At 36.9% G+C, this 57,357-nt stretch carries 59 protein-coding genes, 1 pseudogene and 1 riboswitch (1 of these 61 only partly in view); of the genes and pseudogenes, 33 read left to right on the top strand and 27 right to left on the bottom strand.

Translation table 11 applies throughout. The features are described from left to right. Window positions 1-969, top strand: partial view of a nucleotide sugar dehydrogenase gene (locus ILA26_RS09970; RefSeq protein WP_292896858.1) — the 3' portion only. The gene continues 270 nt to the left of window position 1, outside the view; 969 of the gene's 1,239 nt are visible here — the last part of the coding sequence; its start codon lies off the left edge, out of view; the stop codon is at window positions 967-969. Here ILA26_RS09970 and ILA26_RS09965 read toward each other — a convergent pair. Beyond that, window positions 966-2,177 (bottom strand): DUF2264 domain-containing protein, encoded by a 1,212-nt coding sequence (locus ILA26_RS09965; RefSeq protein WP_292896856.1) that lies wholly within the window; start codon window positions 2,175-2,177, stop codon window positions 966-968. The genes ILA26_RS09970 and ILA26_RS09965 overlap by 4 nt on opposite strands. 110 nt (window positions 2,178-2,287) lie before the next feature. On the opposite strand from ILA26_RS09965, the gene hacA reads away from it, so the two are divergent. From hacA to mmp11, 5 genes are all read left to right on the top strand, one after another. Further along, on the top strand, window positions 2,288-3,532 hold the full coding sequence (gene hacA, locus ILA26_RS09960; protein WP_292896854.1) for a homoaconitase large subunit: 1,245 nt from the start codon (window positions 2,288-2,290) through the stop codon (window positions 3,530-3,532). A gap of 5 nt (window positions 3,533-3,537) precedes the next feature. Further along, window positions 3,538-4,017, top strand: coding sequence for a 3-isopropylmalate dehydratase small subunit (locus ILA26_RS09955; RefSeq protein WP_292896852.1), 480 nt, complete (start codon window positions 3,538-3,540; stop codon window positions 4,015-4,017). Beyond that, window positions 3,992-4,999: an isocitrate/isopropylmalate family dehydrogenase gene (locus ILA26_RS09950; protein WP_292896850.1), complete on the top strand. Its 1,008-nt coding sequence runs from the start codon at window positions 3,992-3,994 to the stop codon at window positions 4,997-4,999. The genes ILA26_RS09955 and ILA26_RS09950 overlap by 26 nt, the downstream gene beginning before the upstream one ends. Before the next feature lie 155 nt (window positions 5,000-5,154). Further along, entirely contained in the window at window positions 5,155-5,571 is a 417-nt protein-coding gene (ribH, locus tag ILA26_RS09945; RefSeq protein WP_292802051.1) for a 6,7-dimethyl-8-ribityllumazine synthase, read from the top strand. Between the two features lie 8 nt (window positions 5,572-5,579). Next, window positions 5,580-6,515, top strand: coding sequence for a methanogenesis marker protein 11 (gene mmp11 / locus ILA26_RS09940; RefSeq protein WP_292896848.1), 936 nt, complete (start codon window positions 5,580-5,582; stop codon window positions 6,513-6,515). Between the two features lie 29 nt (window positions 6,516-6,544). On the opposite strand, the gene ILA26_RS09935 is transcribed toward mmp11, so the two are convergent. Continuing rightward, window positions 6,545-8,242: a glycosyltransferase gene (locus ILA26_RS09935; protein WP_292896846.1), complete on the bottom strand. Its 1,698-nt coding sequence runs from the start codon at window positions 8,240-8,242 to the stop codon at window positions 6,545-6,547. 158 nt (window positions 8,243-8,400) lie between these two features. Here ILA26_RS09935 and ILA26_RS09930 point away from each other — a divergent pair, with 158 nt between their 5' ends. The 3 genes from ILA26_RS09930 to ILA26_RS09920 are packed head-to-tail and all read left to right on the top strand — an operon-like array spanning window position 8,401 to window position 12,894. Next, window positions 8,401-10,548: a Tex family protein gene (locus tag ILA26_RS09930; RefSeq protein WP_292896844.1), complete on the top strand. Its 2,148-nt coding sequence runs from the start codon at window positions 8,401-8,403 to the stop codon at window positions 10,546-10,548. Window positions 10,549-10,607: 59 nt separating this feature from the next. Next, the gene (gene purE / locus ILA26_RS09925; protein ID WP_292896842.1) at window positions 10,608-11,630 is read left to right on the top strand and encodes a 5-(carboxyamino)imidazole ribonucleotide mutase; all 1,023 of its coding nucleotides are present in this window, start codon (window positions 10,608-10,610) and stop codon (window positions 11,628-11,630) included. Window positions 11,631-11,637: 7 nt separating this feature from the next. Next, window positions 11,638-12,894 (top strand): UbiD family decarboxylase, encoded by a 1,257-nt coding sequence (locus tag ILA26_RS09920; RefSeq protein ID WP_292896840.1) that lies wholly within the window; start codon window positions 11,638-11,640, stop codon window positions 12,892-12,894. 189 nt (window positions 12,895-13,083) lie between these two features. Here ILA26_RS09920 and ILA26_RS09915 read toward each other — a convergent pair whose 3' ends face one another. The 6 genes from ILA26_RS09915 to ILA26_RS09890 all read right to left on the bottom strand — a co-directional run bounded on the left by ILA26_RS09915 (window position 13,084) and on the right by ILA26_RS09890 (window position 18,521). Continuing rightward, a complete protein-coding gene (locus ILA26_RS09915; RefSeq protein ID WP_292896838.1) occupies window positions 13,084-14,538 on the bottom strand; it encodes an ATP-binding protein in 1,455 nt (484 codons plus the stop codon). Between the two features lie 253 nt (window positions 14,539-14,791). After that, window positions 14,792-15,664 (bottom strand): AmmeMemoRadiSam system radical SAM enzyme, encoded by an 873-nt coding sequence (amrS, locus tag ILA26_RS09910; RefSeq protein WP_292896836.1) that lies wholly within the window; start codon window positions 15,662-15,664, stop codon window positions 14,792-14,794. Continuing rightward, window positions 15,651-16,574: a thiamine-phosphate kinase gene (gene thiL, locus ILA26_RS09905; RefSeq protein WP_292896834.1), complete on the bottom strand. Its 924-nt coding sequence runs from the start codon at window positions 16,572-16,574 to the stop codon at window positions 15,651-15,653. Before thiL ends, amrS begins: the two co-directional genes overlap by 14 nt. A 62-nt stretch (window positions 16,575-16,636) precedes the next feature. Beyond that, window positions 16,637-17,146, bottom strand: coding sequence for a sirohydrochlorin nickelochelatase (gene cfbA / locus ILA26_RS09900; protein ID WP_292896868.1), 510 nt, complete (start codon window positions 17,144-17,146; stop codon window positions 16,637-16,639). Window positions 17,147-17,239: 93 nt separating this feature from the next. Beyond that, a complete protein-coding gene (gene cfbA / locus ILA26_RS09895; RefSeq protein ID WP_292896832.1) occupies window positions 17,240-18,151 on the bottom strand; it encodes a sirohydrochlorin nickelochelatase in 912 nt (303 codons plus the stop codon). Continuing rightward, window positions 18,123-18,521, bottom strand: a complete 399-nt coding sequence (locus ILA26_RS09890; RefSeq protein WP_292896830.1) for a Zn-ribbon domain-containing OB-fold protein — start codon at window positions 18,519-18,521, stop codon at window positions 18,123-18,125. The genes cfbA (ILA26_RS09895) and ILA26_RS09890 overlap by 29 nt, the downstream gene beginning before the upstream one ends. Before the next feature lie 170 nt (window positions 18,522-18,691). Here ILA26_RS09890 and ILA26_RS09885 point away from each other — a divergent pair, with 170 nt between their 5' ends. Both ILA26_RS09885 and ILA26_RS09880 read left to right on the top strand, forming a co-directional pair. Next, complete coding sequence (locus tag ILA26_RS09885) at window positions 18,692-19,642, top strand: hypothetical protein (protein WP_292896828.1); 951 nt, start codon at window positions 18,692-18,694, stop codon at window positions 19,640-19,642. Then, complete coding sequence (locus tag ILA26_RS09880; RefSeq protein WP_292896826.1) at window positions 19,629-20,480, top strand: hypothetical protein; 852 nt, start codon at window positions 19,629-19,631, stop codon at window positions 20,478-20,480. Before ILA26_RS09885 ends, ILA26_RS09880 begins: the two co-directional genes overlap by 14 nt. Before the next feature lies 1 nt (window position 20,481). On the opposite strand, the gene ILA26_RS09875 is transcribed toward ILA26_RS09880, so the two are convergent. The 4 genes from ILA26_RS09875 to ILA26_RS09860 are packed head-to-tail and all read right to left on the bottom strand — an operon-like array spanning window position 20,482 to window position 23,971. After that, window positions 20,482-21,747, bottom strand: coding sequence for a magnesium transporter (locus ILA26_RS09875; RefSeq protein ID WP_292896824.1), 1,266 nt, complete (start codon window positions 21,745-21,747; stop codon window positions 20,482-20,484). 35 nt (window positions 21,748-21,782) lie between these two features. Then, the gene (locus ILA26_RS09870) at window positions 21,783-22,379 is read right to left on the bottom strand and encodes a potassium channel family protein (RefSeq protein WP_292896822.1); all 597 of its coding nucleotides are present in this window, start codon (window positions 22,377-22,379) and stop codon (window positions 21,783-21,785) included. 11 nt (window positions 22,380-22,390) lie between these two features. Continuing rightward, window positions 22,391-23,464, bottom strand: a complete 1,074-nt coding sequence (gene cobJ, locus ILA26_RS09865; protein ID WP_292896820.1) for a precorrin-3B C(17)-methyltransferase — start codon at window positions 23,462-23,464, stop codon at window positions 22,391-22,393. Window positions 23,465-23,473: 9 nt separating this feature from the next. Beyond that, a complete protein-coding gene (locus ILA26_RS09860) occupies window positions 23,474-23,971 on the bottom strand; it encodes a hypothetical protein (protein WP_292896818.1) in 498 nt (165 codons plus the stop codon). Between the two features lie 163 nt (window positions 23,972-24,134). Between ILA26_RS09860 and ILA26_RS09855 the strand changes: the two genes are divergently transcribed. Both ILA26_RS09855 and ILA26_RS09850 read left to right on the top strand, forming a co-directional pair. After that, a complete protein-coding gene (locus ILA26_RS09855) occupies window positions 24,135-25,877 on the top strand; it encodes a DNA-directed DNA polymerase II small subunit (RefSeq protein ID WP_292896816.1) in 1,743 nt (580 codons plus the stop codon). 9 nt (window positions 25,878-25,886) lie between these two features. Further along, window positions 25,887-26,462 carry a class II aldolase/adducin family protein gene (locus ILA26_RS09850; RefSeq protein ID WP_292896814.1) on the top strand — a complete coding sequence of 192 codons (576 nt, stop codon included), beginning with the start codon at window positions 25,887-25,889 and terminating at the stop codon, window positions 26,460-26,462. Here ILA26_RS09850 and ILA26_RS09845 read toward each other — a convergent pair. After that, window positions 26,459-26,623: a Met repressor gene (locus ILA26_RS09845; protein WP_292896812.1), complete on the bottom strand. Its 165-nt coding sequence runs from the start codon at window positions 26,621-26,623 to the stop codon at window positions 26,459-26,461. The genes ILA26_RS09850 and ILA26_RS09845 overlap by 4 nt on opposite strands. A 146-nt stretch (window positions 26,624-26,769) precedes the next feature. Between ILA26_RS09845 and ILA26_RS09840 the strand changes: the two genes are divergently transcribed. Next, a complete protein-coding gene (locus tag ILA26_RS09840) occupies window positions 26,770-27,018 on the top strand; it encodes a UPF0147 family protein (protein ID WP_292896810.1) in 249 nt (82 codons plus the stop codon). 20 nt (window positions 27,019-27,038) lie between these two features. Here the strand turns inward: ILA26_RS09840 and ILA26_RS09835 are convergent, their stop codons facing one another. Next, the gene (locus ILA26_RS09835; RefSeq protein ID WP_292896808.1) at window positions 27,039-28,052 is read right to left on the bottom strand and encodes a cobalt-precorrin 5A hydrolase; all 1,014 of its coding nucleotides are present in this window, start codon (window positions 28,050-28,052) and stop codon (window positions 27,039-27,041) included. Then, window positions 28,049-29,041, bottom strand: a complete 993-nt coding sequence (locus ILA26_RS09830; protein WP_292896866.1) for a cobalamin biosynthesis protein — start codon at window positions 29,039-29,041, stop codon at window positions 28,049-28,051. Before ILA26_RS09830 ends, ILA26_RS09835 begins: the two co-directional genes overlap by 4 nt. 110 nt (window positions 29,042-29,151) lie before the next feature. On the opposite strand from ILA26_RS09830, the gene ILA26_RS09825 reads away from it, so the two are divergent. Both ILA26_RS09825 and ILA26_RS09820 read left to right on the top strand, forming a co-directional pair. Beyond that, the gene (locus tag ILA26_RS09825; RefSeq protein ID WP_292896806.1) at window positions 29,152-29,634 is read left to right on the top strand and encodes a DUF2299 family protein; all 483 of its coding nucleotides are present in this window, start codon (window positions 29,152-29,154) and stop codon (window positions 29,632-29,634) included. Window positions 29,635-30,283: 649 nt separating this feature from the next. Beyond that, the gene (locus ILA26_RS09820) at window positions 30,284-31,450 is read left to right on the top strand and encodes an orc1/cdc6 family replication initiation protein (RefSeq protein ID WP_292896804.1); all 1,167 of its coding nucleotides are present in this window, start codon (window positions 30,284-30,286) and stop codon (window positions 31,448-31,450) included. Here the strand turns inward: ILA26_RS09820 and pyrB are convergent. The 3 genes from pyrB to hisG are packed head-to-tail and all read right to left on the bottom strand — an operon-like array spanning window position 31,443 to window position 33,725. Then, entirely contained in the window at window positions 31,443-32,378 is a 936-nt protein-coding gene (gene pyrB / locus ILA26_RS09815; protein ID WP_292896802.1) for an aspartate carbamoyltransferase, read from the bottom strand. The genes ILA26_RS09820 and pyrB overlap by 8 nt on opposite strands. Next, on the bottom strand, window positions 32,371-32,868 hold the full coding sequence (locus ILA26_RS09810; protein WP_292896800.1) for a flavodoxin domain-containing protein: 498 nt from the start codon (window positions 32,866-32,868) through the stop codon (window positions 32,371-32,373). The genes pyrB and ILA26_RS09810 overlap by 8 nt, the downstream gene beginning before the upstream one ends. Beyond that, window positions 32,865-33,725, bottom strand: coding sequence for an ATP phosphoribosyltransferase (hisG, locus tag ILA26_RS09805; protein ID WP_292896798.1), 861 nt, complete (start codon window positions 33,723-33,725; stop codon window positions 32,865-32,867). Before hisG ends, ILA26_RS09810 begins: the two co-directional genes overlap by 4 nt. 245 nt (window positions 33,726-33,970) lie before the next feature. On the opposite strand from hisG, the gene ILA26_RS09800 reads away from it, so the two are divergent. Both ILA26_RS09800 and ILA26_RS09795 read left to right on the top strand, forming a co-directional pair. Further along, entirely contained in the window at window positions 33,971-34,177 is a 207-nt protein-coding gene (locus ILA26_RS09800; RefSeq protein WP_292801434.1) for a histone family protein, read from the top strand. A 44-nt stretch (window positions 34,178-34,221) separates the two neighbouring features. Further along, entirely contained in the window at window positions 34,222-35,526 is a 1,305-nt protein-coding gene (locus tag ILA26_RS09795; RefSeq protein ID WP_292896796.1) for an amidohydrolase family protein, read from the top strand. Here the strand turns inward: ILA26_RS09795 and tfrA are convergent. Then, window positions 35,519-37,162 carry a fumarate reductase (CoM/CoB) subunit TfrA gene (tfrA, locus tag ILA26_RS09790; protein ID WP_292896794.1) on the bottom strand — a complete coding sequence of 548 codons (1,644 nt, stop codon included), beginning with the start codon at window positions 37,160-37,162 and terminating at the stop codon, window positions 35,519-35,521. The two genes, ILA26_RS09795 and tfrA, sit on opposite strands and share 8 nt — an antisense overlap. 225 nt (window positions 37,163-37,387) lie before the next feature. On the opposite strand from tfrA, the gene ILA26_RS09785 reads away from it, so the two are divergent. The 3 genes from ILA26_RS09785 (at window position 37,388) to ribB (ending at window position 39,051) form a co-directional block, all read left to right on the top strand. Beyond that, window positions 37,388-37,762, top strand: a complete 375-nt coding sequence (locus ILA26_RS09785) for a DUF120 domain-containing protein (protein ID WP_292896792.1) — start codon at window positions 37,388-37,390, stop codon at window positions 37,760-37,762. Between the two features lie 15 nt (window positions 37,763-37,777). Continuing rightward, complete coding sequence (locus tag ILA26_RS09780; protein WP_292896790.1) at window positions 37,778-38,122, top strand: hypothetical protein; 345 nt, start codon at window positions 37,778-37,780, stop codon at window positions 38,120-38,122. 57 nt (window positions 38,123-38,179) lie between these two features. Then, window positions 38,180-38,315, top strand: a riboswitch (FMN riboswitch). A 52-nt stretch (window positions 38,316-38,367) separates the two neighbouring features. After that, a complete protein-coding gene (gene ribB / locus ILA26_RS09775) occupies window positions 38,368-39,051 on the top strand; it encodes a 3,4-dihydroxy-2-butanone-4-phosphate synthase (RefSeq protein ID WP_292896788.1) in 684 nt (227 codons plus the stop codon). Here ribB and ILA26_RS09770 read toward each other — a convergent pair whose 3' ends face one another. The 3 genes from ILA26_RS09770 to gatA all read right to left on the bottom strand — a co-directional run bounded on the left by ILA26_RS09770 (window position 39,052) and on the right by gatA (window position 42,409). Then, a complete protein-coding gene (locus ILA26_RS09770; RefSeq protein WP_292896786.1) occupies window positions 39,052-39,456 on the bottom strand; it encodes a hypothetical protein in 405 nt (134 codons plus the stop codon). Next, window positions 39,456-40,949 (bottom strand): DJ-1/PfpI family protein, encoded by a 1,494-nt coding sequence (locus ILA26_RS09765; RefSeq protein ID WP_292896784.1) that lies wholly within the window; start codon window positions 40,947-40,949, stop codon window positions 39,456-39,458. Before ILA26_RS09765 ends, ILA26_RS09770 begins: the two co-directional genes overlap by 1 nt. 89 nt (window positions 40,950-41,038) lie before the next feature. Further along, on the bottom strand, window positions 41,039-42,409 hold the full coding sequence (gatA, locus tag ILA26_RS09760; protein WP_292896782.1) for an Asp-tRNA(Asn)/Glu-tRNA(Gln) amidotransferase subunit GatA: 1,371 nt from the start codon (window positions 42,407-42,409) through the stop codon (window positions 41,039-41,041). 209 nt (window positions 42,410-42,618) lie between these two features. Here gatA and ILA26_RS09755 point away from each other — a divergent pair, with 209 nt between their 5' ends. Genes ILA26_RS09755 through ILA26_RS09745 form a run of 3 tightly spaced genes read left to right on the top strand, consistent with a single transcriptional unit; the run spans window position 42,619 to window position 43,985 of the window. Then, window positions 42,619-42,882: a hypothetical protein gene (locus tag ILA26_RS09755; RefSeq protein ID WP_292896780.1), complete on the top strand. Its 264-nt coding sequence runs from the start codon at window positions 42,619-42,621 to the stop codon at window positions 42,880-42,882. A gap of 13 nt (window positions 42,883-42,895) precedes the next feature. Continuing rightward, on the top strand, window positions 42,896-43,186 hold the full coding sequence (locus tag ILA26_RS09750) for a hypothetical protein (protein WP_292896778.1): 291 nt from the start codon (window positions 42,896-42,898) through the stop codon (window positions 43,184-43,186). Between the two features lie 4 nt (window positions 43,187-43,190). Continuing rightward, entirely contained in the window at window positions 43,191-43,985 is a 795-nt protein-coding gene (locus ILA26_RS09745; RefSeq protein ID WP_292896776.1) for an HAD family hydrolase, read from the top strand. A 100-nt stretch (window positions 43,986-44,085) separates the two neighbouring features. On the opposite strand, the gene ILA26_RS09740 is transcribed toward ILA26_RS09745, so the two are convergent. After that, a complete protein-coding gene (locus ILA26_RS09740) occupies window positions 44,086-44,799 on the bottom strand; it encodes a sugar phosphate isomerase/epimerase family protein (RefSeq protein ID WP_292896774.1) in 714 nt (237 codons plus the stop codon). Window positions 44,800-44,866: 67 nt separating this feature from the next. On the opposite strand from ILA26_RS09740, the gene ILA26_RS09735 reads away from it, so the two are divergent. From ILA26_RS09735 to albA, 6 genes are all read left to right on the top strand, one after another. Then, window positions 44,867-45,268: a PadR family transcriptional regulator gene (locus ILA26_RS09735; protein ID WP_292896772.1), complete on the top strand. Its 402-nt coding sequence runs from the start codon at window positions 44,867-44,869 to the stop codon at window positions 45,266-45,268. After that, complete coding sequence (locus ILA26_RS09730; RefSeq protein ID WP_292896770.1) at window positions 45,265-46,311, top strand: ATP-binding cassette domain-containing protein; 1,047 nt, start codon at window positions 45,265-45,267, stop codon at window positions 46,309-46,311. Before ILA26_RS09735 ends, ILA26_RS09730 begins: the two co-directional genes overlap by 4 nt. Continuing rightward, window positions 46,298-47,452: an ABC transporter permease gene (locus tag ILA26_RS09725; protein ID WP_292896768.1), complete on the top strand. Its 1,155-nt coding sequence runs from the start codon at window positions 46,298-46,300 to the stop codon at window positions 47,450-47,452. Before ILA26_RS09730 ends, ILA26_RS09725 begins: the two co-directional genes overlap by 14 nt. Before the next feature lie 11 nt (window positions 47,453-47,463). Then, the gene (locus ILA26_RS09720; RefSeq protein WP_292896766.1) at window positions 47,464-48,666 is read left to right on the top strand and encodes a PQQ-binding-like beta-propeller repeat protein; all 1,203 of its coding nucleotides are present in this window, start codon (window positions 47,464-47,466) and stop codon (window positions 48,664-48,666) included. A gap of 71 nt (window positions 48,667-48,737) precedes the next feature. Next, a complete protein-coding gene (locus tag ILA26_RS09715; protein ID WP_292896764.1) occupies window positions 48,738-50,282 on the top strand; it encodes a 2-isopropylmalate synthase in 1,545 nt (514 codons plus the stop codon). A 184-nt stretch (window positions 50,283-50,466) separates the two neighbouring features. Next, window positions 50,467-50,742, top strand: coding sequence for a DNA-binding protein Alba (gene albA, locus ILA26_RS09710; RefSeq protein WP_292896762.1), 276 nt, complete (start codon window positions 50,467-50,469; stop codon window positions 50,740-50,742). Between the two features lie 6 nt (window positions 50,743-50,748). Here the strand turns inward: albA and ILA26_RS09705 are convergent, their stop codons facing one another. Both ILA26_RS09705 and ILA26_RS09700 read right to left on the bottom strand, forming a co-directional pair. Then, complete coding sequence (locus ILA26_RS09705; protein ID WP_292896761.1) at window positions 50,749-51,408, bottom strand: PHP domain-containing protein; 660 nt, start codon at window positions 51,406-51,408, stop codon at window positions 50,749-50,751. A gap of 6 nt (window positions 51,409-51,414) precedes the next feature. Continuing rightward, window positions 51,415-52,446 (bottom strand): DUF1786 domain-containing protein, encoded by a 1,032-nt coding sequence (locus ILA26_RS09700; RefSeq protein WP_292896759.1) that lies wholly within the window; start codon window positions 52,444-52,446, stop codon window positions 51,415-51,417. Window positions 52,447-52,537: 91 nt separating this feature from the next. On the opposite strand from ILA26_RS09700, the gene ILA26_RS09695 reads away from it, so the two are divergent. The 3 genes from ILA26_RS09695 to ILA26_RS09685 all read left to right on the top strand — a co-directional run bounded on the left by ILA26_RS09695 (window position 52,538) and on the right by ILA26_RS09685 (window position 55,760). Continuing rightward, a complete protein-coding gene (locus ILA26_RS09695) occupies window positions 52,538-53,839 on the top strand; it encodes a TrpB-like pyridoxal phosphate-dependent enzyme (RefSeq protein ID WP_292896757.1) in 1,302 nt (433 codons plus the stop codon). 605 nt (window positions 53,840-54,444) lie between these two features. Continuing rightward, window positions 54,445-55,224, top strand: coding sequence for a ParA family protein (locus ILA26_RS09690; protein WP_292896755.1), 780 nt, complete (start codon window positions 54,445-54,447; stop codon window positions 55,222-55,224). Then, the gene (locus tag ILA26_RS09685; RefSeq protein WP_292896754.1) at window positions 55,224-55,760 is read left to right on the top strand and encodes an AAA family ATPase; all 537 of its coding nucleotides are present in this window, start codon (window positions 55,224-55,226) and stop codon (window positions 55,758-55,760) included. Before ILA26_RS09690 ends, ILA26_RS09685 begins: the two co-directional genes overlap by 1 nt. Before the next feature lie 145 nt (window positions 55,761-55,905). Here ILA26_RS09685 and ILA26_RS09680 read toward each other — a convergent pair whose 3' ends face one another. Then, the gene (locus tag ILA26_RS09680) at window positions 55,906-57,018 is read right to left on the bottom strand and encodes a radical SAM protein (RefSeq protein WP_292896752.1); all 1,113 of its coding nucleotides are present in this window, start codon (window positions 57,016-57,018) and stop codon (window positions 55,906-55,908) included. Between the two features lie 218 nt (window positions 57,019-57,236). After that, window positions 57,237-57,357 (bottom strand): annotated as a pseudogene (locus ILA26_RS09675) (IS5/IS1182 family transposase); the annotation flags it as partial.

The following is a 57,357-nucleotide window of genomic DNA, read 5'->3' as shown; positions in this document are numbered from 1 at the left end:
TGCGATTTGAGCTATGTCATAACTGCATGCGAAACAATAATACCTTTCCTTGAAAAAGGAAACACCGTCATTATTGAATCAACAATAGCTCCAATGTCAACTGATGAAACCATCAAGCCTATATTTGAAAAGGCAGGATTTACCATTGGTGAAGATTTGTATCTTGCCCACTGCCCTGAAAGAGTCCTTCCAGGAAAAATCATAGAGGAACTAATCCACAATGACCGTATCATAGGCGGCGTGACAGAGGAATGTGCAGTGAAAGCAAGCGAAGTGTATGGGCAATTTGTTGAAGGCGATTTGATGCTTACAGAAGCTAAAACCGCTGAACTGTCCAAATGTATGGAAAATACATTCAGGGACGTCAACATTGCACTTGCCAATGAACTTGCAAAAATATGTGCTGAAATTGGTGTAAATGCACTTGACGTTATTGAAATGGCAAACAAGCATCCAAGAGTCAACTTGCACTCACCTGGCCCAGGTGTAGGAGGACACTGCCTTGCAATCGACCCTTACTTCATTTATGCAAAAGCACCTGAAACCGCTAAAATCATTAAGCTTGCACGTGATACAAACAACTCAATGCCTGATTTTGTATGTGAAAATGTCAAAAAAATCATTAAAGAAGGTAAAATTGCAGTATTCGGAGTATCATATAAGGGAAATACCGGAGACGACAGGGAAAGCCCGGCATATGAAATCATAGCGAAATTAAGTGCAAATTATGAGATTGCAATTCATGACCCTCACATTGAAAATCCTAATTTTGTCAGTTTCAATGAAGCTGTCGAAAATGCCAACTTGATTTTGGTATTGTGCGACCATGATGAGTTTAAAGAATTAGATTATGATTTCATCGCTAAAAACATGAAAAAAGCGGTGATATTTGACACTAAAAATATAATAAAAGAAGTTCCAGAGGAAATTAAATTAATTAATTACGGGAACTTATACAAATTGAATTAAAAACTAATTGATTGGTCTGGTTGTATTTGATGGCCGTTCCATGCTTTTAGACTACTCCAATCTTCAGACGGATCTTTCCAAAACGGATCTTCTGAAGAAAGACCTAACGCTAAAAATACTGCGCAACATGAATAATTACTGCCAGTATTTTCTTCTTTTTCACAAATATCAATTTGTGAACCATTCAATCCACATAATAACCATCCATCGCTACTGAAGTTTTGATTGCCTGTGAATTGTCTTTGAATAACTTTTGTAAGAGCGCTTCTAACTTGTGCCGGAGCAATATTTCTCGGCAATATCTTAAGCAAAGCCGCTTGTGAAAGTAATTGGAAAACGCCGAAACGGGCGGATAAAAATTTGCCAACTAAAGGATAGGTTCCTTCAGGAGAAATCATCCTTTCAAGCTGTGAGGACAGTCTGGAGGATCTCATCAATTGCACATCTAAAAATTCCCCTTCCTGAAGGCCATATTTTCTCATTACCTCCAAAATATCATTTAACATTGGATGTATAATTAAACTATTCTTATAGCCTGCATCAAAGTCCTCTCCATCTGAATAAATCGCATCGCCAGCATAGAATTCATCTCTAAACTTGGAGATTGCATAGGTTAGTCTTTCCTTATCACATTCACCAGTGAATTCGAGCAATGCCGCCTCAATCATTGAAGTGTAGAGTAACCAATGGTTCTCATATGGTGCAATAATTCTTGTATTTTTAAGTTCACGAATGATTCTGGCCTGAACATCCATCGGCAAGTTAAGCCAAATTTGTTTTTTAGCTCTGAGCAATCCTTGAGCAAATAAAGCAACATCAACTAAAGATTGTTTAGGTTCCACAAAAAGAATATAATCGTTATTGTTTGAATTAACCGCATTGGAAATAGCCTTTAATGTTAATTTAATATACTTTTCACGCACTTTTCCTTCATCAGAAGTTTCTACACCTAACTCTAACCAAGGAGCTATTCCATTGAAAACACGAGCAAAAGCTGCAAGATAAACGAATTTCTGTCCTTCACCAGTTTTTGATTCGAAAGGCATGTTTTTTCTAAGTGAGCCTTTGGATAAATTACTTATGACAGGGTATGCTATCTTTTGCAATGTTGAAACCCAAAAAATCCTATCTTCCCAAACAGAAGTCTGGTCCTCAATAATAGGAGGTTCTTCTTCTTTTTTTAATCTTTTAAAAAATGAGTTGCTCATGGATTATATTTTGTTAGACATTATATATATAGGTTAAAAATGCCTAATAAAAAAAGAGTTATATACATTGTAAAACATATACATTTATCATTATTAAGAGGTTTAAAAATATGCCAACAATGACAGAAAAAATATTAGCTAGAGCTTCAGGAAAAGATGAAGTTGAAGCTGGAGACATAATTATAGCAAATATTGACGTAGCAATGACACATGATTTAACTGGACCTCTTTCAGTACAATCTTTTGAAAAAATTGGGGCTGAAAAAGTCTGGGATCCATCAAAAATTGTTATTCCTTTTGACCATCAAGTTCCAGCTGACTCCATAGACTCAGCTAATAACCACATATTAATGAGAAAATTCGTAAAAGAACAAGGAATTGAACATTTCTATGATGTAAACGCCGGAGTTTGCCATCAAATTTTGCCTGAAAAGGGTCATGTTGTACCTGGAGAGGTAATTGTAGGTGCTGACTCACACACATGCACCCACGGTGCTTTGGGAGCATTTGCAACCGGTATAGGTTCAACAGATATGGCAATGGTGTTTGCTGAAGGAAACTTATGGTTCAAAGTTCCTGAAACAAATAGATTTAATGTCACAGGACAGCTCAAGGACAACGTTTATGCAAAAGACGTTATTTTGCATATCATTGGTAAAATGGGTGCTGATGGGTCAACCTATAAGGCATGTGAATTTGCTGGAGAAACCATTTCTGACATGAGTGTTTCCGACAGAATGGTTTTGTGTAATATGGCAATTGAAATGGGTGGTAAAACCGGTATGGTGGAACCTGATAAGAAAACAATCGATTATGTTGAAAAACGTTCCAACAAACCATATAAAGTATTTAAAACCGATTTGAACTCCTCTTCTCTTAATATAATTGATATTGACGTTAGTGATTTGGAACCTCAAATCGCTTGCCCTCACAATGTGGACAATGTGAAACCTATCAGTGAGGTCGATACAGAAATCGACCAAGTATTTTTAGGTTCATGCACTAACGGAAGACTTAGTGACCTTAGAGATGCTGCAAAAATCCTAAAGGGAAACAAGATAGCTAACGGAACCAGAATGTTAGTGATACCGGCATCAACTGAAGTTTATTCAAAAGCATTAGATGAAGGATTGCTTAAGATATTCGTTGACGCAGGAGCGCTCGTATCAGCTCCATGCTGCGGCCCATGTCTTGGAGGACATACCGGAATCATCGGTCCAGACGAAGTAAGCCTTTCAACATCTAACAGAAACTTTAAAGGAAGACAGGGATCTCCTGACGGAAAAGTATACTTATCTTCTGCGGCTGTTGCAGCTGCTTCAGCTATTGAAGGAAGAATTGTGGCACCGGAGTGATTAATATGAAAGGAAAAGCATGGAAATTTGGAAACGATATTGACACAGACATCATAGTTCCCGGAAGATACTTGATATACACAGATGAGGAAAGATTAGCTGAACATTGTATGGAAGGATTGGATCCTGACTTCAATGAAAAATGCAGCGAAGGTGACTTTATTGTTGCCGGAACCAATTTCGGATGCGGTTCATCAAGGGAACACGCTCCAATCGCGCTTAAAGGTGTTGGGGTTGCTGCAGTGATTGCAGAATCCTTTGCAAGAATCTTTTACCGTAACGCTACAAACGTTGGAGTTCCACTTCTTGAAGCTCCAGGAATTAGCGAACTTGTAGAGAATGGAGAAGAAATCAGCGTAGATATGGAAAACGCTACAATAACATCCCAGAATGGAGAAAGCATCGAATTCAAAAAATTGCCTCCATTTATGTTAGAAATATTAGAACAAGGTGGTTTGATTGAGTACCTCAAAAACAAAAGATAAATATAAAATAGCTGTCGTTCCCGGTGATGGAATCGGCCGTGAGGTAATGGAAGCGACAATACATGTGTTGGATGCCCTTGGCATTGACTTTGACTATGTCTATGGTGAAGCTGGAGACGAGTGTCTTGAGAAAACAGGTTCAGCATTGCCTAGTGAAACATTGGACATCATAAGAGATGCAGATGCATGTTTATTCGGAGCTGCAGGAGAAACCGCTGCAGACGTTATTGTCAAAATACGTCAAGAAATGAAAATGTTCGCTAACTTAAGACCTGTTAAAGCTTATCCACATACAAATTCATTATCCGATGACATTGACTTTATGATTGTGCGTGAAAATACGGAAGGAATGTACATTGCAGATGAAGAGTCCTACACTGACAATGGGGCAATTGCAAGACGGATCATCACACGTGAAGCTGAAGAACGTATCATAAATTACGCATTCAACTATGCAAAGGAAAACAACAAGACAAAAGTAACCGCAGTTCATAAGGCAAACGTATTGAAGAAAACTGATGGATTGTTTAAAGAGATTTTCTATGAAGTTGCAAAGGACTATCCTGAAATTGCAACCGAGGACTACTATGTAGATGCAACAGCGATGTATCTCATTACACAACCGGAAACCTTCCAGGTAATAGTTACAACCAACTTATTTGGAGATATACTATCTGATGAGGGTGCAGGACTTGTTGGAGGTCTTGGTTTGATTCCATCAGCAAATATTGGACTAAATGCTGCATTATTCGAGCCGGTTCACGGTTCAGCACCGGATATTGCAGGAAAAGGAATAGCTAATCCAATAGCAATGATGCTTTCAGCAGTCATGATGCTTAGATACATAGGTGAAAATGAGGCTGCTGACAGACTAGACGGTGCTATATTAAAAGTTTTAAATGAAGCTAATATATTAACTGGAGATTTAGGCGGTTCCGCAACCACTATGCAACTGGCTAATGAGGTTAAGAATAATCTATAAAATTAATGGAGATAAATTATGAATTTCAAAAAGTTAACTAAAATGCAAATGGCAGCACTTTTTATCATATTCATTATGGTAGTAAGTGGGGTAGCAGGATTTTTACTCATGATATTTAGTGGCGGAATGTAAATAAAATAAAGAGGTTTGATAAAATGGCAAAATATGAAATAGCAGCAGTAGTAGCTGAATTTAACTATGACATTACACAAATGATGTTGGAACTTGCAAAAGCGGAAGCAAAAAACAGAGGCTGTGAAATCACTAAAGTGGTTGCAGTTCCTGGCGTATTCGATATGCCACTTGTAATCAAAAAATTATTGCAAAAGGACGAATACGACGCAATTATCACCCTTGGTGCAGTAATTGAAGGTGCAACTGACCACGACCAAATCGTGGCACAACACGCTTCCCGTAAAATTGCTGACTTAGCATTAGAATATGACACTCCAGTCGCACTCGGTATCACCGGACCTGGAATGACCAGAATGGATGCTCACAGACGTGTTAAAAACGCAAAAAGTGCTGTTGAAGCAGCTATCAAAATGTGTGACAGATTAAAAGAAATCTAGATGATCATATGGAAATATTGAAACCAGACGAATTAAGAGAAAAATTCCAAGACCCTTGGATTGCACCATATGAAAAAGTATTGACTATGGTTGACGGCGATAAGGTAGAGCTTGTGGAATACCACCCATGCATTTCAGGGTCTCATTGGTTATTACATCAATACAGAAACAATTCAGAACTAATTGATTCAGCTTACCGTGACGGAAACAAGCATGTATACAAATGCCATGTCGGATCCGCACCCCTTGACTTGAAAGCTAGTTTCAATGCCGCAGGAATTGACGAGATCGCTATTGATGGTGATGAAGTGAAAGTTACACATGCAGGCCTTGCCGGAGCTGGCGTAGGTGCTGGAATGTGCAGAGGAATGGGTGAAGGAGTAAAATACATCGAACTTCTCGACATCGGAGGAGGATCAAAGGTAGGAAGAGCAACCGTTGTAACTCCAAAACTTGAAAAAGTCGTGATTGGCGTTGACGACACTGACGTTAAAGATGCCGGTGCAACCTGGACAATGGCACATAACCTCGGTGTTGAGCTTAGGGATTTAGGATTCGAGTACTTGGACCACATTATTGTCCAATTATATCCACACAACCCTCATAAAACCCAAAATTGTGTTTCAATCGCATTGACATTTGCTGTTGAAAGCGACAAAAAGCAAGAGTTGATTGACAAGACCATTGAAATACTTAAAAGAGACACTTTATCAGACAAAACCGCAATTGCAATTCTAGAAGGATTGGATATTCCTGAAAAACTAAGGGAATATTCCATCGCTACAAAATCCGGAATGATGGATGTTGAAACTGCAGAAAGTGTTGCAGCTGAATTGGACATTCCATTAATCGCAGTGACTGGTGAGCAAGGTAAAGTTGGTGCTCTTGCAGCACTTGGACTTTATGATGATGTTGAAGAAGCTGTAAAGGCTTATGGCAAATAACCTTTTAGGTTATTCTTTTTTTTCTTTTTTTAATTATTAAAATAAAAATTCAAGAAATTTCCATTAGAGTTATATTGCTTGATGGAAGTTGAATTTGTATCCATGAATTCTATATCTATAGAATTGTTTTGATAAGTCAGTGATTTGTTTTCAGGAACCATGACTGAAGTGATGTATTCCCCTCCAATCGCAATGTCATATGTTGAGTTTTCCTTAAACATTCCAGTCGAATACATAACTGATTCATTGTTTATAAAGACCTCAAAACTTGTTGAATTATAATACCTATCGGAAACAGTGAATTTTTCATAGATAGTGGTATTGTTATCCAGATAATGGGCATGTGATATTGTTGATCCTGAAAATATCTCATTTAATCTACTGTTTTGTATGATATCCCCAGTTTCGACATTCAACTCATTTTTAGCATTGATTGGTAACCTTAAAATATCCGGCTCGCCAGGTCTTGTCTCATTGATTATATAATTTCGATCGTCTATCTTTATCGTATCGTTTAGCCCTATTCCCAACGTCATCATTGCATCTGACGGCATACGAATAATATTTGATTCATTTTCGATAGCTGCATCAATAGTGTATGGTCCCCTGACAGAAATTGAATTATCGCTTGGACTATTGTCGGCATAAATAATTAGATTTCTTGAGTTAGGTTCAATTGACAAAACACCATGTTCAAAATGAGCGGCACCGATGAATGTTGAAATCATCAATAATAACACGATTATGGAAATTATCATTGGAAAATGAATTTTAATGAAGGACTTGACCAGGTTTCCCCTTGGAGTCTTTCTAAACATGTGGATGGATTTTACAATGACCTTGATTATGTAATAAATAGCTATTATAATACCGACCACGGAAATGATTACTCCAACAGCCAATGGAACGAACTTCACAAAGAATATTGTAAATAATCCTAAAATAACCAAGGATAAACCTACAATGGACATTCTGATAAAGTAACCGATGTCATCAATCATAACAACCCTACCATACTTGTTTGCACGGCCGATGATTGTCCTTACGACCTCATTAGCCATAATATTCAAGTCGGAAAGCGGTGACATGTCATGCTCGATTGCACCGATGTCCACTTCAGTTATTGAAATTCCAAGAACGTCAGCATCGATGACGATACCTACGTCCACACCGTAATCCTTTTCAAAATTGATTTTCTTCAATACTTCCTTACGTGCCGCAAACTGACCGCTTAAAGGCTGTTCAAAAGAGATTTCCGGGAAGAAAAAGTTCAGTAAAGGCTTTGCAGTAAGCTCAGTCACACGTCCACTGGCACGTGAAAATTTAGTTTTTGTAATATCGGTTTTGCCTTCCAAAATAGGCTTAATCATCGCTTCTACTTTACCGGAAGTTAAGTTATAAATGTCAGCATCAATGAATGCGATAATGTCACATTCAGCTTCCTTATAACCGGTATACAGCGCTTCACCCTTACCCTTGTTAACTGCATGATTAATTACAACAGCTCCAGCGTTCAACGCTTCGGATTCAGTATTGTCGGTTGATCCGTCATTGACAACAATGATTTCATCGACAAACGATACCTCCTTAACCACGCCGATTACCTTGGCAACAGTCTCTTCCTCATTATAGGCGGGAATGATGACTGAAACCTTTTGGTATTTCTTAGGCTTTTGGCTTTTTATACCAGCCAGTAAAAATACAACAATTACTAAAAACCAATACACTCAAATTCACCATTAAAATAATTTCTACATTAATAAATATTTTAATTAACAGTTATAAATGTTTTTGTAAACCTAAACAAAAAATTATTATTCGATAACCGATTAAACTAACTATATTGACTTTTTGAAAGAAAAATTGTTTTTAGGTAGTAATTTTAATGATAGAAAAAACCCTCGAAAAAGAATTGAACCTTGCAAACTGGCAAGTAAAAAAAGTAATTAAACTGATTGATGACGGCAACACCATACCATTCATTGCAAGGTACAGAAAGGATGTCACAGGTTCGCTAAACGATGAAACCTTGAGGAAATTCGATGAAAGGCTGAAATACCTCAGGAACCTGGAAGACAAAAAGGAAAAAATCATCAAAAGGATTGATGAGCTTGGAAAACTGGACGATGAGTTGAAGAGTAGAATTTTAAAGGCAGAAACATTGGTCGAGCTTGAGGACCTGTACAGGCCATACAAAAGCAAGAAACAGACCCGTGCAACAAAGGCCCGTGAAAAAGGTCTTGAGCCACTTGCGGAAATCATCCTAGCGCAGGAAATAAATCAAAGCGTGAAGAAGATAGCTGAAAAATACATAACAGATGAAGTAAAAACTGCTGAAGAGGCCATTCAGGGAGCACAGGACATCATTGCAGAAATCGTTTCCGACAATTCCAATTTCAGAAAGAAAATCAGGCAGAACACCTTCTTTACCGGCCAGATAGAAACCAAAGCAAAGGATAAGGAAAAATCCACAGAATATGACATCTACTATAACTACTCAGAAAGCGTCAAAAAGATACCTCCACACAGGATTTTAGCGATAAACCGTGCTGAAAATGAGGGGATAATCAGAGCGAAAATAGCGTGTGAAAGCGATGAGATTATTAAATACCTCAACAGGCACATGCTTAAAAACATATCCAAGATACCTGAAAAGATTGAATATAACAAGCATACAACACCAATCATCAAGGAAGCGGTGCAGGATGCCTACAAAAGACTTATTTCACCTGCAATCGAGCGTGAAATCAGAAATTACCTGACTGAAAAGGCTGAAGAGAAATCAATTGAGGTGTTTGCCAAAAACCTGAACCAGCTTCTTATGGAAAGCCCGTTGGTCGGAAAGACCATTCTCGGATGGGACCCTGCTTTCAGGACAGGCTGCAAGCTTGCAATCATTGACGATACAGGAAAAGTGTTGGATACAGCATTGATTTATCCGACAGCACCTCAAAACAAGGTAAAAGAATCAATCAAAACAGTCCGTGACCTTATTGAAAAGTACAACATCAATGTCATTGCCATCGGTAACGGTACCGCCTCAAGGGAATCAGAGGAGATTGTTGCCCAAATAATCAAGGGAACAAATGTGGAATACATCATCGTCAATGAAGCCGGAGCGTCAGTATATTCCGCTTCAAAGCTTGCGGATGAGGAATTCCCGGACTTTTCAGAAGGAGAACGCAGTGCGGTTTCAATCGCAAGAAGGCTTCAGGACCCATTGGCTGAACTTGTTAAGATTGATCCAAAATCAATCGGTGTCGGCCAGTACCAGCACGACATGAACCAGAAGCAGCTAAGCGAATCACTCACCGGAGTTGTCGAGAAGGTGGTGAACGAGGTGGGGGTTGACCTGAACACGGCTTCAGTGAGCCTATTGAATTACGTTTCAGGAATCGGGAACACAACCGCAAAAAACATCATCACATACCGTGAGGAAAACGGAAGCTTCAGTTCACGTAAGGAACTTCTAAACGTTAAGAAATTAGGTAAAAAGACATATGAGCAATGTGCTGGATTCATTAAGGTGGACAATCCCGAATATCCATTGGACAACACCACAATACATCCGGAGTCATATGACACAACATTCAAGCTACTGAAGAAACTGAACTATTCCGTCAATGACATAGGCTCCAATTCATTAAAATTAGATAATATCAATCTGGAAGAGATTTCAGAAGAGCTGGACATTGGAATTGAAACATTAAAAGACATTGTCAAGGAACTTAAAAAGCCTGGCCGTGACCCTCGTGAGGACATGCCTAAACCGATTTTAAGAAAGAACGTGTTGTCAATTGAGGATTTGGAGATTGGAATGATAATACAGGGAACCGTAAGAAACATTGTTGATTTTGGTGCATTTGTTGATATAGGAGTTCACCAGGACGGTTTGGTCCACATTTCACAATTGGTGGCAGACAAGTTCGTCAAGCATCCATTGGACATCGTCAGTGTCGGAGACATTGTTGACGTCAAGGTTTTGGATGTTGATACAAACCGTGACAGAATCAACTTGTCTATGATAATTTAATATATTTTAAAATGAATATTATATAGTGAATAAATAATTTATTTAAGAAGGGATTTTTAATGACACCAAAGATAATGATTATTCTTGGAAGTGGATCAGATATTGCTATTGCAGAAAAAGCTATGGACATACTTGATAAATTAGAAATACCATACAGCTTGAAAATCGCATCAGCACACAGGACACCTAATCTTGTCCGTGAAATCGTGCAACAAGGTACTGATGCTGGAATCGAAGTCTTTATAGGAATTGCAGGTCTTGCCGCTCACCTGCCAGGTTCAATTGCGGCTTATACCCCTAGACCTGTCATCGGTGTTCCGGTGGACGTGAAAACTGATGGTTTGGACGCATTGGATTCAATAATTCAAATGCCTTATCCTTCCCCAATCGCAACCGTTGGAATAGACAGAGGAGACAATGCTGCAATATTGGCGGCACAGTTCATTGGGCTTCATGACGATGAGGTTCACAGGAAAGTTGTTGAATTGAGAAAGGAATATGCCCAAAAGGTTATCAGAAGCAATGAAGAGATAGTTCAACCAATCGACAGACCATACATCAACAATGACTTTTTGAGAATCAAGGACCTTGAAATCAAGAAGGCAGAATTCGATGAGGAAAACAGCGGCTGCAAAAACAAGGATGCGGAAGTTGCAATCATTGTTGGAAGGCAAACCGACGTTCCGGTTGGTAAAAAGGTGGCAACAATCCTTGACAGGCTTAAGATTACCCATGACATAAAGGTTGTCTGCCCAATCAGATCAAACAAGAAATTCATAAATTATGTTAAATCAATGAAAAACGCTAAAATATTCATTGGTGTCAGCTCAAACTCCTCACAGGTGACAGGTGGAGTTGTCGGACTTACCGCAAGGCCAGTCATTGGAGTTCCATGTACCAATGAAAACGGTGACGATTACAGGCTCACCACCGTCAGCATGCCGCCAGGAGTTCCTGTTGCAACAGTTGGAATAAACAACGGTAAGAACGCAGCGGTTTTGGCCGGTGAAATCCTTGCAATAGACAATCCCGAAATTGTAGGACTTCTTGATAAATTAAAAGATAAAAAAATTAACTTATAGTGATAACATGAACCTTACTGATGAAAACATTATAGAAATTACAGACGAGCTTTCAACCGAGTATGAAATCTCAAAGGTATTGAGAGAGTATCCGAAGGACACTGTCATTGTCAAAAACGTCAAAGGATATGACATGCCAGTTGTTACCGGAATCTGCAATACACGTGACAAGATTGCAGCATCAATCAACTGTGAAGTGTCTGAAATCACAGAAAAAATCATTGATGCAATGGAAAATCCATTGAAAGTCGAAAAGTTCACAGACTTTTCAGAATATGACAACTTGGAAATCGATTTGGATAAAATCCCAATCCTTACCCATTACAAACGTGACGGTGGAGCATACATCACTGCAGGTGTAGTCTTTGCACGTGACCCAAAAACAGGCATCCAAAACGCTTCAATCCACCGTATGATGGTTTTAGACAATAAAAGACTGGTTATCAGAATCGTGCCTAGAAACCTTTACACCTACTTCCAGAATGCGCAAGAGGCCGGCGAGGACTTGCAAATTGCAATAGCTATCGGAATGGACCCTGCAATATTGCTTGCAAGTACAACCTCAATACCAATCGACTACAATGAGATGGAAGTTGCAAACGCATTCAAGAACGGTGAATTGGAACTTATCAAATGTGGAGACCTCGAAGTTCCTCAAGCTGACATCATCCTTGAAGGTAAGATTTCAGTTACAGAAACTGTCGCTGAAGGACCATTTGTAGATTTAACTGACACTTACGACATTATCCGTGACCAGCCAATCATAAACCTTGAAAAGATGCACATCAAAAAGGACAATCCTGCTTACCATGCAATCGTTCCTGCAGGATTCGAGCATAAACTGTTACAAGGCCTTCCACAAGAGCCAAGGATTTACAAGGCTGTTAAAAATGCGGTTCCTACAGTTGAAAACGTTGTATTGACTGAAGGAGGCTGCTGCTGGTTGCATGCTGTTGTATCCATCAACAAGCAGACTGAAGGTGACGGTAAAAACGCCATCATGGCCGCATTGTCTGCACACCCTTCACTTAAGCATTGCGTTGCAGTGGATACAGACGTCAACATATTTGACGCTGAGGATGTCGAGTATGCAATAGCCACCCGTGTGAAAGGTGACCGTGACATAATGATTGTTCCAAATGTCCGTGGATCATCTCTAGACCCTGTGGCTGAAAGTGACGGTACCACCACCAAAATCGGTGTGGACGCAACAAAATCACTTAAAACATTAGAAAAATTCGAAAGAGTTAGTTTTGGTGAATAAACTAACTTTTAATTAATTTATTTTGGAAAAAAATTAAGTGTTCACGAAGTGTCCATAAATTTCTAAAATGAATAATTTAAAAAATTTGATTAATTAAAATTATAGTTAATGATTAAAACTATAAAATTATTAATCAATTCTTTATTTTAACAGTGGTCCAGAAAGTGTCCAAAATTTGGCGGCATGTGTTCATAAGGATGAAAAATTATTTGCTTTACCTAATTTATTCAGGGACACTAATTTTTTATCAACTAAGTCATCCAAATCTCGTTTGGATGTAGCTCTAGACAACCCAAAATATTGGGAATACGACTTATATGTAAATACTTGTCTTTCATTTACCATTTTTCTCATTGCTTCGAGCTGGCGCTTATTTAAATCATATTCCTTTAAGTCTTTAACATTATATGAGTTATTTTCTTTATTGTAAATCAACTTGCCATCAGGCCCGTAGAATTTCACACCAAAATAGCCATTGTCAAAAAATTCGGGTGTCTTCAATCCTGCATCGGCCATTTCATCCCTCATTCTTTTAATTCCAGTGCCCACATGTTCCATGTATCTTGTTTTTCCAAATATTTTACAGATATTCTCGTTTCTGTGCTTCGGATTTTCCTCAACACCCAAATCGTCAAGAGTCATTGGAAATGGAAGACTGCCTGGACTGATGATTTCAATCCTGTTGTCATAGATATAGAATGTAATGCAGTCCCCCTGCAGGTCATAGTTTCTATGAGCCAGTGCATTTACAAAACCTTCCCTTATAGCCTTAATTGGATATTCCGGAATGTCAATGCGGTGCATTCCTTCAACAACTGCACCGAGCTTTGTATTTTTTCTGAAAAAATCATCGAATTCCTCAAGCAATATGAAAAATGAACTCTTAGACATGAAACGGTCAATTATTTCAAGTCGCTCATTCCCATTGAACCTTACCATCTTGATGTCATGATCTATCCCAAACTTAGAAATGTCTTTTGCAAAAAATAGTGCTCCTGCATTGTTTAAATTGAAATTTCCAAACTCGTCAATCTTTCCCGCACCGATATATTCTAAAATCTTGTCCATGTCCCTCAAGCCCTTAAGCTGTTTTACAGAATCGTCAGTCAAACTATCAAAAAACAATTCCAACGCCTTCGGGTCAACATCTTCACATGAGGAATTCTTTATTATCCTCTCATCAAAGATTCCTCGATGGGCCTGTTCAATGATATAGCTTGTTAATGATTTTTTTATCTCGCTGACAAGTTCCTGAGGGTTATTGAAGGTCTGATACTTATGCTTTTTAGAAATTCTTTTTAAAAACTTTTTAGAGCCTTCATCCCGGTCATAGACATTCTTTACAAAAAGATATGCATCGGCCTTGTTGGAAATGTATGTGTCGTACTCATATTCTGTTGCAGAATATCCTTTTCTGTATATTTCGCCATATTCACAGCCGATCAACCCAATGTATATGTCTGTGTATTCCACCTCATTAATGAACACCTTGTCTGCTGAATCCGGTTTTGATATCTCATCCTCAAAAAGAAACACATTGAAAATCTTGCTAAAAAGAGGGTCTTTTGAAATTTCTTCCTTTATTAGTTTTCGCTCATCGGAAAACTCAGAAATGTTGCTGCTGATAAATACATCTACTTTCATTATATCACTTTTAAAAAGTTAATTGTTAGTATTTACTCGCGAACATCTTTATAACTCTTTTGTTATTTTAAACAATATTGCAAAAATTGTTAATTTTATTATTGCTTTCACTGTGTAAAATTGCTTTCATTTCAAACAAAAAATGTAAATATTTCATTAAAATAAGCTCATAGAATCATAAAAAAATAGTGTTAAGAATAATTTTTTAAATGTTAATAATAATCATGGCGGACCCCCACCGCCACGCCATCACCTAAATGTTTCCAAGATGCACATTCTCAATTCCCTTTTCCTTTGCTATTTCTTTCGCTTTAAATAATATCTCTGCCCTGGTCGGCTCGATATCATCCATTTTATAATATGGGAATGCCCTTGAGAAATGAAGCGGAACTTCAGGACCCAACTCCTCAACCACAAAGTCGCAAAGTGCTGAAATCTGTGAAATCGAATCGTTGTAGTCATTGATTATGAGATTGGTGACTTCAAGATGCTTTCCTTCCATGTAGATTCTTCTCAAATTATCCAATACTACATCCAAGTCCGCCCTGCAGACCTTCTTGTAAAAGTCCTGGGACATTGACTTCAGGTCCACGTTGAATGCGTCGACAAAACCCAAAACCTCATTGAGTGACTTGTCTGAAAAGTATCCGTTGGTGACATAGATTACCTTGAGGTTTTTCTGCCTTGCCAATAGGGAAGTTTTCTTGTTGAATGGCAAGTGTATCGTAGGTTCATTGTAGGTCCAAGCAATTGACTTGCAATCATATTTAAGTGCATTTTCCACGATTGCCTCTGGTGTTATTTCGATACCCCTTGAATAGTTATAGTATTCCTGTGATATCATATAGTTCTGGCAGTGCAAACATCCCATATTGCACCCAAAACCGCCTATTGAGTATGTAAAGGTTCCAGGTAAAAAATGATTTAAAGGCTTCTTTTCAACCGGGTCGGGACTCAATGATGATACGATTCCATAGGACTCGTCAAATAGCTCCCCATTGATGTTTTTGTGCTGGCAACAGATTCCAACATTGCCTTCAGCTATCTTGCAGTAGTTTGCACAAATCTCACATCTGATCTTTTGAGTCTTCGAGCTTTTCTTGTACCAATCGCTATTCACTAACATAATGTTCGTAACCCCTATTCCTTATTCTTTCGACAAAACCGTTTTCCAATGTGAGCTCGATTACATCAGAGTCATTGACCTCGCCTATGACCTTAAAGTCAATCGGCAACTTTTCCGCATCATCCCTTGATATTGTAAATAATAGCTCAAAGTCCTCTCCGACATGCAACACCAAGTCAAGATAATCCAGGTTCAAATCGCCTGCAAGGCTTTTGTACTCATCGGTGATGTCAAGCATGTCCTCATAAATCATGAATCCGAAATCATCCTTCTTGATTGTGTACAATTCGCTTGCAAGCCCGTCAGTGATGTCTGTTGCAGATGTCGCGAAATCCTTTAAAATCAATCCTTCCCTAATCCTTGCCAATGGCTTCAATGCCTTTTTGGTGTAGATATTGTCTAAAGTCTCAATCTCGAACCCCAATGCCGCAAGGCCGATGTCTCCAGTAATGGCGATTAGATCTCCCATGTTATAAGTGTCCTTCATCAAAGGCTTTTCTGCAGTTCCCAGCGCAGTGCCGTTGATGATTATCTCTGAAGCCTCATTGGTATCTCCACCAATCAGTGGAATTTCATAAAAGTCGCATGCGTTAATGACTCCGTCGATGATTTCCTTAAATGAATCGACATTCAAATCCTTAGGTATTGCGATTGATAATAAAAATCCCAACGGTTCTGCACCCATTGCCGCAAGATCACTTACATTAACGGTTACTGATTTGAATCCCATGTCAAAATAGGACATGTTTTTAGGGAAGTGCCTAGACTGAATCAGCATGTCGCAGGTTGAAATAAGATTAGTATCGTTAAAATTTGTTATTGCTGTATCATCGGGGGTGATGTCCTTGGAATGGGCAATGATATATTTAACCAATTCCTTTTCACCAATATCTGAGACTCTTAATGTCATGAATATTAGTATAAATTTCAAATTAAATAAGTTTTAAGAAAAAAAAGTAAAATATTTCAGAACTACAAGTGTTCTGAAACTCTGTCTTTGATGATTTCATACATTCTCTTGTCGATTCCCAAAGGATCGGTTAGAACGATTTCACCATCGAACTCAACCGGCTCGTCATCATGGTCATGATGGTGGTGATGATGATGTCCGTGACCGTGTCCATGATGGTGGTCGTGGTCGTGATCATCGTGGTCATGATGGTGGTGATGATGACCGCCAGATATTGATTCAGGGTCAAAATCACTTTCAATTCCGAGCAATCCCGGAATGTCCCTTTTTGTATGAAGTCCATGTGCAACAAACACTGGAACAACTATGATTTTATCCAAATCATTTTCACTGGTTAATTTTTTAATAGTTTCTGGTATGCCTGGCTTTCTGATTTCCATAAATCCATATTCAACGGGCATGTCTGGAAACTCTTCTGCATACATTTCCTTATAAGCTTTAATTACTTCTTCACCATCGTCCAATCTGGAACCGTGGCTTAACAATAAAATTCCTGTTTTATCAGACATGATTTAACATCCATTAATAAATTATAATTAAGTTTTATGTTAAATTCAATTAAGTTATCTTGAGAAAAAAATTTTTCAAAAAAATATATGAAAAATCTATAATTTTTCATCAATCATCTTAGCTAGAATATCTATCAATATGTCATCCGCCTTTATTGGCTCTGGATACAATATCTCACCGTCGAATTCCACCGGAGTCAAATCATGTGAGTGGTCATGACCGTGTCCGTGGTCGTGATGATGATGCTCGTGCTCATGCTCTTCCAAAAATCCTAGGATATGTGGAATGTCATGGGTTGTGTGCATTCCAGGAGCGATGAAGACCGGTACGACAACCAATCTTTCCAAAGCGTTTTCATCGACTAGCTTATTGATGGATTCAGGTATGCTTGGACCGCACAATTCCATAAATCCAAAGCTTGAAGGATATTCGCAAGTCTTTTCGAACTTATTGTACAATGCGGTTGCAAATTCCTTGTTGTAGTTCAATCTTGAACCGTGAGTTACAAGCAATATTCCTGTTTTTGCATCGTCGTCCAATTTGGATTCAGCTAACGCTTCATTGATTCTCTTATCAATAATGTCTAAAAGTTCATCCCTTGGTCCGATTGATGACAGCAATACGATTTCACCGTTAAAGTCAACGTCATCTGCAATGGACAGGTAATGTTCTGGCGGATAGTTGCCGTCAGGACATCTTGGGTCGACTTCCAAAGGCTCAAGGCCCAAAAGTTGCGGAATGTCAATGTTGGTATGGATACCTGGAGCTAAAAATACAGGCAATGCGATGATTTTATCCAAATCATCGACTTCATCCTTTAGGATTTCAACAGCGCCTGCAATTGTAGGCTCGGAAACTTTCATATAACCGATTTCAGCTGCATAGCCTGTCTTCTTGATGAATTTCTCCTTTATTTCGGTAAATACCTCTTCAGCGTAAGGCAAGGTACTGCCGTGGCTGACAAGGATTACACCGGAATTACTTGATAACTTTGAATTTGTATCCATAAGAGATAACTCCGTCTTTTCCATCCTCTCTTATTCTTCTAAATACCATTTCTACATCGTCGCCGATTTCTAAAGTTTCAACATCACAATCTACCAATTGTGAGGTTAGTTTTGCACCTTCTTCAAGTTCAATAACAGCCACAGCATATGGAGCTGCTTTCTTGAAGTCGTCAGGAGCAGATCTAATTACTGAGTAAGTATAAATTTTACCTTTTCCAGAGAATTGGAAAGGTTCAAGGTCTCCTTTTCTTCTACAGTTAGGACAAACTACACGAGATGGGAAGAATACTTCACCACAAGTGTTACATTTAGAACCTATAAGATTATATCTTTGTTGAATATGACGCCATGTTCTTACAGTATCTGACATGTAATGCCTCCATAATTTTCAATAAGTATAATTTATTCGCAATAATATAAATAACTATTTTTTTTATTACTTATTTCAGCCATTTTTTAAAAAAGTATTACACATTAACACAAAATCATACAGTCGCACTTCAACAAGTAATTTATAAAATTTTTTTTAAATTCTTAAAAATGAAGCTCGACTCAAAAGGGAATATAATTGTAGGTACAACCGCTATTCTGATTGCAGTATTGCTTTTGGTATGCATTTTCACAATAGCCTCCATACATTATATCCAAAACCATAATATCGAATCACAATCGAATGACAACTTCAAGTACATTATTGATGACTATTCCAGCAATTTGGAACTGCTTGGGAGGGAATCGATAGCTGAGGTAACACAAAAGGTATACAACGGATTGCCCGTTCACAACAGCCCAGACCAAATCAAAAAGAACTTGAATAAGCATCTTGAAGAAAAGAATGAGGAATATAAGGAGAAGTATGATATTGACCTGACTTCTGAAGCGTTATCAGTTGAAAACACCGATTCACCTTGGAAGATATTGTTTAAGGTGAAACTTGACGGTCAAAAGGATAATGAGCATTTCTCACAAATAATTGAAAGGAATGCCTCAATTGAAGGCCTGAGAGACCCACTTCCTATAGCCAAGCTGACAATAGCATCCGGAATAATGGCATATGATGATAAGATTCATTATAAGACCGCATTGTCTGCATACATGCTACTGCATAATCTGGACTCGCCGGAATCATACATAGAAGCCACAGCGCCAATGACCATCAAGAAATGTCCATATGATCCATACACCCATCATGGAGATCCGGGAGCACTGGAGGATTGTCTTGATACTGGATATTTTCATGAAAGCGCCGACGGAAGCTGCTATTTATGCAGACTTGAAGGCAAGGGAAAATGTCCACATTACGGATTTGAAGTGTTCATACAAACCCACACACCCTTGAATAACGAATCCCTGTCATGTTCTGACCATGTGGTGTTTGCAGACCATTACAACGGTGAAAAGATAGACCCGAACGACTGGGACAGCCTGATTTTGGATTCATCCCACAGGAAAAAATACGGATTGAGTGACTATGGCAATGAGACTGATTGAAATAGGCATAATATTGATAGTAATATTGATGATATTTGGTGTAGTCTTGTCTTCAGTGGAGGACACCTCCCAAAAAATCATCAGGACCCAGGAAATCAATAATATGGAAAAGCTAACATCGGAAATTCTTGATAACCTGATCAACAACCCTGGAGTGCCTGAAAACTGGAACGAATATGATAGGGGAACACCCGGCCTTGCAATCGTTAATGAGGAGGGACAGACTGTTCCCAACAGCGTTTCATATGCAAAATTCATAGCCCTTGGAAAAAACTATGACAAGATGGTATATGAAAACCTTTTCAACTCAAAGATTAAAAGCTCAATTGAACTGAACCCACAGAAGAGTAGTATTTCAAGTGTAAAAATAGGTGACATTGAAGAGGGAAATGGTATCTTTTCTGTCAATAGGCTGGTGAAATGCGACTTCTACAAGAGCTATGTCATCAAGGACTTTCAAAACGAGGGAAAATGCGAAAGGCACCACAGCCAGAAGGATCACAGCTGCAACTACTTCAAGGTCTTTCCGGGAAACTTCAAGAAGTCTGATTACTATTTACTGGTGGATGACAATGAGGAATATGACCTGAACTACATTGTCGACACGACAAGGGTCGTCAAGGAGAGATATTGGGAAAAAGTAGGTTCGAAGGAAGTTTATCTAAATGACAAGATATTCTTCTATGACGACGACAGCGCCGTTGCATTCGTTCATCTGGACAAGCCCCATCCTAAAGCCGTGATAATTTGCGTTCCAAAGGATTTCGACAAGAGCTTTCTCGACTATGACTACTTCAGAACAAACGAGTGTGAATTGAGACTGACCGCATGGTATTGAATTAAATCAAAACACCCAAAATAAGCAGGGAAACTGATATCAATGTCAAACTTGAAATTGAATCGGTAATACTTGTTGAAATTGGAATTACAATGTTATCAGGGTCCATATTATTGTTGTATGATGTCACTGATACATAGTAAACGATAATAACCATTATTGCAACCAAAATCAATCCGGACAAGGTTGATATCTCCAATATCTTATCGAATCCAACACCTAAAACACCCAATGCAAATGATGATCCTTCAGCCAAAAGACCGATTACCGGAAATACAATGATTGCCAGAATGAAGCAGATTATGAAGTTGTGAACCGCTTCGCCTTCAGGTTTTCTGAATGGTTCTACTAAACCTGAGTGAAGGCCTGAGGATAATCTGGCTCCCAAAATACTGATTAAGCTTCCGCATTCACCTGAGAATAACGGCAATAAGGTAAGCAAACTAGGATTGGTTAGCAATGTTTCAACCGCTGAATTCAAAATTGCACCTGCTGTTCCTCCCAAAAGGGAACAAAGCAACAGTACAGGTGTGGATTGCCTTAGTATTGTATTGGTCTCATCTGACAGTCTGTAACAGTAAACGAAACTGACTGCAACGGCAATCAACATTATCGCCAAAACAGCATCCTTAAACAGGTAGCTGAAGTTCATGGCCTGCAATATGAATACTGAAGCAATGATTGCAGGTAAGGTAAACAGATCACCGAATGCGGCAATGATAGGACTTGTAATGTTGTCCGGGTCCCATCCATGCTCAAAGCTTTTAAATGATACAAGCATTGTAATAGGGAGCATTATCAAGTTTGAAATTATTCCAGCAATAACGCTAATCAATATAAAGTCGATTATGCTCATAGAAGGCTGATGCAGGATAAGGCATAAAACCTTTGCAATGATAGCCAAGAACAATGACAATACCAGTGTCAAGACAAAGGATGAGAATATGTTATAGTTCAAGTACTCTGAAAACTTGAATTTAGGTGATATGATACCGATGTGCAGGCTAGTTGAAAGCCTTGAAGCGAATGAACCGAAAATGTTTCCTCTCATACCGATTGCTCCAGGGATAATTACCAATAATCCCGGAAATGCTTCAAGGAAAAATGTCATCTTACCTAAAATAAGTCCAGCGCATAAATCGCCTATAGCGCAAATGAGCAATGCTATAAGGCTTTCTTTTATAATAGAACTATGTTCTTCAACAAAATCAGGAAATGTTGAAATTACAGATAGTGGACTGCGAATCTTCTTCTGTTGATCTTTCACACATATCACTACCCATAATCATTTTTATCACTCTTCTAGTCGTCTTCTAATTCTTCTGGAATGTCTTCTAAAGAACAGGTTCCTGCAGCCAATTTTTCAAGCAAGTCTGCACCTTCGTCTGTTCCTTTTAAAATTAATGTATCGTTTGGAAGCAGGGTTGTATGTTTATCAGGTCCATAAATCCATGATGTACCTCTTCTGATTGCAATAGCCCTCATTCCTGTACGATTTACTAATAATAAGTCTCCTAAGGTATTGTTTGCTAAGTCTGAATTTTCTTCAATTGTAACCCTAACAATACTTTTATCGGACTCTTCCATAACCATTTTAAATACCGGATGTGGTTTAAAACCGGTGATAACCAAATCAGCTAAATCCTTAGCTGCGTTTGCTATACTCTCAGCAGCTTCTGCAATTTCCAGTAATGCTGTTAGTTTTTCTGCATCTTCATAAGACCTGGCGGCAACCAATGATTCCTTTTTGATTTCATAATTCATTGTATTAACTTCGTTTTCCAATGCAATAACCTCTTCAGCTGCTGTCTTACTGTTGAATAAAACCGCTGAATAAGCTAAATCGACCATCAGTTCCGACAAGTTTTTCATTTCTATTAATAGATTTTTGATTGTCAATTGAAATTCCCCTAAAGATCATTTGGATCTGTTTTTAATAAGCATGCTTTTCTAAGTTTCAATAAAGTTTTCTTCTTGGTTTTCAAGTCCTCAACTTCGTCGAGAATGTTTTCCAAAGGTTCTCTCAGGTATTCGACTGTCTCCTTTTCATGCAGCCAGTGGCAATTTGTACAGTTCCAGACACCTTTTCCCTTAATCCATTCTCCGCCTGTTGCTGAGTCTCCACATGGATAAAACGGACAATAGCAGAAATCACAGTATTGGCCGTCCCAGTGGCATGGGTAAAATTCACATTCACGGTTAGGTCCGTGTGCGACTTCGCCATTCAAGAATTTTTCATAATGATTTTGTGATAAAGGATGAATTTTAGACCTGATAACGTATCCTCTTGGTGTTATTAGGTTATCATCTTGAATATAAGTTAAATCGTTTCCGACAATTAAAGTGCAGGACATGTTCACAATGTCCTCTGTCAAGTCCTTGACCTTAACGATTGTTGATTTCGGAGGTTCATAGGTACTGTCCACAATACCGATTAAAGCGTCCTCACCCTTGATTTCCAAAACACATTGCTTGAATCTTCTGAAAGGTTCCTTACGTGTTTTGCTTATGGGATTATAAATTGCAACAATCAGGTTGGCCTCAAGAGCATATCTCAATTTCTTTTCGATTTCAGACATTGGAGTCAAGATATTGCTTAAGCTTATTGCTGCAAAATCATGCAATGGAGCACCCAAATGGCTTGCCGCATAATTCAGAGCAGACACTCCAGGATAAACCTTGATTTCAACACCTTCATACTTGCTTACAATCTGATATAATACGTTTGCCATTCCAAAGACACCAGGGTCTCCGGAACTAATTAATGAAACGGTCTGGCCTTCAAGACTTTTTTGAATTGCAAACTCTGCTCTTGCTATCTCATCGCCCATTCCTTTTTTTACGACTTCTTTTCCTTGAATCAAGTCATCTATCTGTTCGATGTATTTCTTATAGCCAATAACAACGTCTGACTCTTCAATGGCTTTTACAGCTCCCAAAGTCATGTTGTCTCTATTCTGGCCTATTCCTATTACATTAATCATTATATATCACTAGTACAATTTTAAGATTGAATTTATAGTTACTGTATTCTCATCAACTCTTAAACCATTTTCCTTGAAACTAGCCTGTCCTGTTGCTATAACCTTATATGAAGGATCTTGGCTAATGACAATTTGGCCTGAAGTTGAATTTGGAGAAGCGTAACCTAAAGCTTCAATATTTACTGTTAAATTCTTATTATCTGTATCATCATAGGTTGTTATATTCATTGAATCCACATTAACACCGTCAACCTTCGACAGATTCTCCATCTGCAGTGCAACATCTTTTTTATTTGTGATGTTAACTGGAGTTGGGTCTTTAATCAAAGCTTCGTTAACCTTTTCAGGACTGAAAAATCCAGTGATTTTAGAAACCTGCATATCTATCAATGCCTGAGGATTAGGTGCTTCAGCTGTAACGATTGTATATGAGCTAAATAGTCCTAATTCAAAGAATATTATAAATAATACTACAACTAAAACAATTCTAACTATTTTATTCGCCATTTTATCACAAACTTAATCTTTGATTATTAAAGATTATCTTATAATATGTTAATTTTTATGTTTAATATATAATAAATATAACTAAATTTAATATTGCTAAAACAATTTTAAAAACAGAAATTCTCAAAGTTTATTAATATAGAAAAATAAAATTTTTATTAATATGTCAACTAATAAAATTCTATTAAAATTTGCAAAAAAGGGAATTAACCTATCACCTGAAGCATTTGACAAGGTCATGAATGCAGAAAATCCTGTAGATTTTGCATCTAATCTAATAGTTAAATTAAAAGGTGATAAATTTACATCAAAGGATTTGGTTTCCATCAGTGGAGAAACTGTCGACGAAATCACTGGTGTAAAAACGGTTAAAGAAACCGGAACCCAGGAAACCCTAGTCCAAAATGAAGAGCCTAAAGTTGAAGTTAAAAAGCAAACACCACAAAAAGAGACTCCTAAACCGGCAGTCGAAACACCACAGGTTGAAAAAAATATCAAAACGGAAGAAACCAAAAAGCCTGATGATGAACCTCAAGTTCAGGAAGTCAAAAAGGCATCTTCAATAGACAGCCTTAAAAAGGAAACTGACGAACCTGAAACTTACGTTAATAAGGAGATATTAGAGGCATCTGAAACAATTAAGGATACTAAAATCAAATTCAAGAGAAACGAACAAAAGATTAATGTTGAATATGATTTTAAAATTATTCAGGACACAAGTAAGAAATCATACACAAGCGGAGAGCTTGAAAACCTGATTTCATACTTCAAAAGCCGTTACGAAAAGTTATCCAATATCCTATCCAAAAGGCCAGACCTTAGAAACTACACAAAGATTGCCGACATTGACGATGGAATGGACAGCCTAAGCTTGATTCTAATGGTTAAGGAAATAAGAACCAGTAAAAACGGTCATAAAATTGTTGAATTTGAAGATGACACTGGAAACATTTCAGTATTATTCTCAAATAAGAATGAAGACCTATTTAGAGAAGCCGAAAAGCTTGTAAGGGATGAGGTTGTCGGTGTCATTGCTAATAAAAGTGATGATAGAAACTTCGCATTCGGTCAGGAAATCATTAAGCCCGGAGTTTTAAGGGTTCCTGAAAAGCCTATGGACTTTGGAATAGTATTCCTATCCGATGTTCACATTGGTAGTTTAACATTCCTCGAAGATGCATTCCAAAGATTCATTGACTGGATCAACTGCGAATATGGTGATGAGGAACAGAGAAGAGTTGCAGAAGACGTTAAGTATCTCATCATTGGTGGGGATATTGTGGACGGAATCGGTGTGTATCCTAACCAGGACAAGGAACTTGCTATTAAGGATATCACAGAACAGTACAATGAGGCTGCAAGATTTTTAGGAAATATCCGTAGCGACATTAAAATCATCATCGCTCCTGGAAACCACGACGCATCAAGGGTGGCAGAACCCCAGCCTGCGGTTCCTGAAGAGTATGCAAAGGCATTATATGAACTTGACAACGTTGAATTCATTTCAAATCCAGGTGTAGTCTCCCTTGACGGAATCAACGTATTGATTTACCACGGACGTAGTTTCGACGACCTGGTAATGGCTGTAAAAGACTTTTCATATGAGAAAAGCGATGTCATAATGGAAGAATTATTGCAAAAAAGACACTTGGCTCCAATTTATGGTGAAAGAACTCCACTTGCTTCAGAACTTGAGGATTATCTTGTTATTGATGAGGTGCCAGATATTTTCCACACAGGACACATTCACATTAACAGCTACAGAAGATACAAGGGCATTCACTTGATCAATTCAGGTACTTTCCAGACTCAGACAGAGTTCCAGAAAATTTACAACATCAACCCAACCCCTGCGGAAGTTCCAATTATCCATAAGGGAAAATATAGACATTTCAAATTTTTATGAGGTTATTTGATGAAAAAAAATATTGCTGAGATTATTGATGTTTCAAATGAAGTTTATGACAAAGGATTGGTTTCCGGCAAATCCGGAAACATAAGCGCTAGATTCGGAGATGTGGTGGCAATCACCCCTACATTGAAATCACTTTCAAACTTATGTGAGGAGGATATTGTTTTAGTGGATATGGAGGGTAACGTATTGACAAAAGGAAAACCTTCTTCAGAAGTCTTTATGCACTTGGAAATTTACAAAAAAAGATCTGATGTTCAGGCAATAGTTCACACTCACTCACCATATGCTACAGGATTTGCATTTTCAAACAAAAAGCTTAAAAGGTTAGAAGGTTTCGGAGCAATAAAACAGGAATATCTATCCTACATTGAATACAAAAAACCTGGAAGCGATGAGCTTGCAAAAAGTGCAAGTGAAGGTATCGGCGATGAGGATGTTTTAATCTTGAAAAACCATGGTGTAATCTGTGTTAGTGACAGTTTAAAAGAAGCTATGTTACTTGCGGTTTTTGTTGAAGAGACCGCTAAAACTCAATTTGTTACATATATGTTAAATTCAGCTGAAGATAATGATTAATCTTCATCTGAAACAACAGTTTTATTTCTGGATTCCATTCCTTCTTCAATCATTTTAATGATTAATCCTGATAAGGAAGTATCTTCATCGATTGCCATCTTTTTTAATTCTTTTTTTAAGTCTACAGGTAAGTTTATTGTAGTTTTGCTTATATCTGACATGTATAATAATTCAATTTAATTTAATATAAATTTTTCTAATAAATAGTTTCAAATACCATAAACTATTTAAATTGATTAGTCATATATATTTTAAATAATATAGTTATTTTACTTATTTTAAATATTTTATTTTGGAGGGAGTTATAATGAGTAATGATGCAATTAATGAAGTATGTGAAATACTTGACTATATTTCAGATAACAATACTGTTCCTCGTAACATCAGAGAAGCAGCAAGCCAATCTACTGAATTGTTAAAAGACGAAGAACAAGACCAATCAGTAAAAATAAGTACTGTTTTAGGAAAATTGGATGAAATCAGTAATGATCCTAACATCCCAGTACATGCAAGAACTTTAATTTGGGAAGTTCTATCTAAATTAGAAGCAATCTAATTTAGTTTTTATTTTTTATTTTATTTTGACACCGCTATTGAAATTGTAACGCCATCATAAGAAGTTTTTTTATAAATCAACTTAGAATCAAAACCTGCCATTATCAATGCTGAAGGTTCGCAGACACCCCATATTCCAAACTTTGACATTACGAATTCTGATTTTGCAACATCATTTGATTCAAATAGTCTCAATTTGTCAAGTTCAACAAAATCAACCGGAATGCTTAATTTTTGGGATAATTCCAATATGCCTTTCTCATCCTGTTTTATCTCAGCAGAAGCCAGTAAATTGATTCTTGAAACATCAATGTTCAGCTCATCAATTGATTGGGTTAATCCATTGTATATCTTTTCACATTCCTTGCCACGTCTGCAGCCTATTCCAACGACAATTTTTCTCTCTTTCAAAATCATTTCATGTTCATCAATGTGGACATGTATTTCATCTGTATTCACTTTTGATGAAAAATTAATTGACACATTAATTTCAAGTGTATTACTGTTTAGATAATCAAATAGATAATTGAAATTTCTGTTAGGATTTACGGTTAGTGAAATTTCTTTCCCATCAAGAATGGCCTTGTTGAAAAAAAGAATTTGTTTTGTATCATCAATTGACAAATACAAGTCTTTAGCAATAACGTCAATTCCCAATTTGTTGTTTACATCAGTGGATGTGGTTATGACGGGTGTTGCATCAATCAAACCTGCAATTTTTTCAGTTAGTTTGTTTGCACCGCCAAGATGGCCTGAAAGGGTTGATATTACAAAATTTCCATTGTCATCAACATTTAACACTGCTGGATCTGTAATCTTTGATTCAATAAGTGGTGCAATTGACCTGATCAATATTCCTGAAGCCATGATGGCAATTATTGCATCATATTCATCGAACAAAATCGGAAAATATTTTTTAACATTCTTATGATAGGAATCAACTTTTATTATTGTCGAATCGTCGTTAAGCTTTTCTTTCAAATCATTTGCCAATGTTAAACCTTTGTCAGATACTGAAATTAATGCTATTTTCATAATATCACATATAATAATGTAAATAATAATATAACTGTTATTGTAAATAAAATAATAGTTAATTTTGATAATTTGACAGCCTTTGAAATGTCATCTGAGGTTATTTTTTTATTGTCATCACCAAGTATATATGTTCCCTTCTTGACAAGTTGGATGTTGAGTGCACCTGCAGTTGTTGCCATTGTGTAACCTGAATTTGGTGAAGGACATTTTCTTGCATCTCTTCTCATGATTTTATACGCATTTTTTCCATCCAATCCTAATAGATATGCTGAGATAACAACAAATATTCCAGCAATTCTTGACGGTATGAAATTCAATATGTCATCTATTTTGGCCGGGAAAAAACCAATGTTAATCAGTTCATCAGTCTGATAACCCAACATTGCATCTAGTGTATTGAAAATCCTGTAAAACATTGGTATCAATATTAAAGCAAATAAATAATGGTTAACAGGATAATATAATGTTATCAATCCAATAATAAAATAGTAAAATACCGGTGCAACATATGAGTCGGTTATGTTTTCCGTAAGACTTTCAACAGCTGCTGAAACGATGAAACTTTCTGTCAATTCATCTGTGTTCCTGCTTACCAGGTATGAAACAAGTTGCCTTGCCTTGTCAATACTTTCATTTAATGCATTTTCCACATCAACAGCAGTCTGTAATAGCATATTTATTGAATATGAAGAAGATAATAGTATAGAAAATATAATAAATAATAATATAATATTATATGATGAAATTAAATAAATAATAAATAATATTACACTTGAAACACAACACACGCCTATTATAACCAACAGTCCTGAAATCCTGCTTCTTATTTTTATGAATATATTTTTGAAAAAACTAATCAATGATCCAACTATGACAACAGGATGTATTCTTGTTGGCAGCTCTCCAAATATAATATCAATCATTAATGATGCTATTAAAATTAATATAATAAATAAAAATAACTTGAATGAGACAATACCGCTCATATTTGTGTTAATAATATCATTAATTAAATTATTATATTCAATCATAGTTTAATATATATAATAAAAAAATAAATAATTTATTATAATTTTTATTAATTAAAGATGATATTATGGATATTGAAGAAAAAGTAAGACAATGGCTAACTGAAGAAGATTTCCTAAGGGAAATGAAATATGACGAAAATGCAGATTTCCATTTCATTATCGAATTTCCAAATGAAAACATAATGGATGTTGTCAAGCCTAAAGACAAGGACTGTGTTGTTGTTGCATGTGCAACTCAAGTGGCTCCTCAACACTTGAATCTGATGCAATCTTCAGATAAGAAAACACAAAAGGATTTCATCATGGAATTGAACTTTGGTTTGAATAAGTTTTTAGTTGATTATGAACTTCAGGTCAATCAGGATATTCTACAGCAATTTGTTGTTACTGATCAGATATTTGAGGATGGATTGACCAAAAATGAATTCATAAGAACTCTTAAAAGAGTTTTCAAGTCAAAATTACATTGCATATGGTTAATAGACCAGAAATTTGGAAATGTTTCTATCAGTGTAACTCCCTCCAATGAGAATGACATGTTTATTTAGAGAGGGAGAGGTGCATTGCAAGTGAAACGTTTACGAAGGTATATTCGAGATTGAAGGGGTATATTTCAACTGTAAACACTTGAAATTTATCTCTAATTTTTTTCCTTATTTTTTGATTTAAACGTCTTATAATTGTTTTTTACATTTTCATTCATGATTTTTCAAATTTTACACTTGAAATGCATGTCTTGATTTTGGGCTCGCATACAAAATACATTACACTTGAAACACACCTCTCTGTCTTTGTGTTAAATCATGATAATTTTTTCAGATGCTATTTTCAACAATGAATCTGAGGCCTTAAAATCATAATTAGTAGTCAATTTTTACACTTGAAATGCTTATCTTATATTTGAAATAGTACCATTTCATATTATAATTTTAATTTAATAATCAAACGTTTAAATTAAATTAATTGAATTATAATTATTTTTATAAGTTATTGAGTGAATATGATTTTCTAAATAGATCTTTATTGATTTTAATCGATTTAATTTTTATATTTTTTAAAATTTTATTACTCATTATAATGATTCGTAATAAAAAACTTTATTTAATATCTATTTAATATTATTAACACTGGAAATTATACTTACACATTTTTTATAATTTTGGGATTATTTTATAATTTTTATTAAGGTGAAAAAACATGTCAAATATTTTTGAGGATGAAAGTCTTTTTGGTAATCGCAGGCGCAATGCCATATTCAAGGATAAGAAACCATTGGATCATAGATTTTTACCGGAAAAGCTAGTTCACAGGGATGAACAGATTAGGCAGATTGCAAAATATTGGGTTGATGTATTGGATGATGTGACTCCATCCAATGTGACTTTATATGGAAAGACAGGTACTGGAAAAACAGCTGCGTCCAAATTCGCACGTGAACAGTTGATTGAAGCAGCAAGCAATGAACATGTCTTTGTCAAAATAGAATATGTCAGATGCACAGACTTCACAACAGAATACCAGGTATTGGCAGAATTGTGTAACAGGCTTGGTAGGGATGTTCCAAATCGTGGTTGGACAAAAGCTGAAGTCGTTAATGCATTCAGGGAACTCTTCAGAACAAATGCATTTGGAAAGAAATTGCACTTGATTGTAATTCTGGACGAAATCGATATCCTATTGGATAAGGATGGGGATGGAATCCTCTACACCTTGACAAGAACAGACAATGTTGCAGTACTTTCAATCAGTAACTATCTAGACTTTAAAAATTTAATCAAGTCAAGAGTAACAAGCAGTTTAAACGACAAGGAAATTGTTTTCCCACCGTATGGAGCAGACCAATTGGCTGATATCCTATCCGAAAGGGCTGCCCTTTCATTCAATGATGATGTTCTGGAAGGTGCTGTTATTCCTTTATGTTCTGCAATGGCAGCTAAGGAAGAGGGTGATGCTAGATACGCTTTGGATTTACTTAAAAATGCTGGTGAATTGGCATTTGATGAGGATTGTGAAAAGGTAACCAGTGATCATGTAAAAAGAGCAAAAGAAAGAATTGAACACAGCAAAGTCAGTGAAATATTGTCCACATTACCTCTCCAGCAGCAAAGGGTATTGGAAGCTATCTTAAACCTAACCAAGCAAGGTGAGGAAATAACTTCCGGAAAGCTTTATGATGCTTACACTGAAGTTTCCAAAAAGGATGCAGTTACCTACAGAAGAATTTTTGATTTCATCAATGAGCTTGAATTGTTGGGAATAATCTCAACAAACACCATTTCACGTGGACGTGGAAAAGGTAGAACTAATATAATCAAGCTTCAATGCGATGAAGAATTATTAGAAACAGCCTTATACTCTATTTAGGGTTGTTTTTAATTAATGTTTTTAAAATAGCCATTCTTACAGGAACGGCATTTGCTGCCTGGGTGAAATACTTATTGTATTTGGTATCGTCAACGTCCCCTGCAATTTCATCTATTCTAGGTAAAGGATGCATAACGATTAAATCCTTTCCTTCTAACATTTTTTTATTAACGATATATGCACCTTTAATTTTTTCATACTCGTCAATGTCTCCGAAGCGCTCTTTTTGGATTCTTGTTACATATAACACGTTAACGTCATCGATGATGTCCTCAATATTGCTCACTTCTTCATATTCAACATTTGTTTTGTCCAAATCAATCAATACTTCTTGAGGCATTCTGAGTTCCGGTGGTGAGACAAGATAAATTTTCACGTTGTCGAATAGGCATAAAGCGTTTGATAGTGAGTGTACTGTACGTCCAAATTTCAAATCACCAATCAATGCTATTTTTAGATTGTCAATGCTTCCTATTTCATTTCTTATGGTGTATAAGTCAAGTAGGGTCTGTGTAGGGTGCTGGCCTGCACCGTCACCTGCATTGATTACAGGAACGTCCACAATGTCTGAAATGAATTTTGACACGCCTTCAAGCTCGTGTCTTATTACCAAAGCGTCACTGTATCCCTCAAACATCTTGGCGGTGTCTGCAATGCTTTCACCTTTTGACACCGAACTTGATCCGCTGCTTGTAAATCCGATGCATTGACCATGCAAACGTTTCATAGCTGTTTCAAATGAGATTCTTGTCCTAGTTGAAGGTTCGAAAAACATCAATCCTAAAATTTTTCCCTTAAGTTCCTCTGAAATGTCTCTTGATTTAGCAATGTCCTCAAGTTTGGATGCCTCGTCAAGGATGTATTCAATGTCTTCTCTTTCAAAATCTTTTATTGAAATTATGTTTTTTAACTTAAAAATTTTAATCAACCCTTTTTTCAATCATAGTGTTCATGTAATCGGCAAATTTGTCTATTTCCTCAATGTTCAAAGTTGGAAGGCTTTCTTTATTTTTCTTATAGTCATTGATTAATTTATTTGTTTTTCTTTTTTCAATATAATTTCCTTCATCGGGATTCAATTCATAGCCAAAATTTGAGTTAATGTATGATGAGTTAACAAGTTCCTCTGTGAATGTTTTATTGAATCTGTCCTTATTCGCTTCACAGTTGATAATCAATCCCAATGGCTTTCCTTTCAATGTTTTAATGTTTTTTGAAATGTATAATTTTAAATCGCTCTGCACTTTACCGTTCAAAGCAGATCCTGCCAATATTATGAAATTGTATTTCAATATGCATTCGCTTTTTGCGATTCCAATAGGTATCAGCTGGACATCTGCATTGATCTTTCCTGACAATATCTTGCAGGACTTTTTTGTCGATTCTGTAGTTGTTGTATAGATTATTGCGATTTTCATATTATTCTTTCGATTGGCACAACGAGAATGTCACGGGCACCTGCATTTCTTAAGTCGTTTACAAGTTCGAACACTTGCTTTTCATCAATAACAGCCTGTGCCGCAACGGTTTTGCTTTCGGATAAAACTTCAGATATGGTTAGACCGCCCATTGAAGGCATAACTTCTTTGACCTTATCCAAGTCCTCCTCATCGACATTCATCATTATCAGTTTTTTCCTGTCAGCATCGAGCACACCCTTGATGCTGGTGCTTACAGCCTCAATCAATTGTTTTTTGGTTTTTAGGCTTTCATGGTTTGCGATGAGCTTGATGCTACTGTCAAGAATCACATCTATGATTTCAAGATGGTTCATTTTCAATGTTGTTCCAGTACTGGTCAGGTCGGTAATCAGGTCTGCAATTCCGATGAACGGCGCAGCCTCTGTTGATCCGCTCAACTTGACGATTTTCAAGTCAAGACCCTTTTCATTAAAGTATTTTCGAGTTAAAACAGGAAACTCGGTAGCCACTTTCATGTCTTCAGTGATGTCATCGACTGAATTTATGTTTGACTCTTCGGGAGCTGCCAAGACCAGTTTGGTTTGGCCGAATCTTAAGTCCAGCAGTTCGTTGACGTCTGACTCGCTTTCCTGAATCAGGTCCACGCCTGTTATTCCCATGTCCGCAACGCCGTCGTTGACGAATTCAGGAATGTCGGATGCCCTTGCAAACATTACCTCTATATTATCGTTGAATGTTTTTGAAATCAGTTTTCTGTTGTTTTTATCAATTAAGCCTAAACCTGCCTTTTCTAGGATATTTATGGAAGGTTCACTTATTCTTCCCTTTGAAGGAATAGCAATTTTTATCTTCATCATATCTCTCAAATTTTTTTTAATTCTGATTAATATATTGTAATCATATTATTAAATACTTTTTTTTAAGAGTATTAATTTTTATATGTTTTATTTGATAATCATAATAATAATTTAATCTTATTTTTAAATAATCGCATAATTTTGCAAAATATTTAAATATTAAGATATATTAAAACTTATTTAACTTATTATTAAAATCTCTTAATAATAAGTTTTAACTGAATTTATGTGAGGTGAAAATTATGTCTGAAATACCAAAAGCTCCTGTTGCTAGAATCATCAAAGAATCTGGTGCAGAAAGAGTAAGTGAAGATGCAAAAGCTGAATTAGCTGCATACTTAGAAGAAGTTGCTCGTGATGTTGCTAAAGAAGCTAACAATGTTGCTAAAATCGCAAAACGTAAAACTGTTAAAGCAGAAGATATCAAATTAGCTATCAAAAACTTATAAGTAGTTTTTAGCTAACTTTTTTTTATTTTTTTTAGGTGTTATTTATGAGCGATAATACTATTTTAATTAAGAACGCATTAATTTTAAATCCAGATAATTTCGAAAACAAGAAACAATCCTTATTAATTAAAGAAGATTTAATTGCAGAGATTGCTGATGACATCGATGAAGGCAGTGCAGACAAAATTATCGATGCAGAAGGAAAAATATTACTTCCAGGATTGATTAATACTCATACTCATTTATCAATGACTTTATTTAGAGGATTAGCTGACGATTTGAGTTTAGACAGTTGGCTTAACGATCACATATGGCCGATGGAAGCTAATCTTAATGGTGATTATTGTTATATCGGTGCTCTTTTAGGCGCAGTCGAATTGATTAAGTCAGGAACAACCACATTTTCCGACATGTACTTCTATATGGAAGACGTTGCCCGTGCAGTGGAAGACGCTGGAATAAGGGCAGTGTTGTCATATGGAATGATTGACTTTGGAGATGCGGAAAAAAGAGAAGGTGAAATCAAGGAAAACCTACAGCTGTTCAATTCATGTAATGGAATGGCTGACGGAAGAATCAAGGTGTTTTTAGGACCTCATTCACCCTACACTGCATCAGAAGAATTGTTACTTAAAGTACGTGAGTTGGCTGACGAGTACAACATGGGTATCCATATTCATGTTTCCGAAACAGAAAAGGAAATCAATGACAGTTTAGAAGAAAAAGGACTCAGGCCATTTGAATATTTGGATAAGATTGGCTTTTTAGGTCCTGATGTTGTTGCAGCACACTGCGTATGGCTAAGCGATGAGGAAATCGAAATCATCAAAAAGCATAACGTTAAGGTTTCACACAACCCATGCAGTAACATGAAACTGGCTTCAGGTATTTCTCCTGTTTCAAAATTGATTGAAAACGATGTCTGTGTTTCAATAGGAACTGATGGCGCATCCTCAAACAATAACCTTGATTTGATTGAGGAGTTAAAGACCGCTAGCCTGCTTCAAAAGGTAGCAACCCTTGATCCTAAGGTATTGTCTTCAGATGAGGCAGTCGAGATGGCAACTATCAAAGGTGCTGAAGCTTTAGGTCTTGAATCAGAAATCGGTTCCATCGAAGTCGGTAAAAAAGCAGATATTATTTTAATCGATACCAATTCTGCCAATATGGTTCCTGACAGTTCATCCTTAAGTTCCAATGTTATTTACTCAGCAAATGGTTCCAATGTGGATACTACAATTTGTAACGGTAAAATATTAATGGAAAATAAAAAATTGACTGTTTTAGATGAACAAGAAATTTACAAAAAAGCTAGAAAAGCTATAAAAGAATTAAAAGAAGCTATCTAGCTTCAAATTCTATTTTATTTTTATTTATTACAATACTTCTTTTCCACTCGTCGTTTGTTTCAGGGAAATCAGATCTGAAATGTGCTCCACGACTTTCTCTACGCAATATCGCAGATTTAACTGATAAGATACATATTTCAACCATGTTTATCACTTCAAGTGCGGTCACAAGGTCTGTATTGTATTGTGTATTGTCGCTGACATCCAGGTTTTCAAGGTCATCCTGCATTTTTTGGAGTTTTTTGAGTGCCTCGTTCAGGCCTTTTTCGTCCCTTACGATAGCTACCTTTTCCCACATGAGGTTCTTGATGTTGTTCTTGAACTCTTGAGGTTTGATTGAACCTTCCTTAATTAGGCTTTCAATTCTTTCAGCTTCCTGTTTGACTTGATTCTCATTGGATTTAAGTTCAACATTTTCGCATGCTTTGGAAGCGCTCAAACCGGCAATCTTACCGAACACCTGAGTGTCTGCAAGTGCATTACCTCCCAAACGGTTAGCTCCATGAACTCCTCCGCAAACCTCTCCTGCTCCGAACAGGTTTTTAAGGTTTGTTGAAGCGTCTTCATTGATTTTTAAACCACCCATAAAGTGGTGTGCGGTTGGAGCCACTTCAATAGGTCCGTGCTTGATGTCAACGCCAACGTTATCGAACTGCAAGACCATGGTCTCTAGCTTTTCGTCAATGTAGTCGTCATCAAGGTGTGAAATGTCAAGGTATACTCCACCGTTTTCGGTTCCTCTGCCTTCAATGATTTCCTGATAGATTGAACGTGCGACAACGTCACGTGTAGCGAGCTCCATCTTTTCAGGTGCGTATTTGCTCATGAACCTTTCGCCGTCCTTATTGATGAGCTTTCCACCTTCAGCCCTAACAGCTTCGGTTACAAGAACACCTTTTTTGGATTCTGGGGTCACCATTCCGGTTGGGTGGAACTGTATTTGTTCCATGTCCACAAGGTTGGCTCCCGCACGGTAGGCCATTGCGAAACCGTCTCCATTTTTCTGGAAGGTGTTGGATGTTACAGGGAATAATTGTCCAGCTCCTCCGCTTGCTAAAATTACGGATTTTGCCTTGAAATAAATTAAACTGGAATCTTTGAGTTTGAGTCCTGTTGCACCGATTACCTCGTCGCCTTCGGTTACGAGTGATGTAATCATTACTTCCTCGATGCATTCGATATCTCTTTTGATGATTTCCTCCTTGAGTGCATTTAAAAGTTCTGCACCTGTCCTATCTCCTTGGTAACAGGTTCTTCTGTAGGTTTGACCACCGAATGGTCTCTGGTCTATTTCACCTGATTCCTGCCTGTCGAAGAGTGCACCATAGTTTTCAAGGTCGATAAGCCTTTTAGGTGATTCGTTTACCAGTATTTTAACCAGCTTTTCATCATTCAAAAAGCTACCGCCTTTCATGGTGTCCTTTATATGAGCATCAATTGAGTCTTCCTTATCGACTGTTTTAAACACTGCATTGTAACCGCCTTCAGCCATTCCGGTACAGCCAGACCTGAATGAAAGACCTTTTGATACAATTATTGCCTTCAAGCCAGCATCATCAACTTCAATAGCTGCTCTTGAACCTGCTCCTCCAGATCCGATAATCAATACGTCTGTTGAGATAGTTTCTATATTCATTTCAATTACCCTGTAAAATTTTTATCGCTAATACTTTTGTTTTTCAATTATTATATAAATTTCTTAAAAAGTATTTATTTATTGAAAATCAATACTTTATAATATCGAATCTATATTTCTTAAACAAAACATTAATGAATTATAGCATTCTTTGATTAAATTAGAATTTTATTTAAAATTTTGATAGGTATATTAATTCTATTTAATTTAATGAGAGGTTATTTGATGAAAATTGATGGTGAAGTTACAACCGGTTTGGGAAAAGCTGCATTTTTCCTATCACAGGAGTTTTACACAAGTGAGTTCAAGAAGAATTTGGGGTTCGTCCCGTATCCAGGAACATTGAATGTCGTCGTCGACAGCGTATACCTGGAAGATATCAATGAAATCAAGAACAGCTGTGAAAACATCATCAAGCCGGACATGGAATTCGGTGCGGTCAAATACATTAAGGCGAAATTATGCGATAAGATCGATGGTGCCATAGTATTTCCTGCAAAAACAACTCATGACGAAAATTATTTGGAATTCATTGCCGAAAACAGATTAAGGGAAGAGCTTGATTTAGATGATGGGGATATAGTTTCTATTGAATTCTAATTAAGGTGTGTACGAATGGAATATGATTATAAGGATATAGCAATCAAGTCAATTATAGCAGGTATCGTTGCTTTAATAGTGGGATTGATACTTGCTTATTTCAATGTAGGTAAATTCAGTTTCTTAATACCTGTGTTCATTGCAGGTATAGTAATAGGATTTTTAGAAGACAGCATAGATTCAGCATTGGTTGTTGCCGGTGTGGCTGGTGTGGTAGTTTCAGTTCTTCAGGGAATTGTACCTCACTTTGTATTACCTCCACAAATTGCTTCACTGTTTGAATTTTCAGTTTTAGGCCACGTGTTTGGCTGTGCATTGCCAGCAGGTGTTGTCGCATTGATTAAAGATATTAAAGGCTAATATCTTTTTTTTCTTTTTTTACCGTAAAGTTTTTTATATATGATTGATATATTTTTTAATACGTTCTCAGGGCGGAGTGAAATTCTCCACCGGTGGTGATTTTTACAACAAAATAAGTCCACGAGCACAGGGAAGTGTTGATTTGGTGAGATTCCAAAACCGACGGTGACAGTCCGGATGGAAGAGAAGTAATAGTATTATAGTTATTTTTAGCCCTGGTTCTAGTAAATTAAGGAGACATTACTATGAATCACGAAACAGATTTAGATAAAGCTCTAGAAGCTATTAGAAATGGTGAATTCGTACTAGTTTTCGACGATGACGATAGGGAAGGAGAAGTCGACATGATCATCGCTTCTGAATTTGTGACCCCTAAATCAATCGCAACCATGAGAAATGATGCAGGCGGATTAATCTGCAACTGTTTACATCCTGATTATTGTGATGCAATCCATTTACCATTCATGGTGGATATCATGCAAGCGGCTACTGAAAAATATCCGGAACTTGCTGAACTTGCTCCAAATGACATTCCATACGATGAAAGATCATCCTTTTCAATTTGGGTAAATCACAGAAAATCATTCACTGGTGTAACAGACCATGACAGAGCAATGACCATATCCGAATCAGCATTAATGATGAAAGAGGAAAGATTCGATGAATTTGGTGGAACTTTCAGATCTCCTGGTCACGTATGTCTTTTAAGAGGAGCTGACGGACTTGTCAAAAACAGGCAAGGACACACTGAAATCGGTCTTGCTTTATGTGAACTTGCAGGAGTAACTCCTGTTTGTGTAGTTTGTGAAATGATGGATGGTGAAACCGGTCAGGCTACTTCACTAGAAAAAGTTCGCAAATATGCAGATGAAAATGGTCTCGTATTGCTTAGAGGCGAAGACATCATCAATGAATATTTAAAAGAATAGCTAATTTTTGTTATTAGCTATATAATTTGCAATGAATTGGGTAATCTGTTGGATTTTATAAGAGTTGTAAATACTGAAAACCACATATTTCCCATCGTTCATTCTTATTTCCAAAGCATCCCTTATTTCGGATGACTTTGTGATAGAAACTATTTTTGTAAATGGAATTCTCAACGTTTTGCTTTTCAACGCCTTTTCTATCTGGATGTTATCCTCATAGATTCTAACTATTTTCACGACACGGCGGTTCATATCTGAAGCTATTTGAATGTCTCCGTTCTCGTCAAAAACGTAATCAGGTATCAGACATGTTGCCTTCCATCCTTGTTTCATTTTCTTCAATACGTGGGCTCTGTCCTTTTTTGTTAGCTTGACTCCCTTTTCGGGGCTTAGGTTAAGTGCCATTAAATCACCTTGCTTTTGATTTCATCGAATGAGTATATTTTTTCGAATTCTACCTCACGGGCCATGCTCACTATCAAGTCAATGTCCAGGTTGTCCTCAATCAGGTTCATTGCATGTGAAGTGAAAAGCTCGTAGCGTATCTCGACTTCAGGGATGAATCCGCGCATGTCCGCTGACTTTAACTTAGGAAGTTTTAAAACGTTCTCGACGCTTGTGTTGTTCTTGATATACGGAACCACATTGTCGAATATATCGTCGTTGTATACCTTATTGAGAAGAATTGCCTCAACGTCGACTCCGAATTTTTCAAGCATGTTGGCATGTGAGACCAAATCAATTGCAGCAGATTCGATTCCGCCCTTGTTAACTCCTGATGCAAGAATCATAGGTATATTTGATGACATTGCAATTTCTGCAGCTGAAAACGGTACCTTTTCATTCAAAAGACCTGTGAACACGCTCATGACACCCTCAATGAGCACTATATCATAGTTGGAATTGTTAAGCCTGTTTATTGTAGACTCTATGTCTGCCCAACCCAGGTGTCCTATCTTGATTGAAGCGAAGTCCTCCATCTTTCCCTTTGTCAAGTATAATCCAGGTATTATGTCACGAACATCTGGACCCACTTTAAGAAGAGCCACCTTATAGCCCCTTTTTGTGAGTGCACCCGCAAGGCCTGTAACGATGAATGTCTTTCCGCTGTCGGATCCGTTACTTCCAATCATCAGGTATTTTGGCTTTTTGATTGGGTCAATTGAAGGTATTTCGATTCCGGTATTGATGCCGACCTCGCTTCTCAGGAACCTCTTGACATCCTTGTTTCTATTGTAGATGTCGTCGATATCCGTAGCGTCTATTTGTTCCAGGAGATTGTTTTTTATGATTGGATTTTCATCAAGGATTCCATGTATCATGGTACCGATAACGTTGCCGTCGTCATTGCATGCGCCTGAAAAGATGTTGTATTCCCCTTTCTTGTTGGTGTCGCCATAGTTCATCCTTTGAACCTGTGAGTAGAACAAGGGCTTTGCGTCCCCCTCAACCTTACCGTAGGTGTGGGTATGAAATCCGTTTACGTCTTCTGTCTGGCCTTTTGTTAAAAATGAGTTGTCGAACACCTTTGCCTTGACACGGTCGCTTGTAATCAACGGTGAGAAATTCACGTCAATCAGTCCAAGACCGGGCTTTACAATAGGCACAGGGGATTTTCTTCCTATGTCGATTTGGTTGGACAATAGCTGAAAACCTGCACATATTCCGACAATCGGTTTTCCGTCACGGGCCATCTTCCTGATTTCGGTGTTAAGGCCCATGTTAATGTCATTTGATTCAATCAATGTTCCGCCAGGGATGATTAACGCGTCAAGTTCATCGCTGGCATTGTTACCGTTAACAAGTCCGTTTTCCTTAACGATGTCAGTTGGTAAATTTCCAAAATCTTCAAATCCTGGAACCGCTCCATTGATATAAGCAAGTCCTATTTTTGTCATAATATACCTCTTGATATTCTATTGGAATTTAACTAATATAAAATTTAAGAGGTCTGTTTCAAGTGTAAAAAAAGTTATAAAAAAAGAATTTATTGAGTGTTTTCGAAAACACTCATAGCTTTGATAATTTTTTCGTCATCTAATGGTTTTGCCTGAATTTGTAATCCGACAGGAATGCCGTCAACTTCGCCTGCAGGAATGCTTGCTGCTGGAATACCAGCAAGGTTAGCTATTACGGTCAATACGTCGTATGCGTACATTTCCATAGGTTCCAATTCAGCGCCGATTTCGTGAGGAAGCTTAGGAACTGTAGGTCCGACAATCAAGTCAACGTTTTCAAGCATTGAGGTGATTTCTCCTCTGATGACTGATCTTGCTTTTAAAGCTTGCTTGTAGTATTTACCGCTGAATTCAGCTTCAGCAATGTGAGAACCGATTTTGATTCTTCTAAGCACTTCGTCTCCACAAACCTCTTCAATTCTGGAACCGTAATCTCTTCCGTCGTATTTTCTGGTAGCTGAGAAGAATTCCACATAGTTGATTAGGTAGTAGGTAGGTAAACATAAGTCAATGTAGTCAAAGCTGACCTCTACAAGTTCAGCGCCGGCATCAACCAACTTTTGGATTGCCTTGTTGACTGTCTTGTTGATTTCATCATCTGTAACATCGATGAACTCTTTACATACCGCAATTTTCATGCCTTCGAGGGAAGTTTCTCCTAACACTTCTGTGAAGTCAGGTTTGTCCCAGTTCAATGTGGTACATTCGGTTTCGTCATATTTTGCAATTGTATTCAATGCAAGTGCAATTCCGCTGACATCATTAGCTAACGGTCCGATTTGGTCTAGACTCATGGATAAGTCCAAGAGACCTTGTCTTGAAACTGCACCGTAGGTTGGTTTGAATCCGATTACGCCACAGTGGGATGCAGGGTTTCTGATTGATCCGCCTGTATCTGACCCGATTGAAATGTCACACATTTCTGCTGCAATGGCCGCTGCACATCCACCACTGGAACCTCCAGGGATTCTGCCCATAGCCGCTGGGTTTTGGGTTGGTCCGTAGTATGAGGTTTCGGTTGAACTTCCTGCTGCAAATTCATCCATATTCAATATACCGATGATTATACCGTCTTCAGCAAGGATTTCTTCAACAACGGTTGCATTGTAACTTCCAATGTAGTCTTCCAAGGTTTTGGAAGCTGCGGATATGATTAAGTCTTCAACATTAATGTTTGCTTTTATACCAAATACTAAACCAGCTAAAGCACCGACATCTTCGCCATTTGCGATTTTTTCATCAATAGCTTCTGCTTGTTTTAATGCATTCTCATAGTTTAATTCAATGAATGCATTAATTTCATCGTTATTTTCATCGATTACTTTAATGAAGCTTTCAACATTTTCTTTAGCTGTCATTTCTCCACTTTTAATGGAGTTTAACTTTTCAATAACGTTCATTAAAACACCTAAATAATCGTAAATTATAATATTATTAGTTTATTTTTCAAGGTTTATATACTTGTTTTCTTTTTTATTAATAATTGTTTTTACTTTGTATAATTGATTTAACTTTGTTAAATTGCTTTAACTCTAAACTTAATGCTTTATATACTTTTAAATTTAATAATAATTTATTTAACTTTTGATTAAATCAAAGGAGTAATTATATGTCTTTTATTAACGAAATTAAAATTAAATTTCAACATTTGCTTGGATTTGAAAAATTGAATCCACTTAATAATTTTGATTTTGAGGAAACAATTGAAAAATATGAATCGAAGGATAATATTGTTTTATTCAAATCTGCATTTAAAAAACAGAGAGAATATCTTTTTGACAGGTATATTGCTCAGAATATTGAAAGATTCGTGGTTGAATTTAATTCCAGAATGGAAAAATTTAATGTATGTTATGTATATATAAGATTATAGGGAGGAATTTAATATGTTTAATGAATTAAACTGTTTCAATGATGAATTTACTATTAATGTTGTAGAAATTCTTTTACATTCGTACAGAAACGAGAAAAATTCAATTGAAGATAAAATTGCATATGAAAAACATATTAAAGAATTATATCCTAAGGAATTCGATGATTTTTTAGAATATAAGCAAAAAGTAGAAAGGAGAACTCCTAATTTAAAACAAATTTATTTTGATTGGATAGATGGTAAAATAAAAAAATTAGACTTTGACTATTTCAGTCCAGAAGGTTTAGACTTAACATTTATGTGATACTATGAAAAAGGCAGTCGTATTTGATAACTCAGGAACATTGATTGAAAGGTACAGGGTTGTCAAGGATGTCTTGAATGGCAATATATTCACTGACATCAACTCTTTGGATCTCATTGATTCAGCTGACGCTTTGGCCTTGGTTGTTCTACAGTTCAATACCAACAAGCTATTGGATTTGAATCCTGACACTTTGATTTCAGATGTTATCAGGGAGTATGGAATTGAATTTGACGTGAGCTTTTCAACCAGGCAGGTTTCAAAAGCGGAAGTCAAGGAGATTCTTGACAATGAGAAGTCCACCAAAATTTCAGACATTACCGACGGCTTTGACATCTTAAGGGAAAAGATTCCCTATTTCGAGCTGTGCAACGGTTCTGCCCTCATTGTTGACATGGATCTTGGAGTGGTTGCATACACCATCACTTCAGCGGGCAAGTTTTTCCCAAAGGTCTTTGAAACGGTCGAAACATTGAAATCCAGAGGAATTGAGATATTCATAGCTTCCGGTGACAGGAAGGGCGCCATCAACAGGCTGGCCAACATGCTGGACATTCCTGAGGACAACGCCTACGGAACGGTTTCCACTAGGGGAAAATGTGAGGTTGTATCCATCCTGAAGGAAGGCGGCTATAAGGTCATGATGGTGGGAGATGGCCTGAACGATGTTTTGGCTTTCAAAAAGGCTGATGTTAGCGTTTTAACAATTGAACAGCAAGAAGAGGTATCCCCTAAGATGATGGACAAGACAGACCACATTATCGAGGATATATTTGAAGTTACGATGATTGATTTTTAATCATTTTTTTATTTTTTCTTATCACTTATAAGTTATAACTGATATTTCAATGGTTAAAAGTTATAAGTTATAACTAATAACATTTAAAAAATAAATTGAATTATAGATTATCGATGACATCTTTGCTTTTAAGGATGTTATCCCAGTTGTTCAGCTCTATGATTGCAGTGTCAATCTTTTTAAGCAGATTCAAGTCAAGAGTGCCTTCACCCAATGTTATGTGCTGGTCTTTAACCCCATCGTTATCGTTGAGGTGACAATAGCTGATGTTTTTCAGTGAAAGCATCTCCTCTAGGTTTCCGCAGGTGTTTCCGTGACCTGTGTCGATTGTCAATGAACATCCGGTTGCCTCCTGAATCATTTCAATCTCCTCAACGGTGTTTCCCAGGAACTTTCCTCGCACAGGCATGTTTTCAACTGAAATCTCGACATTGGTGTTGTCGATTATCTCCCCTACGCTTTCGATTGCAAGCTCCAATGCCCATTTTCTAAGGTGTGGCTCGTTTCTTCCGATTATTCCCGGGTGAACTGTTATTGTATTTGCATTGATGCTTTCTGCATACTGTCCGCATTGTATCATTTGCTTTACGCTTTCAGCTCTGATTCCCTTGTTGAGGCTTGCGATGTTGATGTCCACTGTTGCTGCATGAATTCTCATGTCCAATCCACAGTCCTTGAACTCGCCATTGTCCTTTTCGTAGAATGGATCTTCCCCAAGAATTTCAACTATTTCAAATCCATGTTTTTTAGCTAAATCGATGATGTCGTTATTCGGTTCCATGAATAGAGCTAGTGTTGTAAAACCCAATTTCATGTTTAAATATAAGTAACGACTATATAATAAATGTTAACATATATCAAAAATTGACATATGGTGAAATATGATAGAAGAAAACTTTAGCGAATCACATAAGAAAGTCTTCAAGAACTTCTCCAACGGCATAATTCACAACTTGATACTGTGGATTATCTCAAGGGAGGACATTCATGGCTACGGCATCATGAAAAGGCTAAATGAGTTTTTTAGCTTTGAGGATTCGAAATGTGATATCACTGTAAATTCAAGTAAGATATATCCAATTCTATCCAAGATGGAGAAAAATGGATTTATAGTTGGCGAATGGAAAATAAATGAAAACAATAAAAGGGTTAAGTTTTATTCAATCACTGAAGATGGAGAAGTCTTTCTAAAGACAATTCAAGATCACATGAATAACATTTTGGATAACCCTTCATGGTTAGAATTTTTTGAAGACATGACCGGACGGGAGATTAACAAATGAATGCAATAGAAACAAAGAACCTGACAAAGGTTTACAGCAATAACTTTACCGCTGTTAATTCCCTTAACTTGGAAATTCCTGAAAAGACTATTTTTGGAATGCTGGGTCCTAACGGTGCAGGAAAAACAACAACAATCAAGATGTTGACCTGCCTGATTCAGCCTACCTCAGGTAAGGCAACTGTTGGTGGATATGATGTTCAAAAAAATCCTGATGAGGTCAGAAACCTCTTGGGAATGGTTCCCCAACAGGTAAGCCTGTATAAGGATTTGACAGTCATGGAAAACTCACAGTTGTGTGCGGACTACTATGGCGTTCCACAGGATGAAAGGGATTCTAGAATTGAGGATTTAATGGAACTTGTTGACATAAAGTATGCAAAGGACAAGCGTGTGGGTCAGCTATCAGGAGGCCAAAAGCAAAAGGCGTCACTTGTTGCCAGTTTGGTTCACAGGCCTGAAATCCTGTTTTTGGACGAGCCTACAATAGGACTTGATCCGACCACAAAACGCACTCTCTGGGATTTGATTAGGGAATTGAATGATAATGGCCATACAATTATCCTATGTTCCCATGACATGTATGAAGTGGACATGCTCTGTGACAATGTGGGAATCATAAACACCGGAAACCTGGTGGCTTATGACACACCGCAGGGCCTTAAGGACTCTCTTTTGGAAAGCAACAAGAAAGAAATGACTGAAGCTTTAAGTCAAATATCCAGTGAAAATGATGTATCCACTTCCACTAAGGAGGATATAGAAAAGCTTAGCTTGCGTAAGATGTCATTTTTACTTAAAAATCAAAATGATGAAATCATAGATTCAATCAGAAAATCCGAGGATGTAAAAAGCATTGAAGTTGCTCACAATGGACGTATAAATTTAAGGATTGACAGTTTTGACGACATGGCCGTTCAAAACGTTTTAAATGAAATCATCGCTTCAGGTGGTGTAATCAAGTCAATCACAACTGAAGAGCCTTCATTGGAGGATGTGTTTATCAAAGCGACTGCAGAGGTGAATGAAGATGATAGAGCCTAAGAAATTCTGGTGGATGATAAAAAAGGAATTGATTTCACTTAAAAGGCACCCTGCCAGATTGGTTTCAATTCTTGCATTTCCTATAATCATGATTCTGCTTTTCGGTTACGGAATGGGAGGGGAAATGACCGACTTGCCTATTGTTGTGGTTTCCCAGTCTCACGGAGATTTGACCGACTTGACACTTGACACCATCAAGGACACGGAGACATATCATGTGGTTGAGGTAATTGATGATATGGACGAGGGAAAGGAGCGTGTCGATTCGGGAGAAGTCAAGGCGGCTATCATATTGCCGTCCGATTATGACAAGGACTCTTCGCAGCAGAAATCCGTAACGCTTTATTTGGACTCTTCAGACCAGATGGCATCACAGATTCTTGAATCATCAACTCAGGGAATATTTTACAGATTGTCCAATATGGTCGCTTCACAAACAAGCGTGTCCACCAAGGATGCGGACATCGAACCGTCAGTAATCCATTCCTTAAACAACTTTAAAGATGACATCAGCCTGCACATTAATCGTATTTATGGAAACATCAAGTACATTGACTTTTTAGTTCCTGCAATATTGGGTATGACCATCATGATGAGCTGTATGATGGGAATGGGTGCAACCATTGCAGGTGAACGTGAAACAGGTGAGCTTGCAAGACTTTTCATGACTCCTACATCAGTTTCAACAGTAATCGGTGGAAAGATTGCGGCCAAGCTTTTAATTGAGCTTGTAAGGGCACTGATACTTATCTTCATGGCGGTGCTGCTCTTCAATGTCAGCATCAAGGGAGGTTTCCTCCAGACATTCATCGTGCTTGTGATAGGGGCGCTTTGTTTTGTCGGATTCGGTATCATGCTTTCAGCAAGAACCCAAACACAGGAGGATTATGCCCAAATTTCACTGCCGTTCTCAATGCCTATGATGTTTGTTTCAGGAGTGTTCTATCCGATTGAAACAATGCCTTGGATCTTGCAGAAGTTGGCTTATGTTTTCCCATTGACTTACCTTAATGATGCAATGAGGGGAATAATGCTTAAGGGTCAGACCTTAGGTGACGTATGGTTGGATTTGGTCGTGCTTTTAGGTTTCACAGTGCTGTTCTTTATAATAGGTGTGAAACGATTTAACAGGGATGTATAGGAGGTTTTCAAATGTATAAAAAATTATTAATCGCATTTATCATTGGTATTTTGTGCTTGTCTCCAATTGCCGCTGAAAATTGGGATTCATTTGCGGGAGGAGTCAATCACAATGCATTCAGGGAAGGAAATTCAGATTTCGTGACAAATCTTTGGACATTCAACATGGAATCTCCAATACATTCATCCCCGGCAATATATGATGATTATGCATATTTTGTATCTGACAATGGAATTTTAAAGGCTATTGACATGTCAACAGGTGAAGAGGAATGGGATTTGGATTTAGGGGCTCAAACAAATTCCTCACCTATAGTTCACAAGAACAGGTTATACATCGGATGTGAGGATGGCCTTAAGGCAGTCAACATTAACTCCCACAAGGTCATTTGGGATTATGACTGTGATAATGTGGCTTCAACTCCAGTATACTATGAGGATGTCATTTACTTCGGAAGTGACGACGGCCACTTGTATGGATTGGATGAGGACGGCAAGGTTCAGTTTAATAAGAATCTTGGATCTGACATTAAATCTTCACCGATTGTTGTAGACGACAATATCTATGTGGGTTCAACCAATGCCAAAATGTACAGCATTGGTACCGACAAGGAAAAGAATTGGGAATTCACAGCGGGAGATGAGATTTTATCATCACCGACATACGTCAACGATAGCGTCATTTTCGGATCAAATGACGGCAATATATACTGCATAAACACCTCAGATGGTGATTTGGTATGGAAGGAGGACCTCAACGATAAGGTCATTTCATCCCCAACCCTGGATAAGCATGACAACAGTGTGTTCATAGGTTCTGATGAGGGCAACTTGACCTGTTTGGATGTCCGTGACGGAACTGTTAAATGGAGCCATTCTGTCGGCGGCAAGGTTCAGACAACTCCTGCATTAAAGGACAATTTGGTGGCATTCGGATCTAACAACGGATTTTTATATGTGCTGAACAAGTACACTGGAGCAGAGGAATTTACATACAACCCAGGAACAATCCTGTTTAACTCAGCTATAACCTCTTCTCCGGTTATAAATGGAAACAGTCTCTTCTTCGGTGACGATTCCGGACATGCATATTCATTGAACATCGAGAAATATGAGGTTCCGGGTTCAACCCAGATGTACTATTCAATAGCGGTTTTAATTATTGTGATTATTGTTGCTGTTGTATTGGTTAGAAAGGTAAAAAGCAAAAAATAGTTTTTTTACCTTTTCAATAACTTTATAAAGTTTTATTAAGAATATTAAACTATCAATAAGGAAGTAATACGATGACTATAAGCAAAATGGAAATACTAAAAAAGGAAAATATGAATATTTCAGACAAGATTTATATTTTCGACACAACCTTAAGAGATGGTGAGCAGACACCTGGTGTCGCTCTTACAGTGGACGAGAAGATTCAAATCGCACGAAAGCTCAACAACTTGGGTGTCGATAAAATTGAAGTCGGATTTCCGGCTTCTTCACAAGGCGAAATAGAATCAGCTAGAAAAATCAGAGATATGGGCTTGGATTCAACACTTGTAGGTTTGGCACGTTCATTGCCTAGTGATATCGATGCCGTATTGGATGCTGGTTTGGAATATGTTCACACTTTTATTGGTACTTCCCCGTTGCATCGTGATTACAAACTTAAGATGTCTAAGGAAAAGATTATCGAAACAGCCGTTAACTCTGTCGAGTATGCAAAAGATCATGGTTTGACAGTAGAGTTTTCCGCAGAAGACGGTACAAGAACAGAAAGGGATTTCCTGTTTGAAACATTCAATGCAGTTGTTGATGCAGGTGCAGACTTTTTGGATGTTCCGGATACAGTTGGTATACTGACTCCAAATTTCACCCAGGAATTGATCACTGATATAAAAAGCAATTTCGACACTCCTATCAGTGTACATTTCCATAACGATTTCGGTTTGGCTACAGCCAATACATTGACAGCTATTGAATGTGGAGCAAACCAGGCTCACGTTACAGTCAATGGTTTAGGTGAAAGAACAGGTAACTGTTCACTTGAGGAATTGGTCATGACCCTCAAGTCAGCTTATGGAATTGATTTGGGATTGGACACTACAAGATTATATAGTTTATCTAATCTCGTGGGTCGTTTGACAGGGGTTAAGATGCCGGTCAACAAACCAATCGTTGGAGATAATGCATTTGCTCACGAATCAGGAATTCATGTTCATGGTATATTGAATAACGCTTCAACCTATGAGCCGATCTCTCCAGAGATGGTTGGACATTCCCGCCGCATTGTTTTAGGAAAACATACAGGAGCCAACGCTTTAAAATCAAAACTTAAGGATTATCATATTGATTTGAATGAAGAGCAATTCTGCAAGGTGTTTGATGAGATTAAGGCATTGGGTGATAGTGGAAAATGTGTAACCGATGATGATTTGGTTGCTATTGCTATTACTGAGCTTTCTTCAGCTCGTGAAACTCCAATTGTTTTAAAAGGCCTGGGGCTTTCTTCAGGTAATGGTGTTTCACCTACCGCTACCGTAAGGCTTGAAGTTGAAGGTGTTGAAAAGGAAACAGCTTCAATAGGTGTTGGACCTGTTGATGCTGCATTGAATGCTATTCGGGACTTGCTTAAGGATGATATTGATATGGAACTTGAAGAATATAACCTTGAGGCTATTACAGGAGGTACTGATGCATTGGCTGAGGTATTTGTGGTTACTTCTGATTCTCAAGGTAATAAGTCCACTGGAAGGTCCACTAATCAGGATATAGTCATGGCTAGTATATTGGCGGTTTTGGATTCCATTAATAAATTATTGTTGATTAAGAATTCAAATTTTAGTTAATTTTTTTATTAATTTTAAATTTTTTTTAAAATAATCCTATTTTTTATTATTCTTTTTTAATTTATATCTATATTCTCTTATTTTTTTATAAAAAATTAAGTTTTCTTGTCCTTTTTAAAGATTATTGGATTTTGTGTAAAATTTTATATACATAGATGACCTAAGTTATATATGGTGAGTTAATATGGAAAATAATACAATTTTTGTTGGTAGTAAACCTGTTATGAATTATGTTTTAGCAGTAGTAACTCAATTTAATGAAGGATCTAACAGTGTATTATTAAGAGCTAGAGGAAAAGCTATAAGTCGTGCTGTTGATGCTGCTGAAATCGTAAGAAATAGGTTCGTACCAGATTCAGAGGTTACTGATATTAAGATTTCTACTGAAGAAATTGAAAACTATAACCATGAAAAAACAAATGTTTCTATTATTGAAATTTTAATTGAAAAGAGCGAATAACTCTTTTTAATCAAATTTCTTTAAAACATTTTTATCAAAAAGGTATTTTGAAAGTAATATATTTGATGTTCCATTTCCATGAGCCTCTACTTTTCCTTTTGATATTGCTTTTAAAATGCTATCAATATCCTTTTCACAATCGACCAAACTATAACAATCACCAACAAATTTCCAGTAATGTGCATCGCTTGCGCCCAGTCCTGGGAGATTTTCTAATTTTGACAATTTTTTCGCCTTACTATTGCAATATCCAACAATGAATCTTGCGTTTTTTGTCTCGATTGCATCAATTTTTAAGTCTGTATAGTCGGTTTTGTGTAGAAGTCCATGTCTGTAGAAACAGTATGGATGGGGCACTATTGCAAGACCCCCTAAATCATGAATTCTGTCTATTGTATCTTGAGGTGATAGGTCACGAGGTATCTTTTCCTCACACCCAAAACCAAGGATATGGCCTAGTGATGAAGAAATTTCTATGGATGGAATTGCTAATATATCTGTGTTTCTAGTTTTACGCAAAACTTCACTTGTTCCGTCAACGGTATTGTGATCGCTGATGGCAATCACATCTATGTTTCTTCTTTGTGCTGTCTTTAAAATGTCATCAATCTTTGAATTTGAGTCGGGTGAATATTCACTGTGAATGTGAGAGTCCATTTTAAGCATTTGAATCTATCCCAATATTGTTTTTATCAGTCCAACGGTACCGGTCATCATCACGTCGCCTCCAGGAGCCGCATGATGCCAGTCGAGGTTTGTCTTTTCAATCAATTCCCTTTTAGGTCCGCTTACTATCACTTTTTGAATTTCAGATATTGGATTTAAGACATGTGCTCCATGTCCATGGTCATTATAGACTTCCTCATGGGTTATTTCTCCTGAAGCCAGTCTTTTGAGGTATCTTTCCAATGATTCACCTGTTAAACTAGAAGTGTGATGTTCAAAGACTCCTTGAATCTTTCCATCTTCAATGGATGCTGCTGTTGTATGTCCGTTTCCGATATCAATAACAATGTAGCTATTTAGTTCTTTTGCCACTTCATCGAAACACATTCCAGCTATTGATGCGAACTTGGTGTCCATTACAAGAGGCAACTCTTCAATTCCCTCGCTTGCTACTTGCCTTCTGACGGATTGCATTCTTGTGAAGTATTCAGGCAGGTCATCGCCCCTGAATCCGAATTCAAGTGGGGAAATTGGTTCGGAAACCTTTTCCCTTATCTTTTCGAATCTGAAGTCCCTGTCCCCCATGTTTTCATTGTATCCGTGGTCTTGTACAGCTATAGCAATTTTGTCAAAGTCGAACTCCAAATCATAGCCCAGCAGGAACTCAGACAATTTGGTTAGGTTGATATCGCCCAGTTTGATTTTGGAATAGGATTCGTAATCCTCGTTTTCATCAGCTATTTCTATTCCAAACGATTTGACCTGATTGATATCGTCACGTATAGTTTTAGCGCATGTTGGTTCCATTACAACCTTGTATCCTTTTTCCATATGTTCCAGGATTGTATTTTTTATCTTTCCTCCTCCCATTATGTCTCCTTCGAAATAGATGTCATTTTCAATGTCTCTTATCTGCTGTGAGATAAATAGGTGGGGAGATGGTAAAACCAGTTTTATTGAGTTTTCCAATTCTTTTTCTGTGTCATAAATCATTATGTCCTGTGTTCCTGTTCCAACATCTATAGCTAAAATTCTCATGATTTTTAATTGTTTTTTATATTATTAAAATTTTAAGTGTACATTTATGTACAACAAAGCTTTAAATAGTACATTATTCATACTTATATTCATGACTTATAAAATTGAATTATCCTCAGACGAAGTGCCAAAACAATGGTATAATATGCTTGCAGATTTGCCAGTTCCACTTCCAGCTCCAAAAAACAGTGAAGGTAAAGATCAGATTTCTTCATTACAATTAGCGTTTACAAAATCAGCTTTAGAACAGGAATTTGCAACTGACAGATACATTAAGATCCCTAAAGAAGTTAGGGAGTTATATATGGAAATGGGTAGACCATCTCCTTTAGTTAGGGCAAATAAGCTTGAAGAGTATTTGAATACACCAGCAAAAATTTATTTTAAAAGAGAAGATAGCTCACCAACTGGTTCTCACAAATTAAATTCTGCTATTCCTCAGGCTTACTTTGCTAAAAAGGAAGGTGTTGAAAGATTAACTACAGAAACCGGTGCAGGCCAGTGGGGTACTGCATTGTCCCTAGCTTGTAACTTACTCGACCTCGAATGTACAGTTTACATGGTAAAGGTCTCATTCAATCAAAAACCAGACAGAAAGAACATCATGCACATTTATGACGGTAATGTTTATGCCTCCCCAAGTGAAAACACCAAGGTTGGCCGTGAAATATTGGCTGATAATCCGGATCATCCCGGTTCATTGGGTGTGGCAATTTCAGAAGCTATGGAAGAGGCTTTGGAAAATGAAGAAGTTAAATACTCATTAGGTAGTGTATTGAACCATGTGATGTTGCATCAAACCGTAATTGGTCAGGAAATGAAAACTCAACTTGAAATTGCAGAAGAGACTCCTGACGTGATGATTGCATGTGCTGGTGGTGGAAGTAACCTTGCAGGTTCTCTGTTCCCATTCATTAAGGATAAGATTGACGGCAATTCCGACACTCAATTCATTGCAGTCGAACCTAGCGCATGTCCTACATTGACTGAAGGAACTTATGATTATGATTTCGGTGATATTAGTGGATTTACTCCAATGCTTAAGATGTTTACCTTAGGACACGACTTTGTTGCTCCTTCCGTTCATGCTGGAGGATTAAGATACCACGGTATGTCTCCAATTGTTTCCCTTTTAACTAATGAAGGTTATATCGAACCTAGATCCGCTCATCAAAGAGACTGTTTCAATGCTGGAATTATTTTTGCCCGTAATCAGGGTATAGTTCCTGCTCCAGAATCTACACATGCAATTAAAGTGGCTATTGATGAAGAATTGAAATGTAAAGAAACTGGAGAAGAAAAAACTATTGTGTTTAACTTATCCGGTCATGGAATGTTGGATTTGAAAGGATACGCTAGCTATTTCGAAGGAACTATGGAAAATGCTAAATAATCCTTTTTCCTTTTATTTTTTTTAATTTTTTAGTTATAACTTATAACTAAAATATTTTTTTCTTGATTAAGTCTTAAATCTTGTTTTATATATGAATTTCTTTTCACTTGAACTATAACTCACAAAGATTTCGATTGAAATATAAGTTATTTTTCAGTTCATTTAATCGTTTCTTGCTTCTCTTAAAATGTAATTTTATTCTTACCTTTTCATTAGATTAGTTGATGTATGAATTATTTTACTTATAACTTATAACTTTTAACATTTAACTTACACCTGTTACACTAATAACTTATTTGTGAAAACGAATACTTTATAAGATAGAAGTTATAAAATATAACTTATTTGTTAAAAGTTAGTTATGATAAGTTATTTCTTAAAACTTATTTTTTATAATTTAGAAGTTTTAACTTAAAACTTATTTCCTATCCCTTAGAAGTTAAAACTGATAACTTATTTCCTTTAAGTTTTAAATTAAAAGGAATAACTTAATCCTTTTAACTTATACTGGATAACTTAAACGTTATTCTTTAGAACTTTGAATTTTTAAGTTATAATTCATAACTGGTAACTTAAAACTTATCAGATAAAGGAGAATTCTTTAAATGAGTGAAGTAATTGCGGTGATGAATCAAAAGGGAGGCTGTGGTAAAACAACTACTGTTGTGAATACTGCAACATCCTTAGCGGTAATGGGCAAATCTGTTTTGGTTGTGGATATGGATCCTCAAGCCAATGCCACTACAAGTTTTGGTATTGATAAGACCAAAATAGAAAATACAATATATGATGCTATCATTGGGGATATTAATGTTAAAAAAGCAACAATTCCTACGTTTATTAAAAATTTATTTATTATCCCAAGTAATATATCCCTCAGTGGTGCTGGAATGGAGCTTTCTCAACGTGAAAATTATCATATTATCCTAAAAGAAACTCTTAAAGATGTTGTACCATTATTCGATTACATTTTCATCGATTTACCTCCTTCATTAGGAGTCATAACAGTCAATGCATTAGTAGCTTCCGATAGTGTTCTGATACCTATCCAAGCTGAGTATTATGCTCTTGAAGGAGTAGCTGATTTAATTAATACAATAAAATTAGTTGAAAAAAGGCTTAGAAGCCCCACTCCAATTAAAGGAATTCTCCTCACTCTATTTGATAAAAGAACTAGACTTAGTAAAGATGTTCATAAGGAATTAAAAAATTACTTTGGCGAAACAGACTTATTATTCAAGACAATCATTCCTAGAAATATTAGATTGGCTGAAGCTCCTAGTTTCGGTAAACCATGTTTAATCTATGATCCGGACAGTACAGGTACAAAAGCTTATTTAAAGTTAGCTAAAGAAATTCTTAAACGTGACGGAGAGGATTTATAATGGCTAGGAAAGGACTCGGTAAAGGATTAGATTCTTTAATACCTGATTTTTACAACGAAGATTTCGACAGCAATTCACCTCAATCCCTGGAGGATATGCTCAAGAAGAATGAACCTGTTGAAGAAACTGAGGAAGAAGTTATTGAAGAAGTTAAAGATGATGAAAATGTTGAAGACGTTAATTCAGATTCCACTGGAAGTGGAGAAGTCCAAGAAGAGGTCCCAGAGGAAGAGGAATCAGAAGAAGATGAAGAGGATGATAGCACATCCGAAGACCTACCTAGCGATGAAAGCGTTGAAGATGATGTACAAACATCACAAAAAATCCAAGTGAACCAGGAACATGTGGATGAAGTCATTGAAATTGTAGAGAAAAATCCAAGGATCACTTTATGGTCATCAAAATCTTCAGCAGTTTTCAGATATTTAAGAAAAACCGAACCTGAATTCAGCATTTCCAAGGAAGCTTCTGTTCTGATTGAAGAAGCCGTTGCCAAAAAATATCCTGAAATTTGGGAGCTATTTAAGGATTTATAATATAATCTATTTACACTTGAAATTATGGTGAATAGATTCTATTAAAATATATTTGTTTTAAAATTTTATCTATTATTATAGTGAAATTACCCATCATTTATTTTAAATTAAAATCACACAATCATCATTATAATGACAGTTTATTCTAAAAATCGAAAGTGGTTTGATATTCTCCACTTATTTTAATGTAAGGCTCTGCCCTATCCACTACAACCCCTAATTTTTTAAGCTGTTCTTTATTGGAGAATGGCATTTTTTTACGAATAGATATAATTTCACGTGCAGATTTCACGCCTATGCCTGGAACTCTTATAAGTTCGATGAAGGGTGCTGAATTTATTTCTACAGGGAAAATGTCCATGTTCTTTGCGGCCAGAATCTTTGGATCCTGGTCAAGTGAAAGCTGGTCATTTTCATCAAATACCAATTCCTTAACATTATAATGGTAATCATTAAGCAAGCTGTCTGCATTATATAGTTTAGCGGTTCTGTCAGTAGAACAGGCTTCCTTATTTCCGAATTCTGTTTCCGCAATTGGGGTGAATGCTGAGAAATATGTCCTTTTCAATTCGGAATTTTTGTATATTTTTTCCATTCTACTCAATATTTCTTTGTCACTTTCATCGTTTGCACCGACAATGAGCTGTGTGGTATGGGTAGAATTTGGATATGTTGTACTCTTGTGCTGTAGACTGTTGATCCATGACAACCTTTTCAATATGTCCTTGTTGTAGTCCTTGGTGGAGGACAGTTCAGCCAAACCGGATGGTGTAGCTGCTTCAATGTTTATGCTTACCCTGTTAGCAAGTGCCATTGCCCTTTTGATGTCGTCCTTGCTTGCCCCGGGGACCACTTTCAAATGGATGTAATCGTCATAACCGTACTTGTTTCTCAGAAGATGCACGGTTTCTATCTGCTTTTCCATTGTAGAGTCTACATCACCTGAAATTCCTGAGCTTAAAAACAGTCCATTTACCAGGCCTCGGTTGTAGTATCCGAGAAATGCCTTGGCCAGTTCTTCCGGTGACAGTTCCAATCTTGTAAAGTTTCTTTTTGACTGGTTGATGCAGTACTTGCAATCGTTTTTGCATTTATTTGTTAAAAGTGTTTTGAAAAGAGGAATCTTACATCCGTTATGGCCTATGGCCTCATAAATTCCGGGCAAGTTTATTTGAGAGCTCTTGTTATGACTAACGTAATCGCAAAGATCATACTGTGCTGAATCTGTTAAGATTTTCATCTTCTCTAGCGTAGTCATAATATTTATTATAATCCATTAATTATTAATTAGTTTCTTTTTTTTTATTTTGCATAAAATAATTTTTTTAATTAACAAATAAATTTTACATAGTTCATTTTTTTCCAATTTTTCTACTGATTCATATATTCAATTTTATTTTTATCATATATTCTTTTGAAATGTAAGAAATGTTATACATTATTTTAATTAGTAAAGTATTTAGGGGCCTGAATTTTTTAGTTCTCAGATAATTGTTGTATGGCCGTTTTTGAGTAGTATCCTTGTGATATGATTAGGGCTCCTAAAAATACATTTAGATATACGGTTTTTGCAACTGATTTTGGTGTGTATTTGTGT

The organism is Methanobrevibacter sp. (assembly GCF_017940815.1).
In the GTDB taxonomy this organism is placed as follows: Archaea; Methanobacteriota; Methanobacteria; order Methanobacteriales; family Methanobacteriaceae; genus Methanocatella.
This window is presented reverse-complemented; position numbering and strand designations above follow the sequence as displayed.

Bases quoted from the DNA above. Each gene is read 5' to 3' on its own strand.
- ILA26_RS09965 (WP_292896856.1), bottom strand. From the start codon at position 2,177: ATGAGCAACTCATTTTTTAAAAGATTAAAAAAAGAAGAAGAACCTCCT.
- hacA (WP_292896854.1), top strand. From the start codon at position 2,288: ATGCCAACAATGACAGAAAAAATATTAGCTAGAGCTTCAGGAAAAGAT.
- ILA26_RS09955 (WP_292896852.1), top strand. From the start codon at position 3,538: ATGAAAGGAAAAGCATGGAAATTTGGAAACGATATTGACACAGACATC.
- ribH (WP_292802051.1), top strand. From the start codon at position 5,155: ATGGCAAAATATGAAATAGCAGCAGTAGTAGCTGAATTTAACTATGAC.
- mmp11 (WP_292896848.1), top strand. From the start codon at position 5,580: ATGGAAATATTGAAACCAGACGAATTAAGAGAAAAATTCCAAGACCCT.
- ILA26_RS09930 (WP_292896844.1), top strand. From the start codon at position 8,401: ATGATAGAAAAAACCCTCGAAAAAGAATTGAACCTTGCAAACTGGCAA.
- purE (WP_292896842.1), top strand. From the start codon at position 10,608: ATGACACCAAAGATAATGATTATTCTTGGAAGTGGATCAGATATTGCT.
- ILA26_RS09920 (WP_292896840.1), top strand. From the start codon at position 11,638: ATGAACCTTACTGATGAAAACATTATAGAAATTACAGACGAGCTTTCA.
- ILA26_RS09915 (WP_292896838.1), bottom strand. From the start codon at position 14,538: ATGAAAGTAGATGTATTTATCAGCAGCAACATTTCTGAGTTTTCCGAT.
- amrS (WP_292896836.1), bottom strand. From the start codon at position 15,664: ATGTTAGTGAATAGCGATTGGTACAAGAAAAGCTCGAAGACTCAAAAG.
- thiL (WP_292896834.1), bottom strand. From the start codon at position 16,574: ATGACATTAAGAGTCTCAGATATTGGTGAAAAGGAATTGGTTAAATAT.
- cfbA (WP_292896832.1), bottom strand. From the start codon at position 18,151: ATGGATACAAATTCAAAGTTATCAAGTAATTCCGGTGTAATCCTTGTC.
- ILA26_RS09890 (WP_292896830.1), bottom strand. From the start codon at position 18,521: ATGTCAGATACTGTAAGAACATGGCGTCATATTCAACAAAGATATAAT.
- ILA26_RS09885 (WP_292896828.1), top strand. From the start codon at position 18,692: ATGAAGCTCGACTCAAAAGGGAATATAATTGTAGGTACAACCGCTATT.
- ILA26_RS09880 (WP_292896826.1), top strand. From the start codon at position 19,629: ATGAGACTGATTGAAATAGGCATAATATTGATAGTAATATTGATGATA.
- cobJ (WP_292896820.1), bottom strand. From the start codon at position 23,464: ATGATTAATGTAATAGGAATAGGCCAGAATAGAGACAACATGACTTTG.
- ILA26_RS09860 (WP_292896818.1), bottom strand. From the start codon at position 23,971: ATGGCGAATAAAATAGTTAGAATTGTTTTAGTTGTAGTATTATTTATA.
- ILA26_RS09855 (WP_292896816.1), top strand. From the start codon at position 24,135: ATGTCAACTAATAAAATTCTATTAAAATTTGCAAAAAAGGGAATTAAC.
- ILA26_RS09850 (WP_292896814.1), top strand. From the start codon at position 25,887: ATGAAAAAAAATATTGCTGAGATTATTGATGTTTCAAATGAAGTTTAT.
- ILA26_RS09845 (WP_292896812.1), bottom strand. From the start codon at position 26,623: ATGTCAGATATAAGCAAAACTACAATAAACTTACCTGTAGACTTAAAA.
- ILA26_RS09840 (WP_292896810.1), top strand. From the start codon at position 26,770: ATGAGTAATGATGCAATTAATGAAGTATGTGAAATACTTGACTATATT.
- ILA26_RS09835 (WP_292896808.1), bottom strand. From the start codon at position 28,052: ATGAAAATAGCATTAATTTCAGTATCTGACAAAGGTTTAACATTGGCA.
- ILA26_RS09830 (WP_292896866.1), bottom strand. From the start codon at position 29,041: ATGAGCGGTATTGTCTCATTCAAGTTATTTTTATTTATTATATTAATT.
- ILA26_RS09825 (WP_292896806.1), top strand. From the start codon at position 29,152: ATGGATATTGAAGAAAAAGTAAGACAATGGCTAACTGAAGAAGATTTC.
- ILA26_RS09820 (WP_292896804.1), top strand. From the start codon at position 30,284: ATGTCAAATATTTTTGAGGATGAAAGTCTTTTTGGTAATCGCAGGCGC.
- ILA26_RS09810 (WP_292896800.1), bottom strand. From the start codon at position 32,868: ATGAAAATCGCAATAATCTATACAACAACTACAGAATCGACAAAAAAG.
- hisG (WP_292896798.1), bottom strand. From the start codon at position 33,725: ATGAAGATAAAAATTGCTATTCCTTCAAAGGGAAGAATAAGTGAACCT.
- ILA26_RS09800 (WP_292801434.1), top strand. From the start codon at position 33,971: ATGTCTGAAATACCAAAAGCTCCTGTTGCTAGAATCATCAAAGAATCT.
- ILA26_RS09795 (WP_292896796.1), top strand. From the start codon at position 34,222: ATGAGCGATAATACTATTTTAATTAAGAACGCATTAATTTTAAATCCA.
- tfrA (WP_292896794.1), bottom strand. From the start codon at position 37,162: ATGAATATAGAAACTATCTCAACAGACGTATTGATTATCGGATCTGGA.
- ILA26_RS09785 (WP_292896792.1), top strand. From the start codon at position 37,388: ATGAAAATTGATGGTGAAGTTACAACCGGTTTGGGAAAAGCTGCATTT.
- ILA26_RS09780 (WP_292896790.1), top strand. From the start codon at position 37,778: ATGGAATATGATTATAAGGATATAGCAATCAAGTCAATTATAGCAGGT.
- ribB (WP_292896788.1), top strand. From the start codon at position 38,368: ATGAATCACGAAACAGATTTAGATAAAGCTCTAGAAGCTATTAGAAAT.
- ILA26_RS09770 (WP_292896786.1), bottom strand. From the start codon at position 39,456: ATGGCACTTAACCTAAGCCCCGAAAAGGGAGTCAAGCTAACAAAAAAG.
- ILA26_RS09765 (WP_292896784.1), bottom strand. From the start codon at position 40,949: ATGACAAAAATAGGACTTGCTTATATCAATGGAGCGGTTCCAGGATTT.
- gatA (WP_292896782.1), bottom strand. From the start codon at position 42,409: ATGAACGTTATTGAAAAGTTAAACTCCATTAAAAGTGGAGAAATGACA.
- ILA26_RS09755 (WP_292896780.1), top strand. From the start codon at position 42,619: ATGTCTTTTATTAACGAAATTAAAATTAAATTTCAACATTTGCTTGGA.
- ILA26_RS09750 (WP_292896778.1), top strand. From the start codon at position 42,896: ATGTTTAATGAATTAAACTGTTTCAATGATGAATTTACTATTAATGTT.
- ILA26_RS09745 (WP_292896776.1), top strand. From the start codon at position 43,191: ATGAAAAAGGCAGTCGTATTTGATAACTCAGGAACATTGATTGAAAGG.
- ILA26_RS09740 (WP_292896774.1), bottom strand. From the start codon at position 44,799: ATGAAATTGGGTTTTACAACACTAGCTCTATTCATGGAACCGAATAAC.
- ILA26_RS09735 (WP_292896772.1), top strand. From the start codon at position 44,867: ATGATAGAAGAAAACTTTAGCGAATCACATAAGAAAGTCTTCAAGAAC.
- ILA26_RS09730 (WP_292896770.1), top strand. From the start codon at position 45,265: ATGAATGCAATAGAAACAAAGAACCTGACAAAGGTTTACAGCAATAAC.
- ILA26_RS09725 (WP_292896768.1), top strand. From the start codon at position 46,298: ATGATAGAGCCTAAGAAATTCTGGTGGATGATAAAAAAGGAATTGATT.
- ILA26_RS09720 (WP_292896766.1), top strand. From the start codon at position 47,464: ATGTATAAAAAATTATTAATCGCATTTATCATTGGTATTTTGTGCTTG.
- ILA26_RS09715 (WP_292896764.1), top strand. From the start codon at position 48,738: ATGACTATAAGCAAAATGGAAATACTAAAAAAGGAAAATATGAATATT.
- albA (WP_292896762.1), top strand. From the start codon at position 50,467: ATGGAAAATAATACAATTTTTGTTGGTAGTAAACCTGTTATGAATTAT.
- ILA26_RS09705 (WP_292896761.1), bottom strand. From the start codon at position 51,408: ATGCTTAAAATGGACTCTCACATTCACAGTGAATATTCACCCGACTCA.
- ILA26_RS09700 (WP_292896759.1), bottom strand. From the start codon at position 52,446: ATGAGAATTTTAGCTATAGATGTTGGAACAGGAACACAGGACATAATG.
- ILA26_RS09695 (WP_292896757.1), top strand. From the start codon at position 52,538: ATGACTTATAAAATTGAATTATCCTCAGACGAAGTGCCAAAACAATGG.
- ILA26_RS09690 (WP_292896755.1), top strand. From the start codon at position 54,445: ATGAGTGAAGTAATTGCGGTGATGAATCAAAAGGGAGGCTGTGGTAAA.
- ILA26_RS09685 (WP_292896754.1), top strand. From the start codon at position 55,224: ATGGCTAGGAAAGGACTCGGTAAAGGATTAGATTCTTTAATACCTGAT.
- ILA26_RS09680 (WP_292896752.1), bottom strand. From the start codon at position 57,018: ATGACTACGCTAGAGAAGATGAAAATCTTAACAGATTCAGCACAGTAT.